Origin of the sequence: Bacillus altaicus, from assembly GCF_042136375.2 — a bacterium.
Classification (GTDB): domain Bacteria; phylum Bacillota; class Bacilli; order Bacillales; family Bacillaceae_G; genus Bacillus_A; species Bacillus_A cereus_U.
In genome coordinates this window covers 4,086,638-4,144,308 of sequence record NZ_CM143394.1, presented here as the reverse complement: position 1 = coordinate 4,144,308, position 57,671 = coordinate 4,086,638, and the positions used below count along the sequence as shown (strand labels likewise).

Sequence of the window (57,671 nt, the reverse complement as noted above, 5' to 3'; positions counted from 1 at the left end):
CGCCCTCGTGGTGAATGTGATTCTTTATATCCAGATTGAATGTAAGTAGGACAAGTCGGTAAACAAAAACCGCATCGCATACAATTTAATAGTTCATCTTCACTTAATCGTTCTTTAAATTCCTTTTGAATGTTTTCTTTATTTAATGTGGTCATCGCTCAACCACCACTCTTTTACGAGAGTCTTTCGCGAACATTTTACCTGGATTCATAATGTTATTTGGATCGAAGGCTTGTTTAATTCCTTGCATAGCAGCAATACCTTCTTTACCTAATTTCATTTCTAAATAAGGAGCTTTCATCGCGCCAACACCATGTTCACCAGTAATCGTGCCACCAAGTTCAATTGCTTTCGCAAATATTTCAGCAAAAGCTTGTTCAGCTCGGTGCATTTCTTCTTCATTACGGGCATCTGTCATACAAGTTGGGTGTAAGTTACCGTCACCAGCATGACCAAAAGTACAAATAGGAATATTATATTTCTTTGCAATTGCATTAATTGCTTCAACCATTGGAGCAATTTGTGAACGTGGTACAGTTGCATCTTCTAATATTGTTGTCGGTTTTAGTCTTGCAAGTGCTGATAGTGCACTACGGCGTGCTGTACGAAGCGCATCTGCTTCGGCTTCATCTTTTGCAACGCGAACATCGACCGCATTCATAGCACGGCAAACGTTAGCCATTTTTTCAATATCTCGATTGACAACCTCAGGCGGGCCATCTTGTTCAATTAATAAAATTGCCTTGACGTCAGTTGGTAAACCGATTTGTGCAAACTCTTCTACAACTTCAATTGTTGGTTGGTCTAAAAATTCAAGTGTCGCCGGAATAATTTTATTTGCAATAATAGCAGAAACAGCTCGAGCAGCTTCGTTAATATCTTCATATAGCGCAAGCATCGTTTTCTTCGTTTCAGGCATAGGGACAAGTTTTAATATAGCTTCCGTAACAACACCAAGTGTTCCTTCAGAACCAATAAATAAACGAGTTAAATCATAACCAGCTACATCTTTTGCTAATTTACCGCCAGTACGAATGATATCGCCGTTCGGTAAGACAAGTTCAAGCCCCATTACATAATCACGTGTTACGCCATATTTTAAACCACGTAATCCGCCGGAGTTTTCATTAATGTTACCGCCGATTGTAGAAATTTTCATAGAACTTGGATCCGGTGGATAAAATAAAGCTTTTTCTTCTACTGCTTTAATAATATCAAGTGTAATAACACCAGCTTGTACAGTAATTGTTAAATTCTCTTCGTCAATTTCTAAAATATTGTTCATATGGCGGAAAATAAGGACGATACCACCTTCAAGTGGACACGTTCCAGCGCAAAGATTTGTTCCAGATCCGCGAACATATACAGGGATTTTATGAGTGTTACACACTTTTAACACTTCGGCTATTTCATTTGTATTGCGAGGAGCAATGACTGCATCAGGCATCGCTTGGAAGTTTGGAGTGGCATCATAACTATAAGTTAAACGCCCCATATTGGATGTATCTACATTATCTTCGCCAACAATAGATACGAATGAATCAATAATTTGCTTTTCTAACATTAGAAATCCCCCTCAAACTGTTAACGTATTTAGTAATAATAAAAAACGTTGTAACAGTGCTTTCATTATAATGATAAAAAAGTCGGGGGATTCTTTCTATGTACAATCATCTAAAGATTAATCTATTTTATCGTTATTTTTTGTATGATTATCTAATAAGAGGAGTGCGAAGTATAAAACATTTAAATCTTTGAATTGTTTCGGGTCAAGTCCTGTATGTTCTTCAATTTTTTTTAGCCTGTAATGCAATGTGTTAATGTGTATATGTAATTGCTCAGCTGTCTGCTTATAAGATTGGTTATAATCGATAAATAAACGTAAAGTGTGCATAAGCTCAGGAGATGATACTAAGTTTTCAATGGTACGCTCTAGAAACTGTTCCCGAGTTTCAGTAGAAATATCTTGTAAGCACATTTCTAAACGTAAATCTTCATTAAATACAATTTCTTTCGTTTCAAGTGATACTGAAAGGGCGCGTAGTGCTTGTTCGTACGATAAGTTCATATTGCTTGGCGTAACTGTTTGTCCAATCCCGATATATAAAGTAATAGAAAATAAAGTTTCGCAGTCTTTTTTTAACCGTTTTAAAAATTGAAAGGTTTGCTCTTTGGATTGCATTGTTGTAAACAAAATAAACCGATCATTTCCCCAGCGAACAAATAAATTTTCTTTTGCTAAAATGTTGCGCATATGTTTCCAAATTTTACGCTGGAGCATCGTATTATCTTGGGCGATTGATAATAAAATAAGTTGTTTCTTCTTATATAAATCAATGCCAAGCGTTTTTGCACGATCGAGAAAACTTGGAGACCAGTCTGTATTTTGAAGCCAATCAAAGACAAATGCTTCATAAGAACGGTGCTCAAGTTCTAGTTGTTCTAAAAAGTAGTTTTCATGAATTAATAATTCGGTCATCTTACGTAATATTTCTCCGTATTGTGAAATGTTTTCAGGTTCTCCTGTAATTCCAATCACGCCGATTACTTCGTCATGGAATAGTAAAGGAAGATTCATCCCAGCTTTTACACCTTGCAGTCGTCGTTCATCATCTTTTGTAATAATGACAGTTTTCTTTTGTTTCGCACAGCGGAGTGCACCTTCATGAAATTGACCGATTCTTTCCGCATCTGTACTTGCGATAATAACGCCTTGTATATTAATAATAATAATGTTTTCAGTAATTAATCTGCGTACTTCACGTACAATTTTATTCGCTAAATCAGGAAAAAGCATAATTTGCACACCTCAAATTCTATTTGTTGTACATTATATATGTAAGTTTATTAATAAAGGAAGATTTCACATTTTCCACACATTTATTTGTTACTTTACAATTATAACGAAATCATCCGAAGATGGAGGGAATCTTTTGAGAAAGTATGTTTTTCTTCTCTGTTTTTTATTTCTATTAGTAGGGTGTCAAGGAAGTTCGTATACACCGATTGCTAAAGATAAAAGTGTTATTATAACAACGAATATAAAGGAAGGTAGTATTAGTTTTATTGATAAAAAAACAAAGAAGCTATTAACAACATGGGAATTAAATGAGCCGATTGCGGGGGTTACGTTACTTCCAAATGGCGAGGAAATACTCGTTTATGGTAAGCAATTAGAATATATGTATGTATATTCACTAGCAGAAGGAAGACAAGTGGACAAGTATAAGACTGGAAAAGGAATTGCTAATGTTATCGCATCAGATGATGGAACACAATTATTTGCTGCCGATCAAAATGAACAAAAGGTAAGGTTCTTTACGATAAAAGGAAAAGAGACAGGGAGTGTTTCAACAGGAAAAGGGCCGATAACGATGGTAGAGCATCATAACCAGTTATCTGTACTAAACTTTTATGATACGAAACTAACGACCATTGATACAAAGAAAAAAGAAGTGATACAGTCCTTTATGATTCCGCCAGCATCAACAGGAGCGACGGTTAGCGCTGATGGGAAAGAAATATGGATTGGTGGACATGGTGATGGAAGTCAAGTGAATGAGAAAGTATTAGTGTATTCTTTACAGAGCGGAGAGATGATGCGTTCTTTACATGCTCCGTTTATGCCTGTGAATATAACAAAGGATGATAAGTATGTATATGCGCTAAGTCACGGTTCGAATACGCTTAGAAAGTTTGATGCAAGTACGTATCAAGAGGTAGGATTTGCAGAAGTAGGATCTAATCCATTTGCATTTTTGAAAAGTGGTGCAGAAGGATATGTAGCTAGTTATGATAGCGATGAAGTATGCGTAATGGATATGAAGAATATGAAAATAAAACAAACAATTAAAGTCGGAAAAGGACCGTTTCAACTCATAGAGAGAGAAGGGGAAGGACAATGAGTAAATATAACGTGCTAGTCGTAGATGACGAAAGTGATATGAGGCAACTTGTCGGAATGTACTTAGATAACTTCGGATACGAGTGGGGAGAAGCTGAAAATGGAAAAGAGGCACTTCGAAAATTAGAAACGGATCATTACGATTTCGTTGTACTAGATATTATGATGCCTGAGATGGATGGGCTTTCAGTTTGTAAAGAGATTAGAAAAACGTCAGATGTACCTATTATATTTTTAACTGCAAAAGGTGAAGAGTGGAATAGGGTGAACGGCTTACGGATGGGGGCAGATGATTATATTGTAAAGCCATTTAGTCCCGGTGAACTAATTGCTCGTATGGAAGCTGTTTTAAGACGATATACAAAGCAAGAACAGCAAGAAGAGATTCAATTTGGACCGATTCTTATTAATGAAAAAAGTAGGAGGGTCGAGACGAATGGTGAGACGATTCCTCTTACGGTAAAAGAGTTCGATTTACTATATTTTCTTTGCCAACATAATGGACAAGTATTTAGCCGGGAACAATTGCTTGAAAAGGTGTGGGGATATGATTATGCAGGAAGTACAAGAACGGTAGATACGCATGTGAAAACGATGCGTCTAAAGCTAGGAGAAAGTGGAAACTACATTCAAACCGTTTGGGGTGTAGGTTATAAATTTGAGGTGTAACGTATGTTTACGATGGTACAAAAGCTTTGGCTTACAGTAGTATGTGCAGTATGTGTAACAGTTTCCTTTCTTTATTTTGTATCTTTATACTCATATGAAAAGTTATACGTTGATAATTTAAAAGATTCATTAGTAATGGAAGGGAAACGTCTTGCCACGCAATATGATAAACGTGAAGGAGTATCCACTTTTGAAGAGAAAGTAAGGGCGTATGATCAAATATCTAGTTCAGATGTCCTTTTCGTATACAATCCGCGTGATTTAAGCGCATGTTTGCCTTTTGATGTTCACCATCATTCTCTTATAAGTGAAGGGGATAGACAGGCGCTATTAGATGGGAAAACTGTGACAAAGATAGGGTATGAAGAACATTTTGATCGTAATATTATGGGTGTTGTCATCCCTGTTTTAGATAATAAAAAATTAGTTGGTATTGTATACTCTTATATTCCTTTAAAAAGTATAAAAGATTTAATATTTGATATGGGTCTTATTTTAGCACCGTTAGCACTTGCAATGATTTTAATTACAATATGGATTGGTAGAAAAATTATTATCGCTATTACGAGACCGCTTTCGCAAATGGAACGAGTTGCAAATCATTTGGCTACTGGAGATTTCTCAGAGCGGATTACAATTTCTTCAGAAGATGAAATTGGACGATTGGGAAAAGCTTTTAATAAAATGGCAAATTCTTTAGAAACAGAAGATGTAAAGCGTAAGGAGTTTTTAGCTAATGTTTCGCATGAACTTAGAACACCGCTTAGTTATATTAAAGGATATAGTGAAGCTATTTTAGACGGTGTAGCGAAGGGGCCGCAGCAGGAAAAAGTAACGCAACTTATTCATAAAGAAGCAGGTCGCATGCAGCGCCTCGTTCATGATTTATTAGATCTAGCGCAGCTAGAAGGTGAACACTTTCCCCTAAAGAAACAACCTATCGTTTTTTCACAGCTTATTGAAGATGTACTAGATACGTACGAGTTACAGTTTATAGAAAAAAAACTTCGTATTTCAACGAATTTAAATCCTGAAATTATCGTAATGATTGATGAGGATCGTATGCAACAAGTACTTCATAATGTGTTAGATAATGCGATACGTTATACAAATCAAAACGGGGATATCATAATAACATTAAAGCAAATCGATGATTATTGTGAATTGCACATAAAAGATACAGGAATAGGTATTGATAGAGAGCATTTAGAAAATCTCGGGGAACGCTTTTACCGAGTAGATAAAGCGAGAAGTCGTCAACACGGTGGAACAGGTTTAGGTCTTGCAATTGTAAGGCAAATTGTTCATATACATGATGGAGAGTGGAGAATAGAAAGTGAAAAAGGTAAGGGAACGACAGTTATTATTAAATTAAAAGCACAAGATGAGGAGAGCATATTCTAACTTTTGGAATATGCTCTTCATATTGAAGGTAAATAGTTACGCGTAAATGTATTAATTAATATCAAACAAATATCAAAAATTTGACTATTTTATGAACAAAACATTTGTACTTCTTACTAATTCGTTCTAGAATAGTTATGGATGCTAAGTTCTTATAAAACGTTACAATTGTTGTTTGGAAGATACTGAGGTGATTTAACTGGAGTACAAATCTATTAAACCGAAAAAAATTTACGAAGAAGTATCTGAAGCTATTTTAACAATGATTAAAAATGGTACGTTAAAACCTGGTGACAAACTACTTCCTGTTCATCAATTAGCTGAGCAGTTTCAAGTTGGCAGATCTGCTGTTCGTGAAGCGCTAAGTGCGCTAAGAGCAATGGGCTTAATTGAAATGAAACAAGGAGAAGGTACATATGTAAGGAATTTCGATCCTTCTTCATTAACAAAATCACTAAATAACAAGTTATTAATGAAGAAAGAGGATATTTTGAATTTATTAGAAGTACGGAAGGTGCTCGAAGTGGGGGCAGTTCGAGCGGCAGCGGCAAAACGTACGGAAGCTAATTTGCAAAATATGAAGCATTGGTTAGATGAAATGGCAAAGAGCATTGGAGATGAGAAGGCTGGCGAAAAAGCAGACTTTCATTTTCATATGGGAATTGCAGAATCTTCGCATAATAACATCTTACTTGAGCTCATGAATCATGTTTCAGAGATGATTGCTGAAACGATTGGTGAATCAAGACGCATTATTTTATATGGTGAACAAACAACATCAGAACGACTTTTAGAAGAGCATCAATCTATATATAATGCGGTGTTAAAGCAAGATGTGGAATTAGCGCAGCAAGCAATGCTAAATCATTTAACAAATGTAGAACATATTGTCACAGGTAAAAGCGACATAAATTCGTAATTTAATCTTTTAAAATTCTAATTTTCTGATAAAATAGAGAGAGAGATTAAGTAAACGTTTTCTTTAGAAGAGGGAGAGGATAGGCCATGGTTGAGCCTACTTCTTCTAATCTTAGTCATCTGATGACCATATGATTGTTGGCGAAGTTGTAATGAGGGGGAATTATAGTTATGAAAGTTACTTTATTTGTTACTTGTATAGTCGATATGTTTGAAACAAACGTCGGCAAAGCAACAGTTGAAGTATTGGAGCGTTTAGGTTGTGAAATTGAATTTCCAGAAGCACAAGTTTGTTGTGGTCAGCCTGCATATAATAGCGGCCATGTAGAAGCAGCAAAAGAAGCGATGAAACATATGATTGAAACTTTCGAAGATGCAGAATATATCGTTACGCCATCTGGCTCTTGTGCGACAATGTTTCATGAGTATCCGCATGTTTTTAAAGATGATCCGAAGTGGGCTAAACGTGCACAAAAGGTTGCTGATAAAACATATGAATTCACACAATTTATTGTAGATGTTTTAAAAGTTACAGATGTTGGTGCAAGTTTACCAGGGATAGCTACTATTCATAAATCTTGTCATATGACACGCCTGCTTGGAGTAAAAGAGGCACCAGGAATTTTATTATCAAACGTAAAAGGATTAATTGTGAGAGAACTGCCAAACGTGCAAAATTGTTGTGGGTTTGGGGGAACGTTTTCAGTTAAGATGACTCCAATTTCTGAGCAAATGGTAGATGAAAAAGTAGATAGTGTAATGGAAACAGGTGCTGATTATTTAATTGGTGCAGATTGTGGGTGTTTGTTAAACATTGGCGGACGTATTGAGCGTTTAGGAAAAGAAGTAAAAGTAATGCATATTGCTGAGGTCTTGAATAGTCGCTCATGAAGGGGGAACATAAGCTATGTCTATGAAAATCAGTGAGAAAAAATTTAATGATCGCGTTGGCGATGGAATTCAAGATTCGTTTATGCGCGGGGCAGTATCTTCTGCACAAACGCGTTTATATACAAATCGATTGAAAGCAGCTGAAGAGTTAGGGAACTGGGAAGAGTGGCGTGAACTAGGTGAACAAATTCGTCAACATACGTTAGAAAATCTTGATTATTACTTAATGCAGTTAAGTGAAAATGTATCAAAAAGAGGCGGTCACGTTTACTTTGCGAAAACGAAAGAGGATGCAGCAAAGTACATTCAAGACGTTGCAAAAAAGAAACAAGCGAAGAAAGTTGTAAAATCAAAATCAATGGTAACTGAAGAAATTAGTATGAATCATGCCCTTGAAGAGATTGGTTGTGAAGTGTTAGAGAGTGACTTAGGAGAGTATATCTTACAAGTAGATAACGATCCACCATCACATATTATTGCACCTGCGCTTCATAAAAACAGAACGCAAATTCGTGATGTATTTAAAGAAAAACTTGGATATGAAAATTCTGATGATCCATACGAAATGACAAAGTTTGTTCGTAAACAACTTCGTGAGAAATTTATGGATGCAGAAATTGGTGTGACAGGTTGTAACTTCGCTGTTGCAAATACGGGCTCTCTTTGTTTAGTAACGAACGAAGGTAATGCCGATCTTGTTATGTCGATTCCGAAAACACAAATTGCAGTAATGGGTATGGAACGTATGGTTCCGACAATGGAAGAATTAGATGTTTTAGTTGGTTTACTATGTCGTAGTGCAGTAGGTCAAAAGCTAACAAGTTATGTAACAGTAGCAGGACCAATTCAAGAGGAAGAGGTAGATGGACCAGAAGAGTTTCATTTAGTCGTTGTTGATAATGGACGCTCTCAAATTCTTGGATCGGAATTCCGTTCAATATTGCAATGTATTCGTTGTGCTGCTTGTGTCAATGTATGTCCTGTGTATCGTCACGTTGGTGGACATTCATATGGTTCTATTTATTCAGGACCAATTGGTGCAGTGTTAACACCACTTTTAGGTGGGTATGACGATTACAAAGAGCTTCCTTATGCATCTAGTTTATGCGGAGCATGTACAGAAGCTTGTCCAGTAAAGATTCCGTTACATGATTTATTATTAAAACATCGTCAAGTTATCGTTGAGCAAGAAGGACGTGCCCCACTTGCAGAGAAATTAGCAATGAAAATGTTTAGTATGGGCGCATCTTCAGCAGCTTTATATAAAATGGGATCAAAAATAGCACCGGCAGCAATGAGTCCATTTACATCTGGTAACCGTGTATCAAAAGGTGTTGGACCACTTAAAAACTGGACGGATATTCGTGAATTCCCGGCTCCAAGTAAAGAACGATTCCGTGATTGGTATAAAGATCATAAGAAAGGCGGGGACAAATAATGACAGGATTAATTCAAAACCGTGAGTCCTTTCTAGATAATATCGCAAAAGAACTTGGGCGCGCGCGTAAAACGGAAGGCGTAGAACGTCCAGCATGGAAAAGTAATGTGAATGAAGAAACGTTAAAAGATTATTCACAAGAAGAACTGTTAGAAGTATTTAAAAATCAATGTACAAACATTCATACAACTGTTGTGGAAACGACAAACGACTGTTTACGTGAGGATATTCAAAAAGTAATCGTTGAAAACGGCGGAGGACCTATTATATTATCAGCAGATGAGCGTTTTGATTCCTATGGATTGACTTCTTTATTTAAAGAAGAGCTTCCAAAGCAAAATGTTGAAGTAAATATATGGGATCCTGAGAAAAAAGAAGAGAATATGCGTATAGCGGAAAAAGCGAATATTGGAATCGCATTTAGTGATTATACTTTAGCGGAATCGGGTACGATTGTTGTACAAAGTCATAAAGGACAAGGGCGTTCTTTACACTTTTTACCGACTGTATATTTTGCTATTATTCCACGTGAAACACTTGTACCTCGTATTACACAAGCAGTTCAACATATGAACTCTCGTGTGGAAAAAGGTGAAGCAGTCGCATCTTGTATTAACTTTATTACAGGACCAAGTAACTCAGCGGATATTGAAATGAATCTTGTGGTCGGAGTACATGGACCATTAAAAGCAGTATATTTCATCGTATAAAATAGGGGAAAGCAGGCCGGAAAACGGCCTGCTTTTTTAATAGAATAAAGATAATATGAAGTAGAAGTTCTCTCCTTTTTTTGTTATGTTCTTTTGGAAAGGAGAGGAAGGGATGTTCACTTATTTATATGCATTGTTAGTGGGTATGGTGTTTGGTTCTTTTTTTATGGTAATCGCAATGAGGGTTCCAGTAGGTGAATCTATTATTACACCGCGTTCGTATTGTCACTACTGCAAGTATACGTTACAGCCGAAAGAACTGATTCCAATCATTTCATTTTGTATACAAAAAGGGCGTTGTACAAGTTGTAAAAGAAAAATCTCAAGTTTGTACATAGTATTTGAATTTGTTACAGGGAGTTTATTTTTTCTTACTGTATATGTAATTGGAATAGAAAGAGAGCTCATCATCATTTTATCGCTCTTTTCTTTACTTCTTATTATTTCAGTTACAGATTTAGTATATATGCTAATACCTAATCGTATTTTAATTTGGTTTGGGCTTTTTCTTATTTTAGAATGTATTTTTGTACCGTTAGTTACTTGGATAGATAGTATAGCTGGTAGTGGAACTATATTCATTTTGTTATATTGCATGCAAAGGATTTATCCAGATGGTCTTGGCGGAGGTGATGTGAAATTACTTTCATTACTCGGATTTGTAATAGGAGTGAAAGGTATTTTTATAACTTTATTTTTAGCATCTTGCTTTAGCCTTTGTTTTTTCGGAATAGGTATAGCGTTAAAACGTATAAAAATAAAAACTCCAATTCCGTTCGGACCTTTTATTAGCCTTGGGGCAATATGTTATGTGTTGGTCACATATGCAAAATAGAGAGGAGATAGAAAATGAATGTATATATGGATGATCAAAGGGGTTGTCCGTATGGATATGTTTTGGCAATTACAGTAGAATCTGCCTTGAAATATGTAGGGAGCTAAAACCTCCAAAGTAAAACTTTGGAGGTTTTAATGTTTCATATGTGCTTGTAAAGGAATAATTTCCTCCGTTTGAGCTGCTACTAATTCAGTTTTCTCTTGTTTAACATCAGGTGCTTTCTTTGTTAAGTAATGATATACCATACCGACAAATACCGATCCGCCAATAATGTTACCGATTGTAACTGGAATTAAGTTATGAATAGCTCCAGCGAAAGTAATTGTATCAGGATGTGGTGAAACTAAAGATAAGGCAAACAATGATAAGTTTGCAATGCTATGCTCATAGCCAGATAAGAAGAATGTGAAAACGAGCATCATCATCATCAATATTTTTGCTGTATCACCTTTTACTTGAGAAGGTAAGAAGCAAGCGAGACATACGAGCCAGTTACATAAAATTGCTTTGAAGAATAATTGCATAGTAGGTGTATTCATCTTTCCTTCAACGACTTTATTCATTAAATGACCGTGATCAATTGCTTCGAAAATTCCAGTTGCGTAAAATAATAAAGCAAAGAATAAAGCACCAGCTAAGTTACCTGCATAACAAGTAACCCAGTTGCGAAGTGTATCAGAAATAGTTGTTTCTTTTCTCAAAGTTGCCACTGTAAAGTACATTGTATTGCCAGTAAATAATTCAGCGCCGCCATATATAATAAGTACCAGAGCAATTCCGAAAAACATGGAGGAAGCTAAATATGTTGCTGGTGAATCTGCAATATGAAAGAAATTACCTAACTTGAAACATAGTACAATAATAAATCCAATATAAATGCCCGCGAGTGCAGCACGGATGAAATATTGCATTGGGTTTGTATCTAGCATTTGCTTTTTGCTCTTAGCCAGTTTTACAACGTAATCTAATCCTTGTTCTAGCATGAGTAATACGCTCCTTTAGTACATCGTCTATAAATACTCCTTATATAAATAAAGTACATGGATTTGTTCATAGTTTCAATAAGTTTGTGCAATGTTTCACAAAAAGGACATACATCCAGAGGGGAAGCGTTTACAAAAGGTAGTATAATGGAATTTTTTTAAAAATAGAGAGGGGATTGGAACGAGGGAAAAAGAAAAAGCGCTGTAATTACAGCGCTTTTTCGTCTAAATTCTTTTCTACTTTTACTTCTACTTCTTTCGAGAAGAACCAACCGCAAACTGCGATTCCAATTAATACAATCCAGAATGTAAGCTTCCACGGAGTAGATTCTGGGAATGAATGTGGAAGGACATTTAAAGCAGGGTGTGCTAGCGTATAAACTGTTAATTTCACACCAACCCAACCTACAATTAAAAATGCTGCAGTTTCAAGTCCTGGTTTACGTTTTAATATTTGTACGAAAGCAGTTGCTGCAAATCGCATTATAACTAATCCGATAAGTCCACCTGTAAAGATAACGATAAATTGACCTGTATCAAGACTACCAATCGTACCTAATCCTGTTTTCGGTAAAGTCACTGCTAATGCAACAGCAGCTAAAATTGAATCAACAGCGAAGGCGATATCAGCAACTTCGACTTTAAATACAGTCCACCAAAAGTTCTCTTGTTTTTTCTTTGCTTCTTTTTCTTCTGTTTCTTCATGTGTATTCTTTTTAACATACGTTTTAAATAAGTGATTCCCCGCGATAAACATAAGATAAATCGCACCAATTGCTTGCACTTGCCATACATCGACTAGGAACGAAATCATAAATAGTGATCCGAAGCGGAAAACGAACGCTCCTGCTAATCCATAAAATAGTGCTTTCTTTCGTTTTTCTTCTGGTAAATGTTTTACCATAATTGCGAGAACGAGAGCGTTATCAGCTGCTAAAATCCCCTCTAGTGCAATTAGGATGAGTAATACCCAACCATACTCCAATAATAATGATACATCCATGTACATTCTCCTCTCATTTCTATAAAGACTAAACAAGTGAAGAAGTTCCCCACTGTTTAGTTTCCCCATACTCCTGCGTATCAACGGTGGAAGGAATTTGAAAACAAAAAAGACCTCTGCCGTTGATAGGCAAAGGTCTTGCTAGACATATGTAATGAAAATGCCAACAAAGCCGGAAGAACTAAGTTCTACGTAATGACGACTTTGTTTCCAAGAAATAGTTCTTGGACGCTACTCCCCTTTGGAGATATGCTATTGTATTCTCATTATATGGATAAATTATACGGTTGTCAACCTGTTAAAATATCTTCGTTGGGATATTTTATTTTTCTTTGTTTTTTACGTGCAAATGAAAAGGCTAATGTTAAAGGCCCCATCTTTCCAAAAAACATCATAAAGATAATAATTGTTTTGCCGATGATTGTTAAGTGTGGCGTCAAATTCATGCTAAGGCCGACAGTTCCAAATGCTGAAAATACTTCAAAAGCACTCATTAATAAAGAAACTTTCTCAGTGATGCTTAAAATTAAAATAGAAAGAAAAATAAACGAAATTGAAATAATAGTAATCGTTAATGATTTGACAATGAGCGCATCTTTAATGGATTTTTTAAACACGACAATATCATCTTGTTCTTGCAAAAATTTAAATACGCCGAAAAACATAATTAAAAAAGTTGTTAACTTAATCCCGCCACCAGTAGAAGCACTGCCAGCACCAATAAACATAAGAAGCATCATTAATAAAAGAGAAGGTTTTGATAATGCAGAGATATCAACAGTATTAAACCCGGCAGTACGCGTTGAAACCGCTTGAAAATAAGCAGCCATACCTTCTTCAAATGGTGTAAAACCTCTCATGGAAATTGAATTATGAAACTCGAATGTGAAAATAAAAACTGTAGCAATAATATTGACGATAAGAGTAGAAGAGAGCATAAGCTTTGAGTGTAAAGTAAGGTTTTTAAAGTTTTTCTTTCTTTTTATATCTACGATAACCGTAAAACCAATCCCACCTAAAATAATGAGGGAAGAAATAACGAGATTGACGAGAATACTATGGGAGTGCGACATTAAATTATCGCTCCACACAGAAAATCCAGCATTGTTAAAGGCTGAGATAGAATGAAAAAAGCTGTAATATATCCCTTTGGTAACCCCGTATTTTGGTACCCATTCAAAGGAGAGAAATAAAGTAGCGATACATTCTACAGTAAAAGAAAATAAAAATAATGCTTTTGCAAGACGAATTATTCCGCCGACATTTGTTTGGTTTAATGCTTGTTGTAATAAAATCCGGTTTTGAAGGCCGATTTTTCTGCCGAGCATAATTGCGATTAAAACAGCAAAGCTCATAATGCCAAGCCCGCCAACTTGTATAAGTGTTAAAATGACACATTGGCCAAATAGGGTAAATACTTTACCAGTGTCCACAACACCAAGCCCTGTAACCGTACAAGCAGAAACCGTTGTAAATAAGGCATCGAGCCATGAAATAGACGTTGTTGTAGCAATTGGCAATTTCAATAGGCATGTACCGATAATCGATAGCGTGATAAAAGATACAGTAAGAACACGGGGAGGACTCATGCTAATGTTAATCCGTTTCATTTCACATATCGTTCCTTTCGATTTGCTCTTACTAGTATGTGGAGAAGCACTATTATGTATGTTAAAAGAGAAAGAGGCAGAGAATATCTGCCTCTAAGCCATAGGTTATATAGTTATCCGCGTAATTGTTGTTGAGCTAAAGCAACAAGACGTTTCGTTACTTCACCGCCAACTGATCCGTTAGAACGAGAAGCTGTATTAGATCCTAAGCTTACACCGAATTCTTGTGCGATTTCATATTTGAATTGTTCAAGTGCTTGCTCTGCACCCGGAACTAGTAATTTGTTTGTTTTCACCATGTTGATACACATCCTTAAAGAGTAATCCAGTTTAGCTAAGTGCTATCTGGTAATGTTATTTTATGTGTAAACGACGTACTCATACCCGGAAGTAAACGGTGTGATTAGAAGTTCTTGGATAGAAAAAAGAGTAGCAAATTTGCTACTCTTTTTTCAGTATTGTCGCTGTACCTTCTACGACAATATCATCAGATTGATTATATATGTTTGTTTGCAATGTGATGATTTTTTTATCGTCCCGCTTTTTAATAACTTCTGCCACAACGCGAAGTGTATCACCGATTTTGACAGGAGCACGGAATGAAACGTTTTGTGATAAATAAATCGTATTTTTGCCAGGGAGTTTCGTTCCAAGAATGGTAGAGATAAAACTTGAAACGAGCATGCCATGGGCAATACGTTCTTTGAACATTGTCGTTTTTGCAAAAGAGTCTAAAATGTGAATAGGATTTACATCTCCAGTCAATTTTGCAAAATTGATAACGTCCTCATCCGTAATTTTTTTTGTAAGTGATGCTTGATCACCGACTTGAATCTCATCGTAACGAAGCTCTGGAACAGTTTGTGCTTCTTGAAATGGATTCATTTTGTCCTCCTTCTTTTCCATATCGAAAAATGTAAGCCATCTTGATGTAGTAGGAGGAAGAAAGAGTTTTGTTTGTGCTGCAGTTAGTTGCCACATTTTTCTTACTTGATGGAAGTAAATAGATTTTTTGAGTTTTCCTCGAATTGCTTTGCGAGTTCTAGTTGTTTGGACTTGAACTCTCCCAAAAAAACGTCTAACTGTTTTTGAACCTCTACACGCTGCGACTGTTGTTGTTCAATAAAGTGTTTTGTTGTTTCTTCAAATTGGCCGCTAGTTTGAGTAAGAATAGACAAAGATGTTTTCGTAGGCGAAACAGTAAGTTGGTGCATTTGATTAGAAAGCTCATTCCACTTTTCTTGCCACTCGTTAATTTGATCATTTAAGGAGTTTCCAGTTAATTGCTTCACATAGTCTGTATATTGGTTATTGAACTGAGCAGTGAATTGATGTAGTTCTTTTTCTAGTTCATCTACTCCTGATGTTAATTTATGCAAAGCGTCTTGTTGTTGTTTTAACGTTTCTAAAGTAAGTTGCTCTAATTGTTTCCCAGCTGAAGAGAAGAGGGAAAGAGATTGAGACCAGTTTTTCCAAAATGCATCGACTAATTCGTATGGCTTAGTTTCCATTGTGTGACCTCCAAATGTTTTTTTGCATATTATGAACGCAGATTACTCTGCTGTACCACCAGGTGAAGATGAAGAATCCTTTTCATCCTTTTCTGGAGAAGTAGAAAATGGAAAGAATGCATTGGTGTATAACGTGAAAAACGTCCGCAACATATTTTGATAATGTTCAAAAGAAGTCGCACATGTTGTTAAATATTGCTCTCCATATTCTGTTAAAGAATAAATTCGTTTCGCTGGCCCGCCTTCGCTTGTATCCCAAGTAGAAGAAATAAGATTTTCTTTTTCTAATTTGCGTAGTGTCCTATACACATTACCTTGGTCAACAGAAGAAAAGCCGATGTCCATTAGCATTTGAATAAGTTTGTAACCATGAAGACTCCAGTCTTTTAGACAGAGAAGTAAGAAAGGAACTAAGAAGTTTTTTGGCATGGAGTTTGGTTGTTTCGCTTGGTTTTTTTCCAAACTTTCTGGGTGTTCTGGTTCATTATGTAGCATGATTGTGCATCACCTCATGAATCAGTTAGATGGAATTTTTTGCTTATAAGTGCAATTTACACCTATCTGTTTTTAATGTCAATACATTTGTTGGAAAATAAAGAAAAATAAAATATATACTTGAATTTCTATTCGGAATATTAGAAAATAGTGAATAGGTTGAATTGTTTCAAAAACGAAAAAGGGAGTGTAGTCGAAGTGATTGATCAAAAATTCGATCCATTGCAAGCATGGAAAAATGCTTATGAACAAACCGAAACATTTTGGGGAAAAGCGCTCAATGAAACAATTAAAACAGAAGAATATTCTGCTTGGATGGGCAGCGTTCTAGATTTGAATTTGTTTTATCAGAAAGCATTAAATGATACGACAAAAAATTATTTAGAACAGGTGAATGTGCCGACGAGAGAGGATATCGCTAGAGTAGCTACGCTTGTTATTAACTTAGAAAATAAAGTTGATAACATCGAGGAAATTCTAGAAGAGAAAGTGGATTCATTAGGACAAGCTCCTACATTAAAGCGTGATGTTACGAAAGTAAAACAAGATATGCGCACATTAGAAACGAAAGTTGATCAAATTTTAGAATTGCTAGAAAAGCAAAATGCAGTACTAGCTAAACTACAAGTACCTGTAAAAGAAGAAGTAAAGCCTGTAAATAAGCCAGAAAATAAAAAATGATAATCGCGTTTGTTTATAACGTGTAAAAGAGAGAGGGAGAATCTCTTTTCATATATAAACAACGAAACATAATTAATATATGGACTCAATTAGTATGAGTACCAAAATGATTCATAACAATCGTTCACAAATTCATTTAAGGGGGAAAAGAAATGGTTCAATTAAATGGCAAAGTAGCAATCGTAACAGGTGGGGCAAAAGGAATTGGAAAAGCAATTACAGTAGCATTAGCACAAGAGGGAGCAAAAGTAGTTATTAACTATAACAGCAGTAAAGAAGCAGCTGAAAACTTAGTAAATGAATTAGGAAAAGAAGGACATGATGTTTATGCAGTTCAAGCGGATGTTTCTAAAGTAGAAGATGCAAACAGACTTGTAGAAGAAGCTGTGAATCATTTTGGTAAAGTTGATATCCTTGTTAATAATGCTGGTATTACAAGAGATCGTACATTCAAAAAGTTAAATCGTGAAGATTGGGAGCGCGTAATTGACGTGAACTTAAGCAGTGTATTTAATACAACAAGCGCTGTACTTCCATACATATCGGAAGCAGAAGAAGGTAGAATCATTAGTATTTCGTCTATTATTGGCCAAGCTGGTGGATTTGGACAAACAAACTACTCAGCAGCAAAAGCAGGTATGTTAGGATTTACAAAATCATTAGCGTTAGAACTTGCAAGAACAAATGTAACTGTAAACGCAATTTGCCCAGGATTTATTGATACTGAAATGGTAGCAGAAGTACCAGAAGAAGTGCGTCAAAAAATCGTTGCGAAAATCCCGAAAAAACGTTTTGGTCAAGCTGATGAAATTGCAAGAGGTGTAGTATATCTATGCCGTGACGGTGCGTATATCACAGGTCAGCAATTAAACATTAACGGCGGATTATACATGTAATGAAGTAAGAAAAAAGTGCATATCCATAGCAGGAATGCACTTCTTTTTTTAGAAAGAAATTGACCAAAAAGGAGATAGAAAAAATGACTACATTCGTAACGGAATGGGAAAAGCAATTGGAGTTGTACCCAGAAGAATATCGTAAAGCATATCGCCGTGTGAAAAGAGCGAGCGAAGTTTTATTACGCGAACCAGAACCACAAGTTGGTTTAACGCCGAAAGAGGTTATTTGGACGAAGAATAAAACGAAGCTTTATCGTTACATTCCAAAACAAGAAAAAACACAGAGAGTTCCAATCTTATTAATATACGCTCTTATTAATAAACCGTATATTATGGATTTAACTCCAGGTAATAGTTTAGTGGAATATTTAGTAGATCGTGGTTTTGATGTGTATATGCTTGATTGGGGCACATTTGGTTTAGAAGATAGTCATTTGAAATTTGATGATTTCGTGTTCGATTATATTGCAAAAGCAGTGAAAAAGGTAATGAGAACTGCAAAATCGGACGAGATTTCTTTACTTGGTTATTGCATGGGTGGAACGTTAACATCTATTTATGCAGCGCTTCATCCGGACATGCCAATTCGTAACTTGATTTTTATGACAAGTCCTTTTGATTTCTCTGAAACAGGATTATACGGTCCTTTATTAGATGAGAAATATTTCAATTTAGATAAAGCGGTGGATACATTCGGAAATATTCCGCCAGAAATGATTGATTTCGGAAATAAGATGTTAAAACCAATTACAAACTTTGTCGGCCCATATGTTGCTTTAGTCGATCGTTCAGAAAATGAGCGCTTCGTCGAAAGTTGGAAATTAGTTCAAAAGTGGGTAGGCGATGGTATTCCGTTCCCAGGTGAATCTTATAGACAATGGATTCGTGATTTTTATCAAAATAATAAATTAGTGAAGGGTGAACTCGTTATTCGCGGACAAAAGGTAGACCTTGCAAATATTAAGGCGAATGTCCTAAATATTTCTGCGAAACGTGATCACATTGCTCTGCCATGTCAAGTAGAAGCTTTACTTGATCATATTTCTAGCACAGATAAAGAGTATGTATGTTTGCCGACAGGACATATGTCTATCGTGTATGGTGGAACGGCTGTAAAGCAAACATATCCGACGGTTGGGAATTGGCTTGAAGAGCGTTCTAATTAAAGAGAAGAAATCCAACTAGCGTATGTTAGTTGGATTTTTTTATGGGAAATGACGAAACATAGGAAGGAGAAAAATACATTGTAGGAGTATAATTATGAAGCTTATGACTGGTAAATTGTTTTGGAGTGCTGGAGTTTCTGTACCTTGTTATCCAACGTTAGAAAATGATATGATATGTGATGTGCTAGTAATTGGAAGTGGAGAAGCAGGTGCTCATATAGCGTATTCATTAGCTAAAATTGGAATGCGTGTTATGCTCATTGAAAAAAGAGCAATTGCATGTGGTAGCACAGCTGCAAATACAGGATTATTACAATTTGTTCATGATAAATCATTGACCTCTCTTATTCATACATTTGGTGAAGAGAAAGGGGTACGAGCATATAGACTTTGTTATGAAGCGCTGCAAACAATGGAGAAGGTTGTGCCAACTCTCGATATTGATCCCCATTTTATTCCGCGAAATAGTTTGTATTATGCAAGTAGAGATGAGGATATTTCATTTTTACAAGAAGAATATAATACGTTACGTCATTATGGATTTCCGGTTGAATATTTTACAGAGTCTGATATTAAGAAACGTTATTCATTTGCAAAACAAGCAGCGTTATATACAAGCGGTGATGCAGAAGTGAATCCGTATTTATTAGCGCATAGTCTTTTGCATAAAGCGAAACAAATGGGCACTACTATATATGAACATACAGAGGCATTACATATTAAACAAATCCAAAATGATTTAATTTGTTACACGAATACAGGAAATAAAATCGTAGCAAAGAATATTATTATGGCGACAGGTTATGAAGCAATTTTTGGAAAGAAAGAAAAAAATACAACAGTAGAAACGTCTTATGCCATTGTGACAAATAAGATAGATCATTTTGAAGGCTGGCATGAGCAATCATTAATTTGGGAAACAGCACGTCCGTATTTGTATTGTCGAACGTATCAAAATCGCATTATTGTAGGCGGATTAGATGAGGCGCTGAAAATTCAAAAAATCGGCGATACGAAATTATTGCATAAGCGTAATCTCCTTATTAACATTGTAAAAGAAATGTTCCCGCAGTATAAAAATATACAGGCAGAGTACTATTGGGCAGCAGCATTTGGTGGCAGTCATGACGGTCTTCCTATTTTAAAAGAAGATAAAAACATACATAATTTATATTACGCACTGCCGTATGGGGGAAATGGAACTGTATATGGAATGGTATTTGCGAAATTATTTCAGCAGTTATTTACAAATGAAGAAAGTGATGATTTTTCTTTATTTAATCGATAGAAAAAAGGTAGCGAAGTGATGGAATGAGAGATATAAAAAAGTTTTTACAAAAGTTACGTCCCGTGCAACTTATCGTTGTATTTTATTTACTAGCGGTAGTTGTATCGGTGATTTTACTTAGTTTACCATTTGTTACGAAGCCTGGCGTGAAATGGACATTTATAGATGCGCTGTTTACATCTGTTAGTGCTGTAAGCGTTACAGGACTGTCTGTTGTTACTATTTCAGATACGTTTACAACAGCAGGAATTATTGTGTTAGCCCTGATTTTACAATTAGGCGGATTAGGAATTATGGCACTTGGTACATTCGTTTGGATTATAACGGGTAAAAAGATTGGTTTGCAGCGAAGAAGGTTAATTATGGCAGATCATAACCAAGGAAATTTGGCAGGTCTTGTAGAGTTGATGCGCTCTATAATAATTGTCATTATTTCAATAGAACTCATTGGAGCAATACTATTAGGTACAAGATTTTTACTGTATTTCCCGACTTGGCAAGAAGCTTATTTTCACGGTTTCTTTGCCGCTGTGAGTGCAACAACGAACGGAGGATTTGATTTAACAGGACAATCACTTATTCCGTACAAAAAAGATTATATTGTTCAAATGATTCATATGTTGCTTATTATTTTAGGAGCTATCGGTTTCCCAGTGCTAATGGAAGTAAAGCAATTCCTTAGTAAAAGGCGACAACAACTATTTCGCTTTTCATTATTTACAAAATTGACGACAATGACATTTTTTGCACTCGTTACTGTCGGAACAATTATGATTTTTCTATTAGAACGAAATCATTTTTTAGTAGGAAAGTCATGGCATGAAACTGTATTTTATACATTATTCCAATCTGTGACGACGCGAAGTGGTGGACTCGCTACAATGGATATACGTGAATTATCACAACCAACGCTTTTATTTATGAGTATATTAATGTTCATTGGAGCATCTCCAAGTTCAGTTGGGGGCGGGATACGTACAACAACATTTGCTGTTAGTATATTATCGTTATATACATTTGCAAGGGGCGGGAGAACAGTCCGTGTTTTCAAACGTCAGCTACATGAAGAGGACGTGTTGAAAGCATCTGTCGTTATGACAATGGGGATTTTATTATGTGCATCAGCGCTATTTATTTTATCCATTACGGAAAATGTACCACTTATGAGTTTAATAGTTGAAGTTTGTTCTGCTTTCGGGACGACTGGACTATCAACAGGTATTACTCCAGAGTTAACAACTGTTGGTAAACTTGTACTCATTGTACTTATGTTTATCGGACGCGTCGGTATTTTAACATTTATATTAGCTAGTGGTGGAAGAGAACAACCACCTCGCTATAAATATCCGAAAGAGAGAATTATTATTGGATAGTATGAAACCATTCTACCTGCGTTAGGTAGAATGGTTTTTTTAATCGTTAATTCCAAATTGAGGGTGCATAAAAGCATCATTTTTGTTATCAACTTCGTTTTTTAGTAGGTCTTGATTTTCTTCTGAGATCCATCCGATATCATTTGTAGGATGGATCCATTCTTCTCCAGCCATAACGGCAGGATCTATTTCATCACTCCAATTATTAAGAGGACTGTTAGTGGAATCGTATTTACTGTCTCCAATTACAACATCGTATTGATTAATAAAAGGTTGTTGCATTTGTTTTCCTGTGCCTTTAAATGATGGGAAATTCATTTGATGCGGGAGCGTCTCGTCTAAAATTGGCGATTGTATCGTTTCTTTTTCTTTCAAAGTAATCGCTCCTTTTTGTAATGGCTTGTTCGTATGTAGTATTTCCATCTATAAGCTCTTATGTACTTGTTAACACTTCCCAGTAATAATTACTGTAAGTTGTTTCAAACTAGAATAGAAAGTTATTTCGTGAGAGCAGGTGAGTATGTTGGTAAAAAGAAAAGTAAAACAAAATGCAGCAATTAATAATAATAAAACTCCGAAAGAAAGCTTACCAGATGCAGAATTTGCATTAGAGTATGAAGGAGAAAATAGTGCGAAGTACGCAAATCGTAATTCGAAAAAAGGTAAACAAAAATGAGGCGTTTTTTACAAACGCCTCATTTTTTTGTGGGATTATAAAGGTTTTTTAAATTATTTGTAAATTTCACGTTTGATATTAGCGGAAAAATGCGAAAAAACATAGAAGTAGCAACGTATTACACAAAAACAAACAACAAACAAAAGATTAATGTTGGTTTAATACTGCTTTTACACTAGTTGTTTATATTTGAGTTGTACATAAGATTTGTAAAAGGAGAGAGAGACAGTGAAAAAAACAATCTTTAAGGCTGTAGCAACTGGAATGGTATTTTCGTTATTAATGGGGTGTGGTGCAAAGAAAGAAGAAAGTGCTGGAGCAAAAGTGAAAGATGATAAATTATCTGGATCATTAACTATTTACACAGCGATTGAAGAAGAGCTTGTACCGATTTATCTTGATTCTTTTAAACAGAAGTACCCAGACGTGAAGTTGAACATTGTTCGTGATTCAACTGGAGTTATTACAGCGAAATTGCTAGCTGAAGGAAAAAATACACAAGCAGATGTTGTATGGGGAACTGCAGCGTCTAGTCTATTAGCTTTAGATAAAAAAGATATGTTAAAAGGATACTCTCCAAAAGGAGCAGATCGTGTTCTTCCGCAATTTAAAGATGATAAGCAACCAGAAAAATGGGTAGGTAATACGGCATTTATGACGGGGATTGCTGTAAATAAAGAAGAATTAAAGAAGAAAAATCTACCGATGCCAGAATCATATGAAGATTTAACGAAACCAGAATATAAAGGAACGCTAGTTATGCCGCATCCGGCTTCTTCTGGAACAGGATTTTTAACAGTTTCTGCATGGTTACAAATTATGGGGGAAGATAAGGGCTGGGATTACATGAAGAAACTTCATGATAATATGGCAACTTATACTCATTCAGGTTCAAAACCAGCGAAACTAGCAGGTGCAGGTGAATATCCAGTTGGTGTGTCAATGGTTTATAGTGCTTTGAAAGAGAAACAAAAAGGTGCACCAGTTGAAGTTGTACTGCCGAAAGAAGGATTAGGTTGGGAAGTAGAAGCGAACGCACTTATTAAAAAAGATAATGCAAAAAATGATAAATTAGCACAAGCATTTTTAGATTGGGCAATTACAGATGATGTAATGAAGTTATACTTCGAGAAAAATGGATTTGCGACAATTAAAAATGATTATAAACTTCCAGATGGATTCCCTAAAGATGTGACAGAAAAGTTATATAAAAAGAATGACTTTAAATGGGCAGCAGAAAATCGTGACAAAATTTTAGAAAAATGGGAAAAAGAGTTTGGCCAAAAAGCAGAACCGAAAAAGTAAGTGAGTGGGAGAGAGAAAAATGAGCGAATATTTATCAATTCAACACATTCAAAAACAGTTTGATGCATTTACAGCGTTAAAAGATATTTCTTTTACTGTGAAAAAAAATGAGTTTGTTTGTTTATTAGGCCCAAGTGGTTGTGGGAAAACGACGTTGCTCAGAATTTTAGCAGGACTAGAAGAGGCAACAACAGGTAGTATTGCTGTGAATGGAAAAGATATTACAGCATTATCACCTGGAAAGAGGAATTTCGGAATGGTTTTTCAATCGTATGCATTATTTCCGAATTTAACTGCACTTGAAAACATTGCATATGGCTTAAAGACAAAAAAATATGGAAAAGCAGAAGTAAAAGAGAAAGCGCTATTGGCGTTAGAACTTGTTGATTTGCTGAATGTAAAAGATAAATATCCTGCTCAAATGTCTGGTGGACAGCAGCAGCGAGTAGCACTTGCACGTGCGCTCGCTCTGTCTCCCGATATTTTGTTACTTGATGAGCCGTTATCTGCTTTAGATGCAAAAGTGCGTGAAAAGTTGCGCAGAGAAATGCGTGATTTGCAGGAAAAAGTGGGAGTAACAACTATTATGGTAACGCATGATCAAGAAGAGGCATTAACGATGGCTGATAAAATTGTTGTAATGAATCATGCGGAAATTATGCAGATTGGAACACCAGAGGAGATTTATCAAAGACCAGCCAATCCGTTTGTGGCAGATTTTATTGGTTCTATTAATTTCTTTTCGAAAAATAACGAAGAACATGCAATTCGTCCTGAACATGTAACTATTGTACAAAATAATGGTATTAAAACAGTTGTAGAAAGCATGGAATTTCGCGGGTCTGTGTACCGGACGGAAGTGCGGGTCATAGAAGAGAAAACACACCTTTATAATGAGAAAATTGTAGTGGATATATTGGCATCAGAAGTAGAGGAAACTGCTATTAGAAAAGGAAAGCCAATTCAAATCTCTTTCTCAGAAAATCATATGTTGTCATATGGAAAGAAGGTCATTGTATAGATGGAGATGTTGGAAAACTTTAAGGCAGAAAGTACGAAAAAAAAAATTAAGAGACGTATCGGTAAAGAAGAGTGGATACAAAGACTATTAATTATTGGTATGCTTCTTTCATTTTTTATCATGCTTGTATTGCCTTTATTACAACTGTTTACACAAGCCTTTTATGATAAAGAAGGAGCTTTTGTTGGTGTTGCGAATTTCAGTAAATATTTCACAACACCAACGCTAGTTCAATCACTACAAAATACGATATGGATTTCGGGCGCTGCAACAATTATTTCGGTTACACTCGCTTTCGTTTACGCATATGCGATCGCTCGTACAAATGTTTTTGGAAAGCGCGTATTTCAATACATAGCATTATTACCATTATTCGCACCAACGATGATGCACGGTATTGCGCTTACATATTTATTTGGTAATCAAGGGTTAATAACAAAAGGGATGTTTGGTTTATTTGAAGGAATACAAATACCGTTATATGGACCAGTAGGAATTGTAATAGCTGAAGTTATGTATACATTTCCGCAAGCATTCCTTATTTTATTAATTGCTCTCCAAGGTTCTGATTATCGTTTATATGAAGCTTCTAATATGTTAGGTGCAAGTAAAGTGAAACAGTTTCTTACGGTTACTTTACCTAGTGTGAAATACGGATTAATTAGTGCGATGTTCGTTGTATTTACACTTAGTTTCACTGATTTTGGGGCACCTAAAATTGTTGGAGGACAATACAACGTACTTGCTACTGACGTATATAAGCAAGTAATTGGACAGCAAAATATGTCCATGGGCGCAACTGTCGGAATGATTTTATTAATCCCAGCTATTTTCGCATTTGCAGTTGATCGTATTACGCAAAGAAAACAGGCGAATCTCTTATCTTCAAAAGCAGTACCTTACAGAATAATAAATAATAAGAAAAGAGATGTTATTTCATTCGTATATTGTAGCGTAGTCACCTTTATGATCATTCTTTTATTTGTGGCAGTTGGTATTGCTGCAAGTGTGAAAGTATGGCCATACAATATGAGTTTTACACTTGAGCATTTTAATTTTTCAAGTTTGACAGGAGACGGAATTGAAGCATTTAAAAATAGTGTAATTGTCTCAGCTATTACGGCAGTTATCGGGGCGATTTTAACATTTGTGTTCGCTTATGCGATTGAAAAAATAGAACAGCTACATTTTTTCAGAAAAGTAGGTTACTTTTTCTCTATTGTACCGTTAGCGATTCCTGGATTAGTACTTGGATTAGGATATGTCTTTTTCTTCAGTCAACCAACAATTCAAATTCTAGGACTTTCAGTAACAAATCCGTTTCATTCCTTATATGGCACAATTGCTGTTTTAATATTAGTAAATATCATTCATTTTTACTCTGTAACGTTTGTTACCGCAACGACTGCTTTAAAGAAACTGGACCGAGAGTTTGAACTTGTTTCACAGTCGATGAGTGTACCATTCTATAAAACTTTCTTTCGAGTAACGGTACCGATGTGTTTACCAGCTATTTTAGAAATGGTTATGTACTATTTCGTAAATTCAATGGTAACTGTATCGGCAGTAGTGTTCTTATATGCGGCTGATTTTAAACTAGCTGCTGTATCAATTGTAAATATGGATGATGCAGGAAATGTAGCACCAGCAGCTGCAATGAGTGTACTTATTGTTGTTACAAATATTGTAGTGAGAGTTGTATATGAATGGGGAACGAAAGCACTTCGTAACCGAACGTCACAATGGCAAAAAAGATAAGTAAGAAGGGTGATGGATAGAATGAAAATTGAAGCAGTTATTTTTGATTGGGCAGGTACGACAGTTGATTACGGATGTTTTGCACCATTAGAAGTATTCATGAAGATTTTTCATAAACGCGGTGTTGAAATTACAGCAGAAGAAGCACGTAAGCCAATGGGATTATTAAAAATAGATCATGTAAGGGCACTAACAGAAATGCCTCGTATTGCAAATGAGTGGAAGCGTGTTTTCGGACAATTACCAACAGAAGCAGACATTAATGAGATGTATGAAGAATTTGAAGAAATTCTCTTTGCTATTTTACCGTACTATGCCACACCAATTGATGGAGTAAAAGAAGTGGTTTCTTCACTACGTGAAAGAGGTATTAAAATTGGATCAACAACTGGTTATACGAGAGAAATGATGGACATTGTTGCAAAAGAAGCAGAAATACAAGGGTATAAACCTGATTTTCTTGTGACGCCAAATGATGTTCCAGCAGGTCGTCCATATCCGTGGATGTGTTATAAAAATGCGATGGAATTAGGTGTATATCCAATGAATCATATGATAAAAGTTGGAGACACCGTGTCAGATATGAAAGAGGGCAGAAATGCTGGAATGTGGACAGTTGGTGTAATCCTCGGTAGTAGTGAGCTCGGTTTAACGGAAGAGGAAGTTGAGAATATGGATCCGTTAGAGCTTCGTGAAAAAATAGAAGTAGTTCGTAATCGTTTCATTGAAAATGGGGCTCATTTTACAATTGAAACGATGCAGGAGCTCGAAAGCGTAATTGAACATATCGAGAAACAAGAACTTATTATTTCATAAAGGAGGCATAGGGTCATGAATGAAAATCACTATTTATTATTAACGCCAGGACCATTAACGACAACAAAAACTGTAAAAGAAGTTATGTTATACGATTGGTGTACGTGGGATGTTGAATATAACACGATGGTGCAAGATGTAAGAAATAGGCTTGTATCGTTAGCGACAAAGGAAGAAGAAAAGTACACAACAGTTTTAATGCAGGGAAGCGGTACGTTTGCGGTTGAAGCAGTAATTGGTTCTGTTATTCCTAGAAACGGAAAGCTGCTAGTTTGTACAAATGGTGCTTACGGTAAGCGGATTGTACAAATGGCAGAGATGTTACATATAGATGTGGTGGTCAGTCAAACAGAAGAGTGGGAGCCTACTAATATTGCAGAAGTAGAAAAGTTACTGCAACAAGATAAAGAGATTACGCATATTGTAGTTGTTCATTGTGAAACAACTACAGGTATTATTAATCCAATTGTAGATGTATGTAAATTGGGAAAACAATACGGAAAAGTTACACTGGTTGATGCGATGAGTAGTTTCGGTGGTATTGAAATGGATATCGCTGAGTTGCAAATTGACTTTCTAATTAGTAGTGCGAATAAATGTATTCAAGGTGTTCCCGGATTCGGTTTTGTCATCGCAAATCGTGATGAATTATTGAAATGCAAAGGGCAAGCCCGTTCTTTATCATTAGATTTATATGATCAGTGGGAAACGATGGAAGAGCAAAATGGGAAATGGCGTTTTACCTCACCAACCCATATTGTACGTGCCTTCTATCAGGCATTGCTTGAATTAGAAGAAGAAGGCGGGGTAAGAGCCCGTTACAATCGCTATTATAACAATCAAAAACTATTAGTTAATAGAATGAAAGAAATTGGTTTTCGAGCGTTAGTAGATGAAAAATATCAATCTCCTATTATTACATCTTTCATTTATCCAGGTGAAGGATTTGAATTTCAGCACTTATATAACGAATTAAAGCAGTATGGATTTGTTATTTATCCTGGTAAAATTTCGAAAGTAGATACGTTCCGCATTGGAAATATTGGTGATGTACACGAAGAAGATATTAATCGCTTAGTTGATAGTATTGCTAAAGGGGTTGTTATAGGGTGAAAGTATTTTGCTTAGGTGGAGCAGGTAAAATTTGTCGTGAAGCAATTTTAGATTTAGTTCAATTTTCATCTTTTGAGACGATTACGGTAGCCGATTTTAATGAAGAGGAAGGCCGAAAAGTAGTAGAGTGGTTAAACGATCCTCGTGTTGATTTTGTGAAAGTCGACGTGACAAACCATGAAGATACGGTTGCAAAAATGAAGGGCTATGACATTGTAATGGATGGCACGACGATAAAGTTAAATGGCTTGTCTACTCGCTGTATCGCAGATGCCGGCTGTCACGGTGTGAACTTAAATGGATTTGGTGAAGAAAATAAATCCCATTCTATATTTGTTCAAAACGGAAAAACATGTTTACCTGGGTTTGGTATGACGCCAGGTGTAACGCAAATGATGGCTATGCATGCAGCAAATCAGCTAGATACTGTAGAGTCAGTTCGAGTAAGCCATGGCTCATATCGTCCGATTGCTTTTTCTGCATCAATTACAGAAACAACGACATATGAATATGATCCACATTTACCATCGCGTACAGTGTATGAAGATGGTGAATTTAAGCAAGTACCTCCGTTTGCGCGCCCAAGAGAAATTGAATTACCAGCGCCTTACGGAAAAACAATGCAGTATATCATCCCGCATTCAGAAACGATTACGTTAGCGAAGGCACTGGAAGATAAAGGTGTACAGCTTATTGAAACAAGAGGAACTTGGCCAGAGCAAAATATGCAGCTCGTTCGTGCTTTATATGATTATGGTATATTGCGTAATGATCAAATTGAAATAAACGGTAAAGAAATTGGTATTATGGATTGTATTTCGAAGTATCTATTAAAATCGAAAGAAGGGCAAGCAACAGAGCTTTATGGTTATGCACTTCATGTAGAAGTAATAGGTATGAAAAATAATCAAAAACAGCGACATGTATTACACCATATACATCCGCTATCTGACGGTTCTGTAGTAGGTTGGGAGAAATTGAGAGCCTATACAAGAAATGTTGGTATCCCATTTGGAGTTGCTACAGAGTTAATTGCAAAAGGAGTAGTTAATAAAGTCGGTGTTATTACTCCTGAAGAAGCTTTTGAAAATCCACAAATTATTTTTGACGAACTAGAAAAGCGTGGTATTCATATTCATGAAGAAATTTTCACTGAAAAAGAAAGTTATAACTTTGTATAAGTAAGACAGTTTATGAGGTAGATATAAATGGGGTGAGGCTATGTCTGTAGTAGGTGAAGAGAGAAAGAGGACGATTCTTGAGAAGGTAGAGTTTAAAGGGAAAGTAAAAGTTTCAGAATTAGCGAGAGAGTTCGCAGTATCAACAGAGACGATTCGTCGGTATTTAGAAGAATTAGATCGTGAAAAAAAATTGAAGAAAGTGTATGGTGGAGCCGTTCAACTTCCGGGAGCTGGAATAGAGGCACCGATGTTAGAACGAGAGATGCTGCATATAGAAGCGAAGAAAAGAATTGGGTATAAAGCAGCAACGTTTGTGGAAGATGGAGATGTTATTGCGATTGATGATGGAAGTACACCACTTCAAATGGTGCCATATCTTGTTCATCGTAAAAATTTAACGATTGTTACGAGCTCTTTTCCAGTAGCGACACAATTAATATCTTCTATTAATAAAAAGATGTTTCACGGTGAGGTTTTATTTATAGGCGGGAAAGTATCTCCAAAACATTCACGTGTGTCGGGGTCTATTTCGCAGCAAGTAATTCATCAATTTCATTTTCATAAAGCATTCGTTTCGATTGATGGATTGTTACCTAGCTTTGGGGTTTCTAGCTTTGAATTAGAAAAAGCGAAACTGTCAGAAGCGATGATTAAATTATCAGAGAAAACGTATATTTTATGTGATCATACAAAGATAGGCGTAAAAGGGAACTACCGAATAGCAGGATTTTCGCGTATTCAACATGTTATTTGTGATAAGAAAATGCCATATAGTTTTGAAGAAGAAGTTAAAAAGAATAATATTCAATGGACAGTTTGCTAAATGAATTGAATACATCTAGACTCCCACCTAATTTTTAGGTGGGAGTTTTACTATCAGCAAGTAACAAAATAAAAGATTTGTATTTATGCAAAAAGTGGACACATTTTCTCATCTCATTCATATAATTTACCAATACAAAAAAAGTTGGTCGAAGGAAAGAAGGGGAAGTATGTCAGAACGGATATATAATAAACTTGTATTGTATGCAAATATTTTGCAAAAAATTGGTGTTATTAATGAAAAAGAAAAAAGTGAAATCCTTCATACGATAGGTAAAAAAGCCCTTTGAGTAAAGGGTTTTTTATTTTTTATCTATGGGAATATAAACTTAATGTAATATTCCTATTGACAATGATAATGAGATTCATTATCATTTATTGTGTTAGTGATTGATATGAATTATCAATTGAAATATATATAAGATAAGGGGATATTATTTTGAAAAAAAGTTATATTAAAGCTCTAGTAGTAGCAACAACATTAGCTATTCCATTTGCTGCGTATTCTACTCCAGCGTTAGCAGCAATAAAAATTGAAGCAAACCAGTCGGTAGCAGCAGCCAGTGATCGCACGTATGATACTGAGATTAAAATATATAAGGATCAAAAAGATGAGCCATCTATGGTTTCTCAGTACATAAAAAATCCTAAAGTAGCAATTGAAGATGGGAAAAAGATTGTTACTGTAACCGTACAAGATAGCGATTATTTTCAATATCTTAGAATAGAGGATAAAAACCAACCTGGTGTATTTCATGATGTGAAAGTATTATCAGAAGATAAGAGGAAAAATGGAACGAAAGTAGTCCAATTTGAAATTGGCGAATTTGAGCAGAAGCACAATATGCAAATGCATATACTTATTCCGGCTATTGGATATGATCACAAATATCAAATTCAATTTGAAATTAAAGATCCAACTTTAGGTGACAAAGAAACAGAGAAACCAGATGATAACTCTAATTCAGGCAATACGGAAACGGATAATCCAGTTGATAGTCAAAACATGATAACAGATAAGAAACTAAGAGAACTTGTTAATAAAAAAGTATTTAATAGAAAAGATTTAAATACACCAATTACGAAAGAAGAGTTATTACAAGTAAAGGACTTGTTTTTAAATACGAATGAGATTCTTGATTATAGTGCATTAAAATATATGCCAAATTTAAAATCTTTAACAGTTGCAAATGCGAAGATAAAAGATCCGTCGTTCTTTACGAACTTAAAGCAATTGAAACATTTGGCTTTACGCGCTAATGAAATTGTAGATGTAACACCACTTGTGAAGATGGATAATTTAGATTCTCTTGATTTAAGTAATAATAAAATTACGAACGTTGCACCACTAACGGAAATGAAAAATGTAACAAGTTTATATTTAGCAGGAAATCAAATTGAAGATATAACAGAATTAGCGAAAATGGAACAACTAGATTACTTGAATGTAGCAAATAATAAAATTATGAATGTTGCTCCGTTAAGTAAGCTAAAAAATGTAACATACTTATCTTTAGCAGGAAATCAAATTGAAGATATTAAACCGCTTTATGCGCTACCGTTAAAAGATTTAGTATTAACGCGTAATAAAGTTAAAGATTTATCAGGTATTGATCAATTGAATCAATTACAAGAGTTATGGATAGGGAAAAATGAAATAACAGATGCTACTCCTCTAAGTAAGATGACACAGTTGAAAGTTTTAAACTTACCTAACAATGAGTTAAAAGATATTACTCCATTATCAAGTCTAGTAAACTTACAAAAACTTGATTTAGAGGCAAATTATATTTCAGACTTATCGCCAGTTAGTAATTTGAAAAAGTTAGTATTTTTAAGTTTTGTTGCAAATGAAATCCGCGATGTTCGACCAGTTATAGAACTAAGTAAAACAGCTTACATCAATGTTCAAAATCAAAAAGTATTTTTAGAGGAAACAGAAGTAAATAAAGAAGTGAAAGTACCTGTATACGAAAAAGATGGTAAAATCTCTACAAAAATTCGTTTGAAGAGTGAAGGTGGTATGTATAGTAACGATGTAGTTAAGTGGAGTGCACCAGGTGAGAAAGTATATGAATTTGGTGTGAAAGACCCATTTGCAGATACAGGAATCTTCTTTACAGGATCTGTTATTCAAAATGTGGTAGAAAGTAAAGAGGACAATACTTCTAAAGAAGACGAGGAAATAGAAGCAATAATAGAATTTAAAGATGTGCCGAAAGGACATTGGTCAGAAGCAGCAATTAATTATTTAGCGAAAGAAAATATTTTTAAAGGATATGGAAATGGACAATTTGGATTTGGGGATAATATTACTCGTGGACAAGTTGCGTCTTTAGTACAAAGGTACTTGAAATTAGAAAATAAAGTAGAGCAGAAAGAGATGTTTACTGATACGAAAGGGCATATGTTTGAGCAAGATATTGCTACAGTTGCACAAGCTGGAATTATGCAAGGAGATGGTACAGGGAAGTTTCGTCCTGAAGGAGTATTAACTAGGTACGAGATGTCAGTAGTATTACAAAAATTATTTCAGTTAAAGGAAAATGAAAATAATTTGGAGAAATTTACAGACGTACCAACAGGTCATTGGGCAAAAGGATATGTGAAAGTTTTAGTGGATAATAATATATCAAAAGGTGACGGGAATGGGAACTTTTTAGGGGATGATTTCGTAACACGGGAGCAATATGCGCAATTTCTGTATAAGGCAATAAAAAAATAATAAATGAGAAAAATACGTTATTCTTTAATAAGAAGAATAACGTATTTTTTATATGTACAAAATCAGGTGCGAAATAGACAGGAGTGCTTACATGTGATATGCCTATTTTTCCGACAGGTGCTGAAACCGTATTGACAAAAAGGTATTCTCGTGTGATAATTCAATTAAATTTTTAGAATAATCAAAAAACATTCCTTTTACATAGAAAGGATTTGAACATTATATTAATATTACGCCGGGGGTGACGAAATGTTATTTTTTCTGAAGAAATGGAACGAATTAAAAGATGTGAAAGCAGAATTGGCACTTCGCGATTGGTTTTATGGTACAAAAATTAGTTTATCGATGTGTACGTCAAAAGAGCCATTAACATTTTTAGTGAATGTAGAGGGAAGAGATAAGGGGGTATTTTCTGAAGAAGATTTTATTGTCGTAAATTGCATGTGTGAGCCAGTATTTGAAAACGAAGAAAAACCAGCTACAGAGTCATTTATGCATGCGGATATTTATAAAAAAAGTAGTGCAGAATGCATTTTACAAGTGCAAACTGTAGATAGTCATTTAATGTCAGAGCTATATGGGAAAGAAGGAGAAATAACATTCGAAAAACGCAGTGTGGAACGTGTTTTTGGAAAAGATGGTATTACAGAAATGACAATTCCAATTGTAGAAGATGAAAAGAAATTCGCTAATTTATTAGAAAATAATGTTCCAAACTTTATTGAAGGTGGCGGAGTAGTCCTTGTTCATAATTACGGAATGATCGTGTGGGGGAAAACCCCAGAAGAAGCGAAAAAATGGTTGGAAGGTATAGAGTATTTAATGAACTATCACGTAAAGCTTTTAATGATAAAAGGGGCAAAAAGTTCTGTTATATAAAGATGTATTCACAGAGATTACCATTCCATAAAAATGAAAGCGTTTTAAAAAGAAATTTCACTCATAAAATATAGGTCTCCTTATTATATATAGATTACATGTTGACATGTAAGGAGGAACATATTTTGCGAGTTAAATATCATTTTCTGCCAAAACAGCAGGTGACATTTTGCAAAACGAATGATTCTGGTGAAAAGGCGTTACAAATTATGAATGAAACGGGATTCCGCGCAATCCCTGTATTAGCAGAAAATGAGAAGGAATTCACGGGGATTATTTATAAAGTAGATCTTTTAGAAAAGAAGTGTAATAGCAGATTAGAGGATGTAAGTACAGAAGATGTACTGGAAAATCCAAATTCGTTTATTTTTGAAAAGGATTCTTTTTTTAGAGCTTTTTACGTTATTCGTCGTCTCCCGTTTTTAGCGGTTTTAAATGAGTATAATGAATTTGTCGGCATTTTAACACATTCTAATGTATTTGATGTCATTGAGGATTCGTTCGGTATGCGGACGGGTGGTTATATATTAACAATTGCAACACAAGATTGTAAGGGAACAATTAAAGAGCTTGGGACATTATTAAAAGCATATAATATCGGTGGACTGTTTACGCTTGATAACGGTGATCAATATATTCGCCGTGTTATCGTAAATATATCGGATGAGTTAAATGAAAAAAAATTAAAGCAATTAATTGAAAAGATAGAGAAAAAGGGATTTAGGGTGAGTCATGTAGATTATATTTAAGTTAAGCAAGGTACCTATCTGCTATATGTAGATAGGTACCTTGTTTAGTGTGAGAAATGAATCTTATTTTGAAACAGAAGGTGGAGACAATACTAAATCAGATAAAAAAATAAAGTCTGCATGCTCACGAATTTTAGGAATAGAAGTTTCTATAACACGTGATGTAATTTCACCTGGAGCCCCAACGTGTCCGATAGCTACCATAATGGGTTTGTCTTGGATTTTTTTTATGAGTAATTGTGCTTGTTTTGAAATGTGACTTACCGTATATACATCATCAAAAAATAATTGGTTTTCAATAATAGGCACGCCTAATTCTTTCCCGATTTTTGGGACAACACTATTAGGGTTTGTTTTACTATCTAAATAAAATAAACCGTGTTTTTTACAGGCAGAAAGTATAAGACGTACAATCCTTTCATCAGCGGTTACTTTTGATCCCATATGATTGTTCATACCTATTGCATGAGGTATTTCTTGAATTGCTTGTTCGAGTCGGTTGTTTATTTCTTCATCGCTTAAATCTGTTGTAATCGCTTTTGGTCCAAGCCACTCTTTTTTTCCTCTAATTGGTTCCATTGGCATATGTATAATAACTTCATGCCCTTTTTTATGGGCAGCTATTGCATCTTGTTTAGTAGAAGGAAGAAATGGCATAACAGCAACAGTGAGTGGAATAGGAAGTGATAACATCTTATCTGTGCCTTTCATATTATTGCCGAAATCATCGATGACAATAGCAACCTTATTCGTATGAGCATTTGCTTGAATAGGAAAGAAGAAGAAGGGTATGAACAGGGTGAAGACGAGAAATGTAATAGTATATTTGCGCATATAAATATTTCCTTTCTATTTTATCCTGCTATTTGCGGGCAGTAAGACTCCCACCTCAAAATTCGGCTGGAGCAAAGAAGTTAGGTGGGAGATCCACTGCCCGTAAACGCCCGATTGGTGAAGGCTAATAATCAGTGGGGGATGAACAAAATCCCCACTGATTCAAGTTTCACTTTATCAATCATCATTATGTTTTGCGTTTTTACATAAATTAAACAAAAAATGTCGAAGAAAAGTACATTGAAAATAGAGAATCCACTGTTTACTGAGTATTTACAAAAAAGAAGATGAAAAAAATGTCTATTATTGCGAATGTATTTACAAAGATAGAATAATTTGTAATAATTCTCAAAGTGAGGGTAAAGATTTGTAAATTACAGGGGGAAAATGTTAAATTTTCTGATTCTTCAAATTCAAATAGGGTTAAGTGCTTAAAGGGCTAAAGTAGAAGAGGCGTTGAGAGTATGGAAGAAAAATAAGGGGGATATGGATGTTTACTGTAAAAAGGAAGTACACATTAGAAAAGCTTTCGCATGATATTCATATGAAACGTGAAGAAATGATTCATTTAGGATTAACAAGTGGGTTAAATAGTATGGAGACAATTCAAGTTAGTCAAGAATTGGACAAGCTTATCGTACAGTATCAGCGTTACAAAGAAAAACAAACACCGAAATGGTTTTCAATTATAAAGGTTCCTATTTTTCAAATTGGGTATGAAGGGAAATCGAACAATTTTTGGAGAATGTTTGTAGCTGGTTTTATGAAATAAGTATAATTACCCTTTTAGGATAAGGATAATTATACTATGTGTAATGGAATCTCTATATGAACTGTCGTTCCTTTGTTTTCTTTACTATCAATAAATATATGCCCATTGTACATCTCTACAATTCGTTTACATATAACAAGCCCAAGACCTGTTCCAGTATCTTTATTAGTAAAGAACGGATGAAAGAGGTGTTTTTGAATATGTTTTGGAATCCCTTTTCCAGTATCAATAATTTGCAATTGTGCGTGTTTTTCGTTGTTTGTTACCACAATGGTTAATGTATCACCAGAAGCCATAGCTTCAATTGCATTTTTTGTAATGTTTAAAACCACTTGTTTCATATGGTCTTTTGAGCAACGTATATGAACAGGATGGTCTGGCAAATGTAAATGAAATACAATGTTATGTAGATTCGCTTCAGATTGGATAATTAATGCGACCTCATTAAGAATCGTTCTTACATCATATGTTTGTTCAATGATGGCAGTTGGTTTTCCAAGAATAAGAAATTCGCTTACAATTTCATTAATCCGTTCTATTTCTTGTTCGATTATGGAAAAGTAGAACTGATCCTTTTCATCTTTATATTTCTCTTTTAACAGAGCAACGAGGCCTTTAATTCCAGTAAGAGGGTTACGGATTTCATGAGCTGTACTAGCTGCAAAAGTTCCAACCAATTCAATTTTTTGTAGTTTATTTTGTTGTCTTTCTAGTTTTGTTTGACGTTTTAATAACATATATTGAGCAAGTAAAAATAAAATAGACATTAAAAATAAAGTAGCTATACACTCTATTGAAACTAACTGGTATAAAATTTGTTGATGAATAGGTAACGGAGAAACAGAGACTTTCCAATTTAATCTTTGGAGTGGGGTAGTAAGCATGTTAGAATGTCCGTCGCTTGTTTCGTTATTATCATCGGTTAGAAAAACTACATCATGTTTATCAGTCACTTCGAAATGATATTGTGGTTTAATAGCATTTAAAGAGGCCGAAATGTAGTCAAATCGTAAACTTGCTAATAATAAGCCTGAGAGTTCCTTTTGTCTATTAAATATTGGAGAAGCAATCATAATAGCTTGATGCCCAAGAACGCGATCTGTAATAACTGATGATACAGTTGTTTTCTTAGATTGCAATGCATCGTGGATGTATTGGCGGTCAGAAACGTCAATAGGCGGAGAATCGCCTTGGGATGCGATTGTAATCATCCCATCTGTCGTAGCGTAATATAGACCAGAAAAACGTTCATCATTTCCATCGGTATCATGTACAATTTGTTTAATCCCATTGATGTTTCCAGTTTCGGTCCCTACGACTTTTGCGAGCATTTCTAAGGCAGATATAGCTTCACCAAGGTGATGGTCTAAATAGTCTCTATATAAGAAGAGAACAGTGTGAGCAGATAGTTTGTTTGCTTGTTTCATTTGATAAGTGTGATACGAAAAAAATGTGGCACCAATCCCTATCGTTGGCAGTATAACAAGCAGTATGTAAAAAACTATGCTTTGTAATTTGACTTTCAAATTTGGTACTCCTTCTTTTTTTATTATCATTATATATAAACTATGTTAAAATTGTCATGTTTTTATTCAAGAATCATTTGCATTACATTAGGGAAAGGAAAAGGGATGAGTGAATATTCATTCGGCAGTTGTAATGAAGCGCTACGTTGCTTTTCTTTTTGTTGCGGAGAATTTAAGTGAAGGGTTGAAATGGTATGACATCAAATAATGAACGAGAAGACATTTCTCAATCTTTAAAAGTATTTATTGCATTATCCCGTGTACATCGTTCTGTTATGGATACTACAAATAAATCCATACAAAGTAACGGATTAAATCCAACTGAGTTTGCTGTATTAGAATTACTATATCATAAAGGAGGCCAACCACTTCAGCAAATCGGTGAGCGTATTTTAATAGCTAGTGGCAGCATTACATACGTTGTAGATAAGCTAGAGAAAAAAGGGCTTGTAAAACGAATTCCATGCCCAAATGATAGGCGTGTTATTTATGCGCAATTAACGGAGTCTGGAGAGAGCTTTATTGCTTCTATTTTTCCAGGCCATGAGCAAGTTATACATCAGTCTTTTGAAATGTTAACGAAGGATGAGAAGGATGAATTACTTGATCTATTAAAAAAAATTGGAAAGTATGAAAAATGATGATATGTTCCAAAGAAGCTTTGGATAAAGAAATCCAAGGCTTTTTTGTGTGCATATATTCATGACATCATCTACCGCATTTTGCTGAAGAATAAGAGGAGATTTGTAAGTAAGCATTGAATTATAGTAATGATGCATATAATGGAGAGGGGGCTCGTTCATGTCATTTAAAGACTATGAATATAAACGGCCAAATATTGAAGAATTAAAAGAGAAGTTTATTGTTGCTTTAGAAAAATTCGATAAGGCAAAAACGCTTGAAGAACAGCAACAAGTAATTAATTCAATTAATGAAATTCGTAATGATTTTGGTACAATGGGGAATCTTTGTTACATTCGCCATTCTGTTGATACGACAGATGCTTTTTATAAGGAAGAGCAAGATTTCTTTGATGAATACTCACCAGTTGTACAAGGCTATGGAACAAAATATTATAAGGCGTTAATTAATTCTCCATTCCGTGAAGAATTAGAAGCGTATTATGGAAAGCAATTATTTGCTCTAGCTGAATGTGATTTAAAAACATATTCAGATGAAGTAGTGAAAGATTTACAATTAGAGAATAAATTGTCTTCACAATATACACAGTTATTAGCATCTGCAAAAATTGATTTTGCAGGAGAAGAGAGAACATTATCGCAACTTATTCCGTTTATGCAAGGAAAAGAAAGAAGCGAACGTAAAGCAGCAAGTGAAGCATACTACGGATTTTTAGCTGAGAATGAGGAAGAGTTAGATCGTATTTATGATGAACTTGTTAAAGTGAGAACGAAAATTGCAAAAACACTTGGTTTTAAAAACTTTGTTGAATTAGGATATGCAAGAATGTATCGTACAGATTATAATGCTGAAATGGTAGCGAACTATCGTCAGCAAGTATTAGATTATATCGTTCCGGTTGCAACCGAGTTAAGAAATAGACAAAAAGCACGCATTGGTGTAGAAAAGCTCGCTTATTATGATGAAAACTTTGAGTTTGCTACAGGTAATCCAACTCCAAAAGGCGATGCCGATTGGATTATTAATCACGGGAAAACGATGTATAAAGAATTATCAGCTGAAACAGATGAATTTTTTAATTTCATGCTCGATAATGATTTATTAGATTTAGTTGCGAAAAAAGGAAAAGCTGGTGGTGGATATTGTACATATATCGAGAATTATAAAGCGCCATTCATCTTCTCAAACTTTAATGGAACGTCTGGTGACATTGATGTATTAACACATGAAGCTGGTCATGCTTTCCAAGTATATGAAAGTCGTAAGTATGAAATTCCAGAATATAATTGGCCAACATATGAAGCTTGTGAAATCCATTCAATGAGTATGGAATTCTTTACATGGCCATGGATGAAGTTATTCTTTGAAGAAGATGCGGATAAATATTACTTCTCACACTTAAGTTCAGCACTTCTATTTTTACCGTACGGTGTATCTGTAGATGAATATCAACATTATGTATATGAAAATCCAGAAGCATCGCCAGCAGAACGTAAGTCAGCATGGCGTAACATAGAGAAGAAGTATTTACCACATCGTGATTATGAAGATAATAATTATTTAGAGCGTGGTGGTTTCTGGCAACGTCAAGGCCATATTTATAGCTCACCGTTCTATTATATTGACTACACGTTAGCTCAAATTTGTGCACTGCAATTTTGGAAACGTGCAAGAGATAATAGACAAGAGGCTTGGGAAGATTATGTGAATCTTTGTCAACAAGGTGGAAGTAAATCATTCTTAGAATTAGTAGAAGTTGCAAATTTAACATCACCATTCGCTGAAGGGTGTGTAAAAAGTGTAATTACAGAAATTGAGGCGTGGTTACGTGCTGTTGACGACACAAAATTGTAAAAAACATGCACTTTTTTCACATGTTTAACATCGACATAATGGAAGAATGATGAGATAATAAAAGAAAATTCAGAATTATTTAAGGGGTGTTTCTAATGGGGAGCGCCCCTTTTCACCAACAAAAGGGGGAAAGCACTATGCTTCAATCTAATATGGATGTTAGTTTAGAAACTTTAGTCCACTCATTACAGTCTACACGAAGCACGCTGTTATCAGAAATTGAAATGTTAAATGATACAGAGGTGAATGTAAAGCCACGCCGTGATAAATGGAGTATTATTCAAATTTTGCATCATTTGCATTTAGTTGAACAGTCTGTCACATCTGCCCTTGTATATGCTTTGCAAAAAAAAGAAAGAAAACTTGCTCCATTTAAAGACCTCCAACTTACGCTTGATCGCACACATAAACGGGAAGCTCCTCAACAAATGAAACCAACAGAAACATTAATGAAAAAACTGCAAGGAATTCAATTACTAGAACATTCACGACAAGAATTATTTCATGCACTTCATAGTGTGATAGATGAAAAAGAATTATTTGAAAATGGATTAAAACATCCTATTTTTAATGATTTGAATTTATATCAATGGGTTCAATTTCTGGATTTACACGAACAAAGACATCTTACACAGCTAAAAGAAGCGAAACATGCAATTTTACAGCGGTAAGGTGAAACTTTAATCAGGGGCATATCACTGATTATTAGTCCGCAACAATTGGACTGCTCTCAAATAGCAGGAAAAAGGAAAAGAAGCGGTTCGCCGCTTCTTTTCCTTTTTTACTCATGCATAGTTTTATTTCTTATTTTGGAATACTACATGAGGAAGAGAAAAAGGAGTTGAAAAGTATGTCAAAGAAAAAGAGAGAAGAAGAGCGCGCTTGGAAAGCTCGGAAAGAAAATCAAAAGCCGCATGGAAAGGTGAAAGCTTTTGCAGAATTAGTTGAAGGAACAGAAAAAACGTGATGAACTTCATCACGTTTTTTGTATGATCGGGAAAGTTAATAAAAATGTTGTACCTGTTCCTTTTTCACTAATAATATTAACCTTTCCATTCATTGCTTGAATAACACTGAAGACGACCATCATCCCGAGTCCGGTCCCTTTTTCTTTCGTCGAGTAGAAAGGTGACCCGAGGCGTTTTACTTGTTCTTGATCCATACCAATACCTGTATCTTTTATATATAATTGTATATGTTTATGGTCTGGAACTAATGTAAGAATAAGGTCACCACCGTTAGGCATAGCCTCAATACAGTTTTTTAAAATATTTAATAAGCATTGGTTCAACTTTTGCTTTTCACCAGCTATAAAGAAAGATGTACTTTGTTTTATGTAATGTATACGAACATTTGTTAAATTGGCGAGAGGTGTAATTAAAGATAACGCATGGAGTAATTCTTCCTCTACTTGTAATTGTTGTTCTTTTTCAATACTCGGTTTTGCAAAAGTTAAGTAGTCTGTAAGAACATGATTTGCTTGTTCGATACCGTTAATGGCTATGTCGATATATAATTTTCGTTCCTTCTCAGAACATGTATCTGACTGTAAAAGTTGCAAAAATCCTTTCGTTGAAGTTAAAGGATTGCGAATTTCATGAGAGATAGAAGCTGCCATTTCACCGATTAAATGAAATTTTTCAGCATTCATAAGTTCATGTTGGAGACGAACTTGCGTTTGTAATATGTGTAGCAAATATAAAATAAGGATTGTACCAAGCATCGTACATAGTTCGTACACGATAATATGCGGTATATAATCTGCCGGATTTGTAACCTCTGAAAGGAAAAATGGTATCCAGCCAAATCCGAATATGAGACTGTAAAAGATAGCGAGTGCTATTTTTATACGATTAGAACTTCGGTTAAACAGTTTGTATGTTAATAGTAGAACAATGAATACTAGAACTGAAGCGATAACGGATGGGAAAACACCTATTCCTCCTAATAAAAAGCGGTATATGTTTAATACAGCTAAGATGGAAGCACCGGCAATAGGACCTCCTGTTAATGTACCGACAATTAATACGATATGACGCATATCAAATTGAAATCCATAATTTGTTTTTGCTGCGAAAGTGATACATAGTATGGTAGCGAGGCAACATAATACAATAAATATAGCTGAATTTAATTTAGGAGAGCGTTTCCCTTTTTGATTCCAAAATAAATGATATACAAGCATTGTAACAAGGATGGATAATATATTTAAAAAGAGATAAATAATAAAGAGTTTCAGTGGGATGCCTCCTCTCTTCTCACATTAAATTAATCATACTATAAAATGAAAGAAATGAAATATGAAATAGCGGAAAAAATCAGAAATTTTTTCTGGTAGTATACAATATGTTACAATAATCTTTGTCAATGAAAGAAGAAATTCCGTGCACTGCATGGGAGAGGTTCGCGAACTCCCTCTATAAAAAACTATGGAAACAACAATATCATTAGGTATTGTTTTGTTTTTTTATTGTGACAGTTCAAGAACGTTCTTTCTTCTTATTCGTAGTAGAGAAGGAGAATGAGTGAAATGAAAAAAGAAAAAGCAGTTGTTGTTTTTAGTGGTGGACAAGATAGTACAACATGTTTATTTTGGGCAATACAACAGTTTGCAGAAGTGGAAGCTGTAACGTTTAATTACAATCAACGTCATAAGTTAGAAATTGATTGTGCAGCGGAAATCGCGAAAGAGTTAGGAATTAAACATACGGTACTAGATATGAGTTTATTAAATCAACTTGCTCCAAATGCGTTAACGAGAACGGATATGGAGATTACACATGAAGAAGGTGAATTGCCATCAACATTTGTAGATGGACGAAATTTACTATTTTTATCATTTGCGGCTGTATTAGCAAAACAAGTTGGAGCACGTCATATTGTAACGGGTGTATGTGAAACTGATTTCAGTGGTTATCCAGATTGTCGTGACGTGTTTGTGAAATCATTAAACGTTACATTAAATTTATCTATGGATTATCCGTTTGTTATTCATACACCACTTATGTGGATTGATAAAGCAGAGACATGGAAATTATCTGATGAACTTGGAGCATTTGAGTTTGTTAGAGAAAAAACATTAACATGTTATAACGGAATCATTGGTGATGGTTGCGGTGAATGTCCAGCATGTCAACTTCGTAAAGCAGGATTAGATACGTATCTACAAGAACGCGAAGGAGCGAGCAAATAATGGATAACTTTTTTGGATTTCGCATCGTAGAAAATTTGCAAAAAATGGACAAGGATATTCAGCGTGAACAACTCAAATATCATAATAAAAGAGTAATGGTCAGCAAGGAATTTACATTTGACGCAGCGCACCATTTACACTGCTATGAAGGGAAATGTAAAAATTTACATGGTCACACATATAAAGTCGTATTTGGAATTAGCGGATATGTAAATGAAATAGGCCTTGCAATTGACTTTGGAGATATAAAAGAAATTTGGAAAAATGAAATAGAAATTTATTTAGATCATCGTTATTTAAACGAAACATTGCCAGAAATGAATACGACTGCTGAAAATATGGTTGTTTGGATTTATGAAAAGATGGCAGAAGCATTAACGAAAGATAATCGTGCGAACGAATACAAGGGAGCTCGTGTTGAATTTGTTCGTCTTTTTGAGACGCCAACTAGTTATGCGGAAGTAAGACGGGAGTGGATGCTCGATGAGTAAAATCCCCGTCTTAGAAATATTTGGTCCGACCATTCAAGGAGAAGGGATGGTTGTAGGACAAAAGACAATGTTTATCCGTACAGCGGGCTGTGATTATAGCTGTGCTTGGTGTGATTCTGCTTTTACATGGGATGGATCGGCCAAAGATCAAATTAAACAAATGACACCGGAAGACATTTGGAATGAGCTTGTAGAAATTGGGGGAGAAAATTTTTCTCATGTTACGATTTCGGGTGGAAATCCTGTTTTGCTGAAAAATATGCAATTTCTTCTTTCTATATTAAAGGAGAATGGAATGCGAACAGCGGTAGAAACGCAAGGGAGTAAATGGCAAGATTGGTTGCTTCAAATTGATGAGGTAACGATTTCTCCAAAACCACCAAGTTCAGCTATGAAAACAGATTTTCAGATGTTAGATTCTGTTATTCATAAACTAGCAGAGAAAGATTTTAGTTTAAAAGTAGTAGTATTCGATGATCAAGATTTTGAATATGCAGTTAAGATGCACGAGCGTTATCCGAATGTACCATTTTTCTTACAAGTAGGAAATGATGATACGAAAACAGTGGATGATGCGGTGCTTATAAAAAACTTATTAGAAAAATATGAATGGCTTATTGAAAAAGCTGTGAATTGTAAAGAAATGAATGATGCGAAAGTACTGCCTCAGCTTCATGCGTTAGTATGGGGAAATAAACGAGGGGTATAATGAGAAGGGATGTTTAAAATGGCAGGAAGATTAGATGAAGATTTAAAAGATGTAACATTATTAGGAAATCAAAATACAAAATATTTATTTGAATATAGCCCGGGAATTTTAGAGGTATTTGATAATAACCATCCAAACCGTGATTACTTTGTAAAATTCAATTGTCCTGAATTTACAAGTTTATGTCCGAAAACAGGACAACCAGATTTTGCAACAATTTATATTAGCTACATTCCAGAACAAAGAATGGTAGAGAGTAAATCTTTAAAGCTATATTTATTTAGCTTCCGAAATCATGGTGACTTCCACGAAGATTGCATGAACGTTATTATGAATGATTTAATTAAATTAATGGATCCACGCTATATTGAGGTATGGGGGAAATTCACACCACGTGGTGGTATTTCAATCGATCCTTACTGTAACTACGGCCGCCCAGGAACTAAGTATGAGAAAATGGCAGACTACCGTATGATGAATCACGATTTATATCCAGAAAAGATCGATAATCGTTAATATAGAAAGAAAGGATCTGTATGATATACAGATCCTTTCTTTCTATTATATTATGCATGTTGATTAATGACAGTATAGTTTTTATGGCTTACAACTGTAAGAGGTTCCATATCTAGTTCTCTAAAATTCTCCATAATTGTTATATCAACAATAACGGAGTTTTGATTTACCTTTTGAACACGGCCTTGCATTCCACCTTTAAATTCAATGATATCTCCAGTTTCTGCGATTTGCATAAGCAACTCTCCTTGTTCCAGTTTTCCCAAAAAAAGAATAATTTGGGCTTTTTTATTTCCTCTTATTTTGAACTATATTTACTACTTTGTAAATGTTTCCAAAGTAAAAATTCGAAAAATATTCACTTTTTGTAAGGAAATATGTAAAAAATATTGTTTAGGAGAGGAATGATGAAAGTGCATACATCTTTATATAGGAGTATAATGAAAGATACAATAACCTACTAAAGTGGGAGAAATTAGGGGCGGGAAAATGATGTTTGAAATTGTGGGGAGCTTTATAGCGATTTTATTATTTTTATTTTCATATATACAGTTAAAGAAAGTGCGTCACCATGAAACAACTACATATTTTGATGGACTGGATGGTGTGCACACTTCGATAACACATGATAGTGGTGGGGATATATAACTTTCTTTTTATGCATGGTATGATGGCAATAAGAAATAGTACGTAATATAGTTCGTAAGTGATGAATGGGGAGTGGAAAGAATGCGAATTTCTTTTATTCGTCATGGTCGTTTGGACGGTACTATAGAGCCAATGACAATTATTTCATTTCGTGAATGGATGAAGCAATATGATTTAGGGACTACAGTAAAAGAAACTCCTATACCAATTGAAACAATTGAGGCAATTGAATCAGCGAAACTGGTTGTAACGAGTGATCAAAGGCGTGCTGTACAGTCAGCGGCTGAGTTATTGGATTCCCTATCTTTTGTGCAAAATCCTCTTTTTAGGGAAGCTGAAATTCCAACGAGTTTTTATGCTCCAAAATGGTTGAAATGTAAACCGAATGTATGGATGTTTATTGGACGTACACGATGGATAGTTGGTTATAGTAAAGAGGTTGAGTCTTATAAGGAAGTACGAGAAAGAGCAAGGAAAGCTGCTAATATGTTGCACCGCTATGCGCTCGTACATGGACGTATTGCCCTTGTAGGTCATAGTTATTTTAATGCGATGATTGGGACTGAACTGAGGGCAATGGGATGGTCTGGTTCGCCTATTTTCCATAGGAAGCCATGGGGATGTACAACGTATACATTTCATGAGGCGATGGATGGAAATGTATTAAATACAAAATTAATTTAAAAGAGGCTGTCCATTTGGCAGCCTCTTTCTCTACATAACAAGTAAAAAAGAATTGTCCTTTTAAGATATAGAAACCAATGACCGTAATGGTTTTATGAGATGGGCATACGGTTCACCAACGAGCATAACGGTTTTATCTTCTTTATAACCAAGTTTTTCATATAGTGAAAAAGCGCGTTTGTTTTCTAAATTAACAAGTAAGGCGATTTTTTCATGCCCTTTTTCAGTTGCATGAAGTTCAGCTGCATCGATTAATTTAGAGCCAATGCCACGTCCACTGTACATATTTGAAACTGACAACGTGTCAATATAATACTCATCAAGTTCAGCTTCTTTTTCTAACGTAATGGATTCGTCTTCGTGTAGTTCTCTTAAGTAGTGTACGATTGGTGCATCAAGTTGTTCAGTGTCACTACCGTGATAAACGACAATAACCCCAACTACCTTTCCATCTTGTTCAGCCACTAAACAGTTTTCATAGCTCAATCGATTATTTTCTTTTGCGAACCATGTTTCAAGTCCTAGTAGTACTTTTGCTTCAATTGTGCTACCAGTGATTTTTTCAGCAATTTCGTGCAGAGCGTCATATAGTAAAGGTGCTACTCCTACCGCATCTGTCTTTTTTGCTTTCCGAATCATAGTATCCCTCCTAGTTCTATGTGTATATTGTAGCATAAAATAAAATAACAAACAGTGGCTTGGAACTTTGTTATACAGAGTGTCAAAAAGTTTGATATAGAGAAGTAGCTATGTTAGTATATGATATTTAGTGCAAATATAATAAAGTGATATAGATATAAAAATAATGAAAGTGAATTACATAATAATAAAGGGATAATTTTACCGTTGTCGACCTATAGAAGATGCGATAAAATAAACTATTGCAGAGAGGTGAAATACATGGATGAACAATTAGCAAATACAATTTTGGATCAGCTGAAAAATGGTGAAATAAAGGAGTATGTTGCGACGAAAGATGTATTTTATACGTTCAGAGAAGTTGTTGTAAATCGAGAAGATTTTAAACATATTATCGGGAACGCACAGCGCGGTGGACAGGTAATTTATACATATTCAGAAACACCACGTTCATAAATAGAGAAGATAGAGGAGAGGAGAATTATGGGGGATTTTAAACAAGGCATATTGCCACATTGGGATTACATGTGGAAAGATAGAGCTGGGAATAAGTTTATGGGAATGGTTATGTATCCAGAGAAACGAAAATGTTCAGCAAAAATGCTTCAGAAAATAAAAAGAGCATATGAGCAAGCAGTAGAAATTAAAGTAACTGTACAAGTTCAACATACATATCAGTACGTAGAAGGAATGATCGTATACTTTGATGAAGAAGCTCCTGTATGTACAATGCTCGATAAAGATGAGAATCCACATCATATATTTGTAAAAGATATTTTGCGTATTGAGCAGCCTGAATGATTTTTTTCATAAAAAAATTGAAGTTCCATAATAATAATCTTTTTCTATAATAGTTATCTTTTAGTATGTAACGAGGAACGAAAGAGTATGTATGATATTTAATAAAGTAAAATTGATAAATGTAATCGTTTTTTGGAACAGATTATCGTTTAAGGTCTGTTCTTTTTTGCGTGATGCTGGAGAAATATATTACTCCAGCATTTACTGTTTTATGACAAAAAATATTGCTAACTTTTTTAAAAATAAGGTTAAATTCGTTGACAAGTTTTTTGAAAAGCACTTTATTGACATGAGTTTTAGAATGTTGTTTCATAGTCTTTGTATTGAAAAAAATCGACGGTCATGTCGAAAAGTAAAAGTTAAAAAAAGAAAGAATTTATACATATATCTTGTGTCTTATTTTGAAACGTAATACAATATATAGAGAAATCAAGAAACGACATACAGAGAATATAGATTGGAGAGGGAGGGTCGGAAATGTTAGTTGCATATGATTCTATGACAGGAAACGTGAAGCGTTTCATCCACAAATTAAATATGCCGGCCGTTCAAATTGATGAAGCTCTAGTATTAGATGAAGACTTTATTCTTATTACGTATACAACAGGTTTTGGAAATGTACCGGAACGTGTTTTAGACTTTTTAGAACGCAATAATGAAAAATTAAAAGGCGTATCTGCAAGTGGCAATCGTAATTGGGGAGACATGTTTGGTGCAAGTGCTGACAAAATTTCTACTAAATATGAAGTGCCTATTGTATCAAAATTTGAGTTATCTGGAACAAATAATGATGTAGAATATTTTAAAGAAAGGGTGCGGGAGATTGCGACACATTGAACTGAATAATGAAATCACGCAAATGCAGGACGGTTTTTATCAGCTTCATAAAGATAAAGAGGCATTAGAAGTCTTTATGGAAGAAGCTAGAGAGAATACCGTTCATTTTAATAGCGTGGCAGAGCGAATGGAGTATATGAAAGAACATGATTACTATTACAACGTTCTGGACGAGTATAGCTTGGAGGAAGTAGAAGGAGTTTATAACATCGCTTATGGTGAAAACTTCGAGTTCCAATCTTATATGGCAGCATCTAAGTTCTATAAAGATTATGCGTTAAAAACGAATGATCAAAAACAATACTTAGAAAGCTATGAAGATCGTGTAGCAATTGTTTCATTATACTTAGGACGCGGTGATGTTGCGAAGGCAAAACACTTCGCAAGCATGATTGTAAAACAAAACTACCAACCAGCGACACCAACCTTTTTAAATGCGGGAAGAAGCAGAAGAGGAGAAATGGTGTCTTGTTTCTTGTTAGAGATGGATGATAGCTTAAATTCAATCGGCTTTAACATTAATACTGCAATGCAATTATCGAAAATCGGTGGGGGAGTAGCTTTAAACTTATCTAAGCTACGCGCACGTGGCGAGCAAATTAAAGGTATTGATAACGCCGCAAGTGGTGTAGTACCTGTTATGAAATTACTTGAAGATTCGTTTTCATATGCGAATCAGTTGGGTTAACTTTATGGCTCAACTATAAAACCGGGTCAATTGCTGGAACGCCTGAGTATATCGAGGTAGGATACTACGAAGAAATTACGTAGCGACCCCTGAAAATCCAAGATTGCAGGAAATCAGCAGCCGAGCTCCTAAATCTATTAGATAAGGAGAAGGTTCAACGACCAAGTGGCTATATAGGAGACTATGTAGCTCGAACCTGGCTTCTCAAACCAACCAAATTCAAAGGTGTTTAAGTAAATACGATATAAATACATTAAATTTACACCACATTATTCCGTTTCGTTTCTTTGAAAGTATTGAGCAAGCAAACTTTATGATGAATTTATTACCCCTCTGTAACTCATGCCATATTCATGTGCATCGAACATATGATACATGGTTAGATAAAAAATTTGGTGAGAAGAAGATATGGTCTGGACTCTATAGCGATATAGAGAGGGTAGCAGAAATGACTATCCCCCATACGTTTTAACGATATGGAGTAACAATATGCAACGAAAAGGTGCAGGTGCAGTATATTTAAACATTTTCCATTGGGATATTATTGAATTCCTTGATACAAAAAAAATAAATGCCGATGAGAAGAGCCGTATTCAGTCTCTATCAATCGGAATTATCATTCCAAGTAAGTTCTTTGAGCTTGCTGAGAAAAACGAACCTTTCCATGTTTTCGCGCCTTATACAGTATTTAAAGAGTACGGAAAACATTTAGATGATATAGATATCGACGAAATGTACGATGAATTAATGAGCAATCCGAAAGTGAAGAAGAAGCCACTAGATATTAGTGCGCGTGATATGCTTATTAAAATTGCTATGATTCAGCTTGAGTCTGGTTACCCATACTTAATGTTTAAATCAAATGCAAATAACCAACATCCACTGAAGGATATTGGAACTGTGAAGATGTCGAACTTATGTACAGAAATCTTCCAGCTTCAAGAAACTTCTGAAATAAATGATTACGGTACAGAAGACATTATCCGTCGTGATATTAACTGTAACTTAGGATCGTTAAATATCGTAAACGTAATGGAAAATAAAGAAATTCGTGAAGCAGTTCATGCGGGAATGGAAGCTTTAACAGCTGTTTCTGATATGACGATCATTCCGAATGCCCCAACTGTGAAAAAAGCAAATGATGAGCTTCATTCAGTTGGACTTGGAGCAATGAACTTACATGGATATTTAGCAAAAAATAAAATCGCTTATGAAAGTGCTGAAGCGAAAGAATTCGCTCGTACATTCTTTATGATGTTAAATTACTACTCGATTGAGAAAAGTATGGAGATCGCTAAAGAAAAAGGGGAAACATTTAAAGACTTCGATAAGTCTGATTATGCAAACGGCACATACTTTGAAAAGTATGAAACGACAGATTACAGCCCAGTAACTGAAACAGTTCAGCAATTATTTGAAGGAATTCATATTCCAACAAAAGAAGATTGGACAAGTTTAAAAGAGCAAGTACAGAAGAATGGTTTATACAACTCATATCGTCTTGCAATCGCTCCGACACAATCGATCAGTTACGTTCAAAATGCAACTTCAAGCGTAATGCCAATCGTAAGTCAAATTGAATCAAGAACGTATGCGAATGCGACAACATATTATCCAATGCCGTATTTATCAAAAGATACGTTCTGGTACTATAAATCTTCTTACGATATGAATCAGTTTAAATTAATTGATTTAATCGCAGAAGTTCAAGAACATATTGACCAAGGAATTAGTACCATTCTTTATGTTAATAGTGATATTTCAACACGTGAGTTAGCACGTTACTACATTTATGCACATAAAAAAGGCTTGAAGAGTCTTTATTATACGAGAACACGTAAATTAAGCGTGGAAGAGTGCGTGGCTTGTACCGTTTAATATAAAAAGTGAGACATTATGAGCAGGGTTTTTCTGAACCCTGCTCATGCTTAGTTATCAATTTTTTATGTTTATTTAGAGAAGGGGCGATTTAATGCGTGCGGTAAACTGGAACAAAAAAGAAGATGATTTTAGTTTAATGTTTTGGAAGCAAAACATCGCTCAGTTTTGGACAGAAGAAGAAATCGCAGTGTCTTCTGACAAAAATACTTGGGCACAATTATCAAAAGAAGAACAAATTGCTTATAAGCGTGTATTAGGTGGTTTAACACTTTTAGATACGAAACAAGGCGGCGAAGGGATGCCTCTTGTACTTGTTCATCTTGAAAATTTACAAGCGAAAAGTGTATTAGCTTTCATGGGCGCTATGGAAGAAGTACATGCGAAGAGTTACAGCCATATTTTCACAACGTTAGCTACTGAAGAAGAAATTGATGATATTTTTGAATGGGTAGATAACCATCCATTACTTGAGAAAAAAGCTGGTATTGTTACTAGTTACTATCGTCGTTTATTAAAGCCTGAAGTAACGAAAAAAGAGTTATACATGGCAATGGTAGCAAGTGTGTTCTTAGAAAGTTACTTATTCTATAGTGGGTTCTTCTATCCACTTTACTTAGCAGGTCAAGGCAAATTGACGGCAAGTGGTGAGATTATTAACTTAATAATTCGTGACGAGTCAATTCACGGCGTATTCGTTGGTATTTTAGCACAACAAATCTTCGCGGAACTTTCTGCAGAAGAGCAACAAGAAGTACAAACGGAAACGCAAGAGTTATTAATGAAACTGTATGAAATTGAATTGGCATATACAGAAGAAATTTACACTTCTATCGGTCTTGTAGAGGATGTAAATCGTTTCGTTCGTTACAATGCGAATAAAGGACTTATGAACTTAGGGCTTGAGCCGAAGTTTGAAGAAGAAGAAATTAATCCAATCGTTTTAAATGGTTTACGTACAGATACGAAAAACCATGACTTCTTCTCTGTAAAAGGAAATGGTTACGTAAAAGCAACGAATGTTGAAAAGTTAGCAGACGATGACTTCGTATTCAATTTTTAATATAGTGTTATAGAAAAGCTGTCTTTATAGAAAAGACAGCTTTTTTGCTATGAATAGTTTACATAATGTTATTATTTCATGGAAATATTTTAATCTTGTAAAAGCCCAATTTTTGAGGAAGTGGGAATAAAAAAACAAGGATTAAAGTTTTATTTTTCATATTTAGTCGTATGAGAGATTGAATAACTTATGCCAAAATGAATAAAAAATGAGAAGAAATGAGACCAAACTCCACCTATACGTTCTTTTTACTATTGAATTTTTAAATGCTAGAAATTTTGGCTTAAAAATTGCATGAATATTTAAAAAGTAAAGAAAAGGGAGGTAATATTCGGTGTGATATATAGTTATTTGAAAACGCTTCCTTTTAACTGTCGATTTTTAAATGGAAATTAGATAGAGAAAGTAGGAGGAATGATAGGTGGGAAAAGTAGTTGGTTTAAAACGTTCATTAGGGCTTTGGTCAATTGTTATGCTAGGGGTCGGGTATATGACACCGATGGTTGGGTTTGATACATTTGGAATCGTTTCTGAAAAAACGGGTGGTCATGTTCCAGGAGCTTATCTTATTGCATTAGCAGGGATGTTGTTTACCGCTGCAAGCTACGGCAAAATGGTAAAGGTTTTTCCTACCGCAGGATCTGCTTATACGTATACACAGAAGACAATTAGTGCAAGGCTTGGGTTTCTTGTTGGATGGTCCGCATTATTGGATTATTTGTTTCTACCAATGGTGAACGCACTATTAACGAGAATTTATATGTCAGCATTTTTCCCAAGTGTTCCTAATTGGGTATGGGTCATTGGCTTTGTTCTCCTGATTACATTAATAAACATGATTAGCGTAAATGCTACTGCTAATTTCAATACTTTTTTAGTAATATTTCAGGTGTTAGTAATGGCCGTGTTTGTTTTTCTAGTTATAAAAGGCTTATTATCGGGAGAGGGAACAGGAGAAATCTTTTCCATTCAGCCGTTTTTTCAATCAGATATACAAATATCACCGTTAGTTGCAGGTGCGACAATTCTTTGTTTCTCGTTTTTAGGTTTTGATGCAGTAACTACATTTTCAGAAGAGACACCAAACGCGAAGAAAACAATTCCTCGAGCTATTTTTCTTACTGCTTTAATCGGTGGAGTTTTATTCATTACTACTACGTATTTTACACAATCTATGTTTCCAGATACATCTGTATTTAAAAATCAAGAATCAGCATCTCCAGAAATTGCACTATATGTTGGCGGGAAATTATTTCAAGCTTTCTTTTTAGTAGGAACCCTTATGGGGACACTTGCGTCCGGTTTAGCTTCTCATACAAGTGTATCTCGATTATTATACGTAATGGGGCGAGATAATGTAATTCCGAAGAAAATATTCGGATACATTCATCCTCGCTGGCGAACTCCTGTATATAATATTATTTTTGTAGGAATTATTTCGCTCTTCGCTATATTTATTGATTTAGAAACAGCAGCATCTCTTATTAACTTTGGAGCGCTTATTGCATTTACATTTGTTAATTTGTCTGTAATTTCTTACTATATAATCAAGCAAAAAAGATATAAAACGATAAAAGATTTCTTAAATTACTTAGTTATGCCTATTTTAGGTGCTGCTACTGTAGCGGTACTATGGTTTAACCTCAATATCCATTCACTTATTTTGGGACTTGGCTGGGCTGCTATTGGAATTGGGTACCTTCTATATATTACGAAGATGTTTCGTTCAGCTCCTCCGCAAATGCATTTTGAAGAAGTACAGGAAATATAAAGTGAAACTATAATCAGTGGGGCTCCAACCTAACTTCTTTGCTCCAGCCGAATATTGAGGTGGGAGTTTTACTGCCCACAAATAGCGGGATAAAAAGGAAAAAGACATCGGGAATGGATCCGATGTTTTTTGCTTTGAAGATTGGGCAATCATGCAGTATTGCATAATTCATTCAACGATTCATAAGGAAGAGGGGCAAGTCTAGGGAGGATGGCTGATAAATGATGGTCAATATGGTATTTTCATTTGGCACAATTATTGCTTTGTACAATTAGTAAAAATATAAAAGCGGGGTGTTTTCAGTCACAAAGGTTAGAAGAACAATATTAATAGAATAAAAGAAAGGGATGATTGATTGTGTATTATGATATTATTACGAGCCCATGTTATGGAATAATTGAAAAAGTGTCTATTAATAAGGATTCTCGAATTTATGAATGGGAGCCATTATTCTCTATTAAAGATATGAATGGTAAACTGGAAGTAATTAAGATGGGATGTAGCGGAGAAGTTCAATCTTTAGAAGTAGAGGCAGGAGATAAAGTAATTCCAGGCATGGTATTAGCTTATATTCAAGAAGATCTTTTCGTTAATGGTAGTGATTAATAATCGAACAATGAGGAAGATGGAGGCGTTCATCTTCCTTTTTTTATTAAGTAAAGAAAAAAACGCTTTATTTTCAGATTAATTAAAAAAATCTGTATTTAATGATACAATACAAATTATATAGTTCAAAGGAGGAATAGCAGCATGTTTTCCATTGCTCATAAAAAAATTAGACCTATTGTTTCTCTATCTATCGATCAATCTGAAAAGGAATGGAATATAGATGTTGAAAATATAAAAGAATCTTTTCTATTTTTAAAAAGAGGGGAGAAATTATTTGCATACGTTCATGTGAAGGATCTGCTATCAAATAGTAAGGGATTAACTGCTAAGGTATTGCTTTCAAATGCTGTTTCACTAGATACAATATGTCATCTTAGTAAAGATATTTCTTTAACAGCTCTTTTTCAAATTATTGGAGCGCCGATTGCGATAGTAAAAAATGAAATAGATGAGCTAACAGGATATATAAGAAGAGAGGATGTTTTTGCAGAACTATTTAAACAAGAAAATCAGAGTGTTGATATATTGAAAATTATTTTAACGTCTATTCCAATGGGGATTTTTGTAGTAGATCGTGAAAAGAAAATTGTAAATTGCAATGAGTCTGGTTTGAAGATGATTAAATCGACTCCTGAAAAAGTTATGAATGTACCAGCAGAACTGATTTTTAACGAAAAGCACATTAATAACGTATTTACAACGGGAAAAACGATCTTGAATCAATTACAAATCACAAATGAGATGGGTGTATTAGTTGACTATAGTCCGATTCCAAACTTTGATCAAAGTATTGAAGGAATGGTTATTATTGTGCAAGATTTGCCGATGGTCGAGGACATGGCGATGGAAATTGAATATATAAAGGATTTAAATGAAGATTTACATGCAATCTTGTCTAGTATATATGATGAAATATTAGTTGTTAATCATAAAGGGGAATTAATTCGTTATAGTGAAACTGTTATCAATGATTTTTGGGGGAGTAATTTGAAAGACCTTTTAGGAAAAAATCTTTTAGACTTAGAAAAGAAAGGATTATTTAGTCCATCTGTTACGCGATTAGTGTTGGAAAAACAAAAAAAGGTATCAGTTGTACAAGAAACAAAAAGCGGAAGAAAAATATTAGCAGTTGGAAACCCTGTATTTAATGAAAACGGAGAGCTTCATCGTATTATTATTGCATCAAGGGATATTACCGAAGCGACGAGATTGAAGACGGAATTACATGAAATAAAGAAGATATCAGAGCGATATAAGAAGGAGTTAGATGACTTTAAAAATAAAGATCGTTTTCTTAAGAAGCTTATTTACTGTAGTCCAAAAATGGAGCAAATTATTAACCAAGCTAAAAAAATAGCAGATTTTTCTTCCAATGTTCTTATTTCTGGAGAATCTGGCGTCGGAAAAGAAGTAATTGCTCAGGCAATTCATCAACTTGGAAACCGATCTTCAAAGCCATTTTTAAAATTAAATTGTGGTGCAATTCCAGAAACTTTGTTAGAAAGTGAACTATTTGGTTATACGAAAGGTGCTTTTACAGGAGCCGATAAAAATGGAAAAGAAGGATATTTTAAGCGGGCTGATCAAGGTATTTTATTTTTAGATGAAATTGGAGAAATGCCTTTACATTTGCAAGTGAAATTGCTAAGAGTCCTACAGGAACAAGAAGTAATTCCTATTGGAAGTACAATACCTACGAAAATAAATGTACAAATTATTGCTGCTACAAATAAGAGTCTTGAAAAGATGGTAGAATCTGGAACGTTCCGTGAAGATTTATTTTATCGCCTAAATGTAATTCCGTTGCGAGTTCCTCCTCTACGAGAGCGAATGGAAGATGTTCCGGTACTTGCCTTTCATTTCTTACAACAGTTAAATGAAAAATATAATAAAAATTATCATTTAACTCCAGATGCGCTTAGCTTACTAGAGTTTTACTCATGGCCAGGAAATGTGCGTGAATTACAAAATATGATTGAACGTTTAGTCGTATCAGCAGACGATCCAGTAATTGAAGCGGAGTTTGTTAGTAAGTTTTTAACACCTGGTTATGACTTTAAAAAATCAAAACCAGTTATTACAAGAGTATTGCCATTACAAGAAGCACTACATTCTGTAGAAGAACAATTGATTTTACTTGCAATGAAGCAGTATAAAACAACGACTAAGGCTGCAAAAGCTCTTGGAATCAGCCAATCTTCAGTGAGTCGTAAATATCAAAAAATTGTTAGTGAAAAAGAGATAGCGGCTGATATCATCTCTTATTCCTAAAAAAGGAGAAGGTCACATAGACTTCTCCTTTTTGTGTGCGCCCAGCATGTACATATTCTCTAGAGTTCAAGTCTGGGGGCATGAAGGCGGTAGCGGAAATGATTAACGTTCCGTTTTATGCAAAATGGAATAGTGTATGCGAAAATGCATAAATTGTTTGTTGTTTTTAAGAAAATAGTCAGTTTATCCCGCTATTTGCGAGCAGTAAAACTCCCACCTCAAAATTCAAGTGGAGCAAAGAAGTTAGGTGGGAGCCCTGCGGCCTGTAAACGCCCGATTGGTGAGGGCTAATAATCAGTGGGGGATGAACAAAACCCCCACTGATCAAAGTTTCACTTTATGTATGATTCCTTTGAATTTTAAATATTGGCATGAAATTTGCTTATAAATATATAAACGATCGATAAAGGAGGATTCAA

59 protein-coding genes, 3 pseudogenes and 2 riboswitches (1 of these 64 cut by a window edge) are annotated in these 57,671 nt (G+C 35.0%); of the genes and pseudogenes, 46 read left to right on the top strand and 16 right to left on the bottom strand.

Annotation, left to right across the window (positions count from 1 at the left end; all coding sequences use genetic code 11):
• The 3 genes from ACE38F_RS21455 to ACE38F_RS21445 form a co-directional block, all read right to left on the bottom strand.
• A protein-coding gene (locus ACE38F_RS21455; protein WP_375369852.1) for a (Fe-S)-binding protein crosses the window boundary here: on the bottom strand, positions 1-155 show its 5' portion. The gene continues 1,174 nt to the left of window position 1, outside the view; only the first 155 of its 1,329 coding nucleotides appear in the window; it begins with the start codon at positions 153-155; its stop codon lies beyond the left edge, outside the window.
• Entirely contained in the window at positions 152-1,564 is a 1,413-nt protein-coding gene (gene glcD / locus ACE38F_RS21450) for a glycolate oxidase subunit GlcD (RefSeq protein WP_375369851.1), read from the bottom strand. The genes ACE38F_RS21455 and glcD overlap by 4 nt, the downstream gene beginning before the upstream one ends.
• A 117-nt stretch (positions 1,565-1,681) precedes the next feature.
• Complete coding sequence (locus ACE38F_RS21445) at positions 1,682-2,797, bottom strand: CdaR family transcriptional regulator (protein ID WP_375369850.1); 1,116 nt, start codon at positions 2,795-2,797, stop codon at positions 1,682-1,684.
• A gap of 136 nt (positions 2,798-2,933) precedes the next feature.
• On the opposite strand from ACE38F_RS21445, the gene ACE38F_RS21440 reads away from it, so the two are divergent.
• From ACE38F_RS21440 to ACE38F_RS21400, 9 genes and pseudogenes are all read left to right on the top strand, one after another.
• Positions 2,934-3,905, top strand: a complete 972-nt coding sequence (locus tag ACE38F_RS21440; RefSeq protein WP_215552716.1) for a YncE family protein — start codon at positions 2,934-2,936, stop codon at positions 3,903-3,905.
• Complete coding sequence (locus tag ACE38F_RS21435) at positions 3,902-4,573, top strand: response regulator transcription factor (protein ID WP_002126137.1); 672 nt, start codon at positions 3,902-3,904, stop codon at positions 4,571-4,573. Before ACE38F_RS21440 ends, ACE38F_RS21435 begins: the two co-directional genes overlap by 4 nt.
• Before the next feature lie 3 nt (positions 4,574-4,576).
• Positions 4,577-5,977, top strand: coding sequence for a sensor histidine kinase (locus ACE38F_RS21430; RefSeq protein ID WP_088098832.1), 1,401 nt, complete (start codon positions 4,577-4,579; stop codon positions 5,975-5,977).
• Positions 5,978-6,206: 229 nt separating this feature from the next.
• A complete protein-coding gene (locus tag ACE38F_RS21425) occupies positions 6,207-6,896 on the top strand; it encodes a FadR/GntR family transcriptional regulator (RefSeq protein ID WP_255298756.1) in 690 nt (229 codons plus the stop codon).
• Positions 6,897-7,066: 170 nt separating this feature from the next.
• Positions 7,067-7,786, top strand: a complete 720-nt coding sequence (locus tag ACE38F_RS21420; RefSeq protein ID WP_215555645.1) for a (Fe-S)-binding protein — start codon at positions 7,067-7,069, stop codon at positions 7,784-7,786.
• A gap of 16 nt (positions 7,787-7,802) precedes the next feature.
• The gene (locus ACE38F_RS21415; RefSeq protein ID WP_002158757.1) at positions 7,803-9,224 is read left to right on the top strand and encodes a LutB/LldF family L-lactate oxidation iron-sulfur protein; all 1,422 of its coding nucleotides are present in this window, start codon (positions 7,803-7,805) and stop codon (positions 9,222-9,224) included.
• The gene (locus ACE38F_RS21410) at positions 9,224-9,934 is read left to right on the top strand and encodes a LutC/YkgG family protein (RefSeq protein WP_341307342.1); all 711 of its coding nucleotides are present in this window, start codon (positions 9,224-9,226) and stop codon (positions 9,932-9,934) included. Before ACE38F_RS21415 ends, ACE38F_RS21410 begins: the two co-directional genes overlap by 1 nt.
• A 112-nt stretch (positions 9,935-10,046) precedes the next feature.
• Positions 10,047-10,769 (top strand): prepilin peptidase, encoded by a 723-nt coding sequence (locus ACE38F_RS21405; RefSeq protein ID WP_375369849.1) that lies wholly within the window; start codon positions 10,047-10,049, stop codon positions 10,767-10,769.
• 14 nt (positions 10,770-10,783) lie between these two features.
• Positions 10,784-10,867, top strand: a pseudogene (locus ACE38F_RS21400) (cyclic-phosphate processing receiver domain-containing protein); the annotation flags it as partial.
• A gap of 36 nt (positions 10,868-10,903) precedes the next feature.
• On the opposite strand, the gene ACE38F_RS21395 reads toward ACE38F_RS21400, so the two are convergent.
• The 7 genes from ACE38F_RS21395 to phaQ form a co-directional block, all read right to left on the bottom strand.
• Entirely contained in the window at positions 10,904-11,755 is an 852-nt protein-coding gene (locus tag ACE38F_RS21395) for a formate/nitrite transporter family protein (RefSeq protein ID WP_375369848.1), read from the bottom strand.
• A 208-nt stretch (positions 11,756-11,963) separates the two neighbouring features.
• Complete coding sequence (locus tag ACE38F_RS21390; RefSeq protein WP_215555649.1) at positions 11,964-12,758, bottom strand: TerC family protein; 795 nt, start codon at positions 12,756-12,758, stop codon at positions 11,964-11,966.
• 79 nt (positions 12,759-12,837) lie between these two features.
• A riboswitch (yybP-ykoY riboswitch) is annotated at positions 12,838-13,010 on the bottom strand.
• A gap of 38 nt (positions 13,011-13,048) precedes the next feature.
• The gene (locus ACE38F_RS21385) at positions 13,049-14,368 is read right to left on the bottom strand and encodes a TrkH family potassium uptake protein (protein ID WP_375369847.1); all 1,320 of its coding nucleotides are present in this window, start codon (positions 14,366-14,368) and stop codon (positions 13,049-13,051) included.
• Positions 14,369-14,481: 113 nt separating this feature from the next.
• A complete protein-coding gene (locus tag ACE38F_RS21380; protein WP_000241212.1) occupies positions 14,482-14,667 on the bottom strand; it encodes an alpha/beta-type small acid-soluble spore protein in 186 nt (61 codons plus the stop codon).
• A gap of 142 nt (positions 14,668-14,809) precedes the next feature.
• Positions 14,810-15,253 carry a MaoC family dehydratase gene (locus tag ACE38F_RS21375; protein WP_001067911.1) on the bottom strand — a complete coding sequence of 148 codons (444 nt, stop codon included), beginning with the start codon at positions 15,251-15,253 and terminating at the stop codon, positions 14,810-14,812.
• 101 nt (positions 15,254-15,354) lie between these two features.
• A complete protein-coding gene (gene phaP, locus ACE38F_RS21370; RefSeq protein ID WP_215555651.1) occupies positions 15,355-15,879 on the bottom strand; it encodes a polyhydroxyalkanoic acid inclusion protein PhaP in 525 nt (174 codons plus the stop codon).
• A 42-nt stretch (positions 15,880-15,921) separates the two neighbouring features.
• Positions 15,922-16,374 (bottom strand): poly-beta-hydroxybutyrate-responsive repressor, encoded by a 453-nt coding sequence (gene phaQ / locus ACE38F_RS21365; RefSeq protein WP_000903018.1) that lies wholly within the window; start codon positions 16,372-16,374, stop codon positions 15,922-15,924.
• Positions 16,375-16,572: 198 nt separating this feature from the next.
• Between phaQ and phaR the strand changes: the two genes are divergently transcribed.
• The 5 genes from phaR to ACE38F_RS21340 all read left to right on the top strand — a co-directional run bounded on the left by phaR (position 16,573) and on the right by ACE38F_RS21340 (position 21,781).
• Positions 16,573-17,055: a polyhydroxyalkanoic acid synthase subunit PhaR gene (phaR, locus tag ACE38F_RS21360; RefSeq protein ID WP_000566956.1), complete on the top strand. Its 483-nt coding sequence runs from the start codon at positions 16,573-16,575 to the stop codon at positions 17,053-17,055.
• Positions 17,056-17,207: 152 nt separating this feature from the next.
• A complete protein-coding gene (locus ACE38F_RS21355) occupies positions 17,208-17,951 on the top strand; it encodes an acetoacetyl-CoA reductase (RefSeq protein ID WP_215555652.1) in 744 nt (247 codons plus the stop codon).
• A gap of 83 nt (positions 17,952-18,034) precedes the next feature.
• Positions 18,035-19,120, top strand: coding sequence for a class III poly(R)-hydroxyalkanoic acid synthase subunit PhaC (gene phaC / locus ACE38F_RS21350; RefSeq protein WP_002011573.1), 1,086 nt, complete (start codon positions 18,035-18,037; stop codon positions 19,118-19,120).
• 94 nt (positions 19,121-19,214) lie between these two features.
• The gene (locus tag ACE38F_RS21345) at positions 19,215-20,408 is read left to right on the top strand and encodes an NAD(P)/FAD-dependent oxidoreductase (RefSeq protein ID WP_215555653.1); all 1,194 of its coding nucleotides are present in this window, start codon (positions 19,215-19,217) and stop codon (positions 20,406-20,408) included.
• Positions 20,409-20,431: 23 nt separating this feature from the next.
• On the top strand, positions 20,432-21,781 hold the full coding sequence (locus ACE38F_RS21340) for a TrkH family potassium uptake protein (protein WP_341307338.1): 1,350 nt from the start codon (positions 20,432-20,434) through the stop codon (positions 21,779-21,781).
• 39 nt (positions 21,782-21,820) lie between these two features.
• Here ACE38F_RS21340 and ACE38F_RS21335 read toward each other — a convergent pair whose 3' ends face one another.
• Positions 21,821-22,204: a DUF3905 domain-containing protein gene (locus ACE38F_RS21335; RefSeq protein WP_341307337.1), complete on the bottom strand. Its 384-nt coding sequence runs from the start codon at positions 22,202-22,204 to the stop codon at positions 21,821-21,823.
• A gap of 97 nt (positions 22,205-22,301) precedes the next feature.
• Here ACE38F_RS21335 and ACE38F_RS21330 point away from each other — a divergent pair, with 97 nt between their 5' ends.
• The 11 genes from ACE38F_RS21330 to cbpA all read left to right on the top strand — a co-directional run bounded on the left by ACE38F_RS21330 (position 22,302) and on the right by cbpA (position 34,826).
• Positions 22,302-22,457, top strand: coding sequence for a hypothetical protein (locus ACE38F_RS21330; protein WP_002011566.1), 156 nt, complete (start codon positions 22,302-22,304; stop codon positions 22,455-22,457).
• 228 nt (positions 22,458-22,685) lie between these two features.
• Positions 22,686-23,762 carry a putative 2-aminoethylphosphonate ABC transporter substrate-binding protein gene (locus ACE38F_RS21325; RefSeq protein WP_002201253.1) on the top strand — a complete coding sequence of 359 codons (1,077 nt, stop codon included), beginning with the start codon at positions 22,686-22,688 and terminating at the stop codon, positions 23,760-23,762.
• Between the two features lie 19 nt (positions 23,763-23,781).
• On the top strand, positions 23,782-24,783 hold the full coding sequence (locus tag ACE38F_RS21320; protein WP_341307336.1) for a putative 2-aminoethylphosphonate ABC transporter ATP-binding protein: 1,002 nt from the start codon (positions 23,782-23,784) through the stop codon (positions 24,781-24,783).
• Positions 24,784-26,541 carry a putative 2-aminoethylphosphonate ABC transporter permease subunit gene (locus ACE38F_RS21315; RefSeq protein ID WP_375369846.1) on the top strand — a complete coding sequence of 586 codons (1,758 nt, stop codon included), beginning with the start codon at positions 24,784-24,786 and terminating at the stop codon, positions 26,539-26,541.
• A 21-nt stretch (positions 26,542-26,562) separates the two neighbouring features.
• Complete coding sequence (phnX, locus tag ACE38F_RS21310; RefSeq protein ID WP_340822637.1) at positions 26,563-27,357, top strand: phosphonoacetaldehyde hydrolase; 795 nt, start codon at positions 26,563-26,565, stop codon at positions 27,355-27,357.
• Positions 27,358-27,372: 15 nt separating this feature from the next.
• Positions 27,373-28,470 (top strand): 2-aminoethylphosphonate--pyruvate transaminase, encoded by a 1,098-nt coding sequence (gene phnW / locus ACE38F_RS21305; protein ID WP_215555658.1) that lies wholly within the window; start codon positions 27,373-27,375, stop codon positions 28,468-28,470.
• The gene (locus ACE38F_RS21300; RefSeq protein ID WP_215555659.1) at positions 28,467-29,651 is read left to right on the top strand and encodes a saccharopine dehydrogenase family protein; all 1,185 of its coding nucleotides are present in this window, start codon (positions 28,467-28,469) and stop codon (positions 29,649-29,651) included. Before phnW ends, ACE38F_RS21300 begins: the two co-directional genes overlap by 4 nt.
• 40 nt (positions 29,652-29,691) lie before the next feature.
• Positions 29,692-30,474 (top strand): DeoR/GlpR family DNA-binding transcription regulator, encoded by a 783-nt coding sequence (locus tag ACE38F_RS21295; RefSeq protein ID WP_215555660.1) that lies wholly within the window; start codon positions 29,692-29,694, stop codon positions 30,472-30,474.
• Positions 30,475-30,912: 438 nt separating this feature from the next.
• Positions 30,913-33,198 carry an NEAT domain-containing leucine-rich repeat protein gene (locus tag ACE38F_RS21290; protein ID WP_375369845.1) on the top strand — a complete coding sequence of 762 codons (2,286 nt, stop codon included), beginning with the start codon at positions 30,913-30,915 and terminating at the stop codon, positions 33,196-33,198.
• A gap of 249 nt (positions 33,199-33,447) precedes the next feature.
• A complete protein-coding gene (locus ACE38F_RS21285; RefSeq protein ID WP_375369844.1) occupies positions 33,448-34,077 on the top strand; it encodes a class II aldolase/adducin family protein in 630 nt (209 codons plus the stop codon).
• A gap of 125 nt (positions 34,078-34,202) precedes the next feature.
• Complete coding sequence (gene cbpA, locus ACE38F_RS21280) at positions 34,203-34,826, top strand: cyclic di-AMP binding protein CbpA (RefSeq protein ID WP_002140932.1); 624 nt, start codon at positions 34,203-34,205, stop codon at positions 34,824-34,826.
• Between the two features lie 63 nt (positions 34,827-34,889).
• Here the strand turns inward: cbpA and ACE38F_RS21275 are convergent, their stop codons facing one another.
• Complete coding sequence (locus tag ACE38F_RS21275) at positions 34,890-35,660, bottom strand: divergent polysaccharide deacetylase family protein (RefSeq protein ID WP_215555663.1); 771 nt, start codon at positions 35,658-35,660, stop codon at positions 34,890-34,892.
• A 490-nt stretch (positions 35,661-36,150) separates the two neighbouring features.
• Here ACE38F_RS21275 and ACE38F_RS21270 point away from each other — a divergent pair, with 490 nt between their 5' ends.
• Positions 36,151-36,432, top strand: coding sequence for an aspartyl-phosphate phosphatase Spo0E family protein (locus tag ACE38F_RS21270; protein WP_002011543.1), 282 nt, complete (start codon positions 36,151-36,153; stop codon positions 36,430-36,432).
• Between the two features lie 29 nt (positions 36,433-36,461).
• On the opposite strand, the gene ACE38F_RS21265 is transcribed toward ACE38F_RS21270, so the two are convergent.
• Positions 36,462-37,958, bottom strand: a complete 1,497-nt coding sequence (locus ACE38F_RS21265) for a DUF3149 domain-containing protein (RefSeq protein ID WP_375369843.1) — start codon at positions 37,956-37,958, stop codon at positions 36,462-36,464.
• A gap of 194 nt (positions 37,959-38,152) precedes the next feature.
• On the opposite strand from ACE38F_RS21265, the gene ACE38F_RS21260 reads away from it, so the two are divergent.
• From ACE38F_RS21260 to ACE38F_RS21245, 4 genes are all read left to right on the top strand, one after another.
• Positions 38,153-38,599, top strand: a complete 447-nt coding sequence (locus tag ACE38F_RS21260) for a MarR family winged helix-turn-helix transcriptional regulator (RefSeq protein WP_000203343.1) — start codon at positions 38,153-38,155, stop codon at positions 38,597-38,599.
• 160 nt (positions 38,600-38,759) lie between these two features.
• Entirely contained in the window at positions 38,760-40,454 is a 1,695-nt protein-coding gene (locus ACE38F_RS21255) for a M3 family oligoendopeptidase (RefSeq protein ID WP_215555665.1), read from the top strand.
• 137 nt (positions 40,455-40,591) lie between these two features.
• Positions 40,592-41,125, top strand: coding sequence for a DinB family protein (locus tag ACE38F_RS21250; RefSeq protein WP_002149622.1), 534 nt, complete (start codon positions 40,592-40,594; stop codon positions 41,123-41,125).
• 179 nt (positions 41,126-41,304) lie between these two features.
• Positions 41,305-41,421: a DUF6254 family protein gene (locus ACE38F_RS21245; RefSeq protein ID WP_000038354.1), complete on the top strand. Its 117-nt coding sequence runs from the start codon at positions 41,305-41,307 to the stop codon at positions 41,419-41,421.
• A gap of 9 nt (positions 41,422-41,430) precedes the next feature.
• Here ACE38F_RS21245 and ACE38F_RS21240 read toward each other — a convergent pair whose 3' ends face one another.
• Positions 41,431-42,639, bottom strand: a complete 1,209-nt coding sequence (locus ACE38F_RS21240; RefSeq protein WP_375369842.1) for an ATP-binding protein — start codon at positions 42,637-42,639, stop codon at positions 41,431-41,433.
• A gap of 208 nt (positions 42,640-42,847) precedes the next feature.
• A riboswitch (PreQ1 riboswitch) is annotated at positions 42,848-42,891 on the top strand.
• Between the two features lie 93 nt (positions 42,892-42,984).
• On the opposite strand from ACE38F_RS21240, the gene queC reads away from it, so the two are divergent.
• From queC to queF, 4 genes are read left to right on the top strand one after another with little or no spacing between them, the layout of a single operon-like run.
• Complete coding sequence (gene queC, locus ACE38F_RS21235) at positions 42,985-43,647, top strand: 7-cyano-7-deazaguanine synthase QueC (protein WP_215555668.1); 663 nt, start codon at positions 42,985-42,987, stop codon at positions 43,645-43,647.
• On the top strand, positions 43,647-44,138 hold the full coding sequence (gene queD, locus ACE38F_RS21230; RefSeq protein ID WP_002011526.1) for a 6-carboxytetrahydropterin synthase QueD: 492 nt from the start codon (positions 43,647-43,649) through the stop codon (positions 44,136-44,138). The genes queC and queD overlap by 1 nt, the downstream gene beginning before the upstream one ends.
• Positions 44,131-44,847 (top strand): 7-carboxy-7-deazaguanine synthase QueE, encoded by a 717-nt coding sequence (queE, locus tag ACE38F_RS21225; RefSeq protein ID WP_215555669.1) that lies wholly within the window; start codon positions 44,131-44,133, stop codon positions 44,845-44,847. The genes queD and queE overlap by 8 nt, the downstream gene beginning before the upstream one ends.
• A gap of 18 nt (positions 44,848-44,865) precedes the next feature.
• On the top strand, positions 44,866-45,363 hold the full coding sequence (gene queF, locus ACE38F_RS21220) for a preQ(1) synthase (protein ID WP_002158726.1): 498 nt from the start codon (positions 44,866-44,868) through the stop codon (positions 45,361-45,363).
• 50 nt (positions 45,364-45,413) lie between these two features.
• Here queF and ACE38F_RS21215 read toward each other — a convergent pair whose 3' ends face one another.
• A complete protein-coding gene (locus tag ACE38F_RS21215) occupies positions 45,414-45,599 on the bottom strand; it encodes a YkvS family protein (RefSeq protein WP_002064385.1) in 186 nt (61 codons plus the stop codon).
• 253 nt (positions 45,600-45,852) lie between these two features.
• Here ACE38F_RS21215 and ACE38F_RS21210 point away from each other — a divergent pair, with 253 nt between their 5' ends.
• Positions 45,853-46,011, top strand: coding sequence for a hypothetical protein (locus ACE38F_RS21210; protein ID WP_002086806.1), 159 nt, complete (start codon positions 45,853-45,855; stop codon positions 46,009-46,011).
• Positions 46,012-46,092: 81 nt separating this feature from the next.
• On the top strand, positions 46,093-46,695 hold the full coding sequence (locus tag ACE38F_RS21205; protein ID WP_375369841.1) for a histidine phosphatase family protein: 603 nt from the start codon (positions 46,093-46,095) through the stop codon (positions 46,693-46,695).
• Between the two features lie 60 nt (positions 46,696-46,755).
• Here the strand turns inward: ACE38F_RS21205 and ACE38F_RS21200 are convergent, their stop codons facing one another.
• Positions 46,756-47,334, bottom strand: coding sequence for a GNAT family N-acetyltransferase (locus ACE38F_RS21200; protein ID WP_215555672.1), 579 nt, complete (start codon positions 47,332-47,334; stop codon positions 46,756-46,758).
• A gap of 261 nt (positions 47,335-47,595) precedes the next feature.
• Here ACE38F_RS21200 and ACE38F_RS21195 point away from each other — a divergent pair, with 261 nt between their 5' ends.
• The 10 genes and pseudogenes from ACE38F_RS21195 to ACE38F_RS21150 all read left to right on the top strand — a co-directional run bounded on the left by ACE38F_RS21195 (position 47,596) and on the right by ACE38F_RS21150 (position 57,252).
• Positions 47,596-47,790, top strand: coding sequence for an abortive phage infection protein (locus ACE38F_RS21195; RefSeq protein WP_113936983.1), 195 nt, complete (start codon positions 47,596-47,598; stop codon positions 47,788-47,790).
• 27 nt (positions 47,791-47,817) lie between these two features.
• On the top strand, positions 47,818-48,135 hold the full coding sequence (locus ACE38F_RS21190; RefSeq protein WP_375369840.1) for a hypothetical protein: 318 nt from the start codon (positions 47,818-47,820) through the stop codon (positions 48,133-48,135).
• A 477-nt stretch (positions 48,136-48,612) separates the two neighbouring features.
• The gene (gene nrdI, locus ACE38F_RS21185) at positions 48,613-48,972 is read left to right on the top strand and encodes a class Ib ribonucleoside-diphosphate reductase assembly flavoprotein NrdI (RefSeq protein WP_000959445.1); all 360 of its coding nucleotides are present in this window, start codon (positions 48,613-48,615) and stop codon (positions 48,970-48,972) included.
• Positions 48,959-49,657: pseudogene (locus tag ACE38F_RS21180) on the top strand (ribonucleotide reductase N-terminal alpha domain-containing protein); the annotation flags it as partial. The gene nrdI and the pseudogene ACE38F_RS21180, both read left to right, overlap by 14 nt.
• A gap of 199 nt (positions 49,658-49,856) precedes the next feature.
• Entirely contained in the window at positions 49,857-50,132 is a 276-nt protein-coding gene (locus ACE38F_RS21175; RefSeq protein WP_375369932.1) for an HNH endonuclease signature motif containing protein, read from the top strand.
• A gap of 20 nt (positions 50,133-50,152) precedes the next feature.
• A pseudogene (locus tag ACE38F_RS21170) lies at positions 50,153-51,538 on the top strand (ribonucleoside-diphosphate reductase subunit alpha); the annotation flags it as partial.
• Between the two features lie 94 nt (positions 51,539-51,632).
• Positions 51,633-52,601 (top strand): class 1b ribonucleoside-diphosphate reductase subunit beta, encoded by a 969-nt coding sequence (nrdF, locus tag ACE38F_RS21165; RefSeq protein WP_002149605.1) that lies wholly within the window; start codon positions 51,633-51,635, stop codon positions 52,599-52,601.
• Positions 52,602-53,022: 421 nt separating this feature from the next.
• On the top strand, positions 53,023-54,372 hold the full coding sequence (locus ACE38F_RS21160; protein ID WP_215555675.1) for an APC family permease: 1,350 nt from the start codon (positions 53,023-53,025) through the stop codon (positions 54,370-54,372).
• Between the two features lie 357 nt (positions 54,373-54,729).
• Positions 54,730-54,978: a biotin/lipoyl attachment domain-containing protein gene (locus tag ACE38F_RS21155; RefSeq protein ID WP_078173247.1), complete on the top strand. Its 249-nt coding sequence runs from the start codon at positions 54,730-54,732 to the stop codon at positions 54,976-54,978.
• Positions 54,979-55,122: 144 nt separating this feature from the next.
• Positions 55,123-57,252, top strand: coding sequence for a sigma 54-interacting transcriptional regulator (locus tag ACE38F_RS21150; protein WP_375369839.1), 2,130 nt, complete (start codon positions 55,123-55,125; stop codon positions 57,250-57,252).
• Positions 57,253-57,671: the final 419 nt, after the last annotated feature.

Coding starts and splice junctions, on each gene's coding strand:
- ACE38F_RS21435 (WP_002126137.1), top strand. CDS start 3,902: ATGAGTAAATATAACGTGCTAGTCGTAGATGACGAAAGTGATATGAGG.
- ACE38F_RS21190 (WP_375369840.1), top strand. CDS start 47,818: ATGGGGGATTTTAAACAAGGCATATTGCCACATTGGGATTACATGTGG.
- ACE38F_RS21315 (WP_375369846.1), top strand. CDS start 24,784: ATGGAGATGTTGGAAAACTTTAAGGCAGAAAGTACGAAAAAAAAAATT.
- ACE38F_RS21340 (WP_341307338.1), top strand. CDS start 20,432: ATGAGAGATATAAAAAAGTTTTTACAAAAGTTACGTCCCGTGCAACTT.
- queD (WP_002011526.1), top strand. CDS start 43,647: ATGGATAACTTTTTTGGATTTCGCATCGTAGAAAATTTGCAAAAAATG.
- ACE38F_RS21330 (WP_002011566.1), top strand. CDS start 22,302: ATGTTGGTAAAAAGAAAAGTAAAACAAAATGCAGCAATTAATAATAAT.
- ACE38F_RS21255 (WP_215555665.1), top strand. CDS start 38,760: ATGTCATTTAAAGACTATGAATATAAACGGCCAAATATTGAAGAATTA.
- ACE38F_RS21275 (WP_215555663.1), bottom strand. CDS start 35,660: ATGCGCAAATATACTATTACATTTCTCGTCTTCACCCTGTTCATACCC.
- ACE38F_RS21150 (WP_375369839.1), top strand. CDS start 55,123: ATGTTTTCCATTGCTCATAAAAAAATTAGACCTATTGTTTCTCTATCT.
- queE (WP_215555669.1), top strand. CDS start 44,131: ATGAGTAAAATCCCCGTCTTAGAAATATTTGGTCCGACCATTCAAGGA.
- ACE38F_RS21405 (WP_375369849.1), top strand. CDS start 10,047: ATGTTCACTTATTTATATGCATTGTTAGTGGGTATGGTGTTTGGTTCT.
- phaP (WP_215555651.1), bottom strand. CDS start 15,879: ATGGAAACTAAGCCATACGAATTAGTCGATGCATTTTGGAAAAACTGG.
- ACE38F_RS21390 (WP_215555649.1), bottom strand. CDS start 12,758: ATGGATGTATCATTATTATTGGAGTATGGTTGGGTATTACTCATCCTA.
- ACE38F_RS21410 (WP_341307342.1), top strand. CDS start 9,224: ATGACAGGATTAATTCAAAACCGTGAGTCCTTTCTAGATAATATCGCA.
- ACE38F_RS21215 (WP_002064385.1), bottom strand. CDS start 45,599: ATGCAAATCGCAGAAACTGGAGATATCATTGAATTTAAAGGTGGAATG.
- ACE38F_RS21445 (WP_375369850.1), bottom strand. CDS start 2,797: ATGCTTTTTCCTGATTTAGCGAATAAAATTGTACGTGAAGTACGCAGA.
- nrdF (WP_002149605.1), top strand. CDS start 51,633: ATGCGTGCGGTAAACTGGAACAAAAAAGAAGATGATTTTAGTTTAATG.
- ACE38F_RS21260 (WP_000203343.1), top strand. CDS start 38,153: ATGACATCAAATAATGAACGAGAAGACATTTCTCAATCTTTAAAAGTA.
- ACE38F_RS21210 (WP_002086806.1), top strand. CDS start 45,853: ATGATGTTTGAAATTGTGGGGAGCTTTATAGCGATTTTATTATTTTTA.
- ACE38F_RS21295 (WP_215555660.1), top strand. CDS start 29,692: ATGTCTGTAGTAGGTGAAGAGAGAAAGAGGACGATTCTTGAGAAGGTA.
- nrdI (WP_000959445.1), top strand. CDS start 48,613: ATGTTAGTTGCATATGATTCTATGACAGGAAACGTGAAGCGTTTCATC.
- phaC (WP_002011573.1), top strand. CDS start 18,035: ATGACTACATTCGTAACGGAATGGGAAAAGCAATTGGAGTTGTACCCA.
- ACE38F_RS21395 (WP_375369848.1), bottom strand. CDS start 11,755: ATGCTAGAACAAGGATTAGATTACGTTGTAAAACTGGCTAAGAGCAAA.
- ACE38F_RS21250 (WP_002149622.1), top strand. CDS start 40,592: ATGCTTCAATCTAATATGGATGTTAGTTTAGAAACTTTAGTCCACTCA.
- phnX (WP_340822637.1), top strand. CDS start 26,563: ATGAAAATTGAAGCAGTTATTTTTGATTGGGCAGGTACGACAGTTGAT.
- ACE38F_RS21385 (WP_375369847.1), bottom strand. CDS start 14,368: ATGAAACGGATTAACATTAGCATGAGTCCTCCCCGTGTTCTTACTGTA.
- ACE38F_RS21195 (WP_113936983.1), top strand. CDS start 47,596: ATGGATGAACAATTAGCAAATACAATTTTGGATCAGCTGAAAAATGGT.
- phnW (WP_215555658.1), top strand. CDS start 27,373: ATGAATGAAAATCACTATTTATTATTAACGCCAGGACCATTAACGACA.
- ACE38F_RS21205 (WP_375369841.1), top strand. CDS start 46,093: ATGCGAATTTCTTTTATTCGTCATGGTCGTTTGGACGGTACTATAGAG.
- ACE38F_RS21320 (WP_341307336.1), top strand. CDS start 23,782: ATGAGCGAATATTTATCAATTCAACACATTCAAAAACAGTTTGATGCA.
- phaQ (WP_000903018.1), bottom strand. CDS start 16,374: ATGCTACATAATGAACCAGAACACCCAGAAAGTTTGGAAAAAAACCAA.
- ACE38F_RS21380 (WP_000241212.1), bottom strand. CDS start 14,667: ATGGTGAAAACAAACAAATTACTAGTTCCGGGTGCAGAGCAAGCACTT.
- ACE38F_RS21430 (WP_088098832.1), top strand. CDS start 4,577: ATGTTTACGATGGTACAAAAGCTTTGGCTTACAGTAGTATGTGCAGTA.
- ACE38F_RS21200 (WP_215555672.1), bottom strand. CDS start 47,334: ATGATTCGGAAAGCAAAAAAGACAGATGCGGTAGGAGTAGCACCTTTA.
- queF (WP_002158726.1), top strand. CDS start 44,866: ATGGCAGGAAGATTAGATGAAGATTTAAAAGATGTAACATTATTAGGA.
- glcD (WP_375369851.1), bottom strand. CDS start 1,564: ATGTTAGAAAAGCAAATTATTGATTCATTCGTATCTATTGTTGGCGAA.
- ACE38F_RS21375 (WP_001067911.1), bottom strand. CDS start 15,253: ATGAATCCATTTCAAGAAGCACAAACTGTTCCAGAGCTTCGTTACGAT.
- ACE38F_RS21335 (WP_341307337.1), bottom strand. CDS start 22,204: ATGGAAATACTACATACGAACAAGCCATTACAAAAAGGAGCGATTACT.
- ACE38F_RS21355 (WP_215555652.1), top strand. CDS start 17,208: ATGGTTCAATTAAATGGCAAAGTAGCAATCGTAACAGGTGGGGCAAAA.
- queC (WP_215555668.1), top strand. CDS start 42,985: ATGAAAAAAGAAAAAGCAGTTGTTGTTTTTAGTGGTGGACAAGATAGT.
- ACE38F_RS21345 (WP_215555653.1), top strand. CDS start 19,215: ATGAAGCTTATGACTGGTAAATTGTTTTGGAGTGCTGGAGTTTCTGTA.
- ACE38F_RS21240 (WP_375369842.1), bottom strand. CDS start 42,639: ATGCTTGTATATCATTTATTTTGGAATCAAAAAGGGAAACGCTCTCCT.
- ACE38F_RS21420 (WP_215555645.1), top strand. CDS start 7,067: ATGAAAGTTACTTTATTTGTTACTTGTATAGTCGATATGTTTGAAACA.
- ACE38F_RS21245 (WP_000038354.1), top strand. CDS start 41,305: ATGTCAAAGAAAAAGAGAGAAGAAGAGCGCGCTTGGAAAGCTCGGAAA.
- ACE38F_RS21415 (WP_002158757.1), top strand. CDS start 7,803: ATGTCTATGAAAATCAGTGAGAAAAAATTTAATGATCGCGTTGGCGAT.
- ACE38F_RS21285 (WP_375369844.1), top strand. CDS start 33,448: ATGTTATTTTTTCTGAAGAAATGGAACGAATTAAAAGATGTGAAAGCA.
- ACE38F_RS21270 (WP_002011543.1), top strand. CDS start 36,151: ATGTTTACTGTAAAAAGGAAGTACACATTAGAAAAGCTTTCGCATGAT.